At 39.4% G+C, this 57,671-nt stretch carries 52 protein-coding genes and 1 pseudogene (2 of these 53 only partly in view); 46 read left to right on the forward strand and 7 right to left on the reverse strand.

Features of this window, described 5'->3' with window-relative positions; translation table 11 throughout:
• On the forward strand, positions 1-747 hold the 3' portion of the coding sequence (locus tag IGL70_RS05360; RefSeq protein WP_002287822.1) for a CdaR family protein. It extends 423 nt beyond the left edge of the window; the window shows 747 of its 1,170 coding nt (coding positions 424-1,170); its start codon lies off the left edge, out of view; the stop codon is at positions 745-747.
• A 23-nt stretch (positions 748-770) separates the two neighbouring features.
• Entirely contained in the window at positions 771-2,126 is a 1,356-nt protein-coding gene (glmM, locus tag IGL70_RS05365) for a phosphoglucosamine mutase (RefSeq protein WP_002287824.1), read from the forward strand.
• A gap of 71 nt (positions 2,127-2,197) precedes the next feature.
• Here the strand turns inward: glmM and glmS are convergent, their stop codons facing one another.
• Positions 2,198-4,003 carry a glutamine--fructose-6-phosphate transaminase (isomerizing) gene (gene glmS, locus IGL70_RS05370; RefSeq protein WP_002323144.1) on the reverse strand — a complete coding sequence of 602 codons (1,806 nt, stop codon included), beginning with the start codon at positions 4,001-4,003 and terminating at the stop codon, positions 2,198-2,200.
• Positions 4,004-4,412: 409 nt separating this feature from the next.
• Between glmS and IGL70_RS05375 the strand changes: the two genes are divergently transcribed.
• From IGL70_RS05375 to yihA, 7 genes are all read left to right on the forward strand, one after another.
• A complete protein-coding gene (locus tag IGL70_RS05375; RefSeq protein WP_002287827.1) occupies positions 4,413-4,703 on the forward strand; it encodes a hypothetical protein in 291 nt (96 codons plus the stop codon).
• Positions 4,704-4,715: 12 nt separating this feature from the next.
• Positions 4,716-5,741: a signal peptide peptidase SppA gene (sppA, locus tag IGL70_RS05380; RefSeq protein WP_002323142.1), complete on the forward strand. Its 1,026-nt coding sequence runs from the start codon at positions 4,716-4,718 to the stop codon at positions 5,739-5,741.
• Positions 5,742-5,743: 2 nt separating this feature from the next.
• The gene (locus tag IGL70_RS05385; protein ID WP_002323141.1) at positions 5,744-6,403 is read left to right on the forward strand and encodes an RDD family protein; all 660 of its coding nucleotides are present in this window, start codon (positions 5,744-5,746) and stop codon (positions 6,401-6,403) included.
• Positions 6,404-6,581: 178 nt separating this feature from the next.
• Entirely contained in the window at positions 6,582-7,514 is a 933-nt protein-coding gene (locus IGL70_RS05390) for a hypothetical protein (protein ID WP_002296313.1), read from the forward strand.
• Between the two features lie 153 nt (positions 7,515-7,667).
• Positions 7,668-8,957 carry a trigger factor gene (gene tig, locus IGL70_RS05395; protein ID WP_104873821.1) on the forward strand — a complete coding sequence of 430 codons (1,290 nt, stop codon included), beginning with the start codon at positions 7,668-7,670 and terminating at the stop codon, positions 8,955-8,957.
• 246 nt (positions 8,958-9,203) lie between these two features.
• Positions 9,204-10,454: an ATP-dependent Clp protease ATP-binding subunit ClpX gene (gene clpX, locus IGL70_RS05400; RefSeq protein ID WP_104873820.1), complete on the forward strand. Its 1,251-nt coding sequence runs from the start codon at positions 9,204-9,206 to the stop codon at positions 10,452-10,454.
• Between the two features lie 82 nt (positions 10,455-10,536).
• Complete coding sequence (gene yihA / locus IGL70_RS05405; protein WP_002288491.1) at positions 10,537-11,124, forward strand: ribosome biogenesis GTP-binding protein YihA/YsxC; 588 nt, start codon at positions 10,537-10,539, stop codon at positions 11,122-11,124.
• A 73-nt stretch (positions 11,125-11,197) separates the two neighbouring features.
• Here yihA and IGL70_RS05410 read toward each other — a convergent pair whose 3' ends face one another.
• On the reverse strand, positions 11,198-11,353 hold the full coding sequence (locus IGL70_RS05410; protein WP_002288488.1) for an SPJ_0845 family protein: 156 nt from the start codon (positions 11,351-11,353) through the stop codon (positions 11,198-11,200).
• Positions 11,354-11,488: 135 nt separating this feature from the next.
• On the opposite strand from IGL70_RS05410, the gene IGL70_RS05415 reads away from it, so the two are divergent.
• From IGL70_RS05415 to IGL70_RS05435, 5 genes are all read left to right on the forward strand, one after another.
• Entirely contained in the window at positions 11,489-12,817 is a 1,329-nt protein-coding gene (locus IGL70_RS05415; protein ID WP_002288487.1) for a hypothetical protein, read from the forward strand.
• A gap of 10 nt (positions 12,818-12,827) precedes the next feature.
• On the forward strand, positions 12,828-13,037 hold the full coding sequence (locus IGL70_RS05420; RefSeq protein ID WP_002294422.1) for a hypothetical protein: 210 nt from the start codon (positions 12,828-12,830) through the stop codon (positions 13,035-13,037).
• A 157-nt stretch (positions 13,038-13,194) separates the two neighbouring features.
• Positions 13,195-13,947, forward strand: coding sequence for a DeoR/GlpR family DNA-binding transcription regulator (locus tag IGL70_RS05425; RefSeq protein ID WP_002288485.1), 753 nt, complete (start codon positions 13,195-13,197; stop codon positions 13,945-13,947).
• Complete coding sequence (gene pfkB, locus IGL70_RS05430; RefSeq protein ID WP_002288484.1) at positions 13,944-14,858, forward strand: 1-phosphofructokinase; 915 nt, start codon at positions 13,944-13,946, stop codon at positions 14,856-14,858. Before IGL70_RS05425 ends, pfkB begins: the two co-directional genes overlap by 4 nt.
• Positions 14,859-14,875: 17 nt before the next feature.
• Positions 14,876-16,807 (forward strand): PTS fructose transporter subunit IIABC, encoded by a 1,932-nt coding sequence (locus IGL70_RS05435; protein WP_002331438.1) that lies wholly within the window; start codon positions 14,876-14,878, stop codon positions 16,805-16,807.
• A gap of 110 nt (positions 16,808-16,917) precedes the next feature.
• Here the strand turns inward: IGL70_RS05435 and IGL70_RS05440 are convergent, their stop codons facing one another.
• On the reverse strand, positions 16,918-18,477 hold the full coding sequence (locus IGL70_RS05440) for a ClC family H(+)/Cl(-) exchange transporter (RefSeq protein WP_104873819.1): 1,560 nt from the start codon (positions 18,475-18,477) through the stop codon (positions 16,918-16,920).
• Positions 18,478-18,631: 154 nt separating this feature from the next.
• On the opposite strand from IGL70_RS05440, the gene pcrA reads away from it, so the two are divergent.
• The 10 genes from pcrA (at position 18,632) to IGL70_RS05490 (ending at position 30,629) form a co-directional block, all read left to right on the forward strand.
• Positions 18,632-20,866 carry a DNA helicase PcrA gene (pcrA, locus tag IGL70_RS05445; RefSeq protein WP_002323985.1) on the forward strand — a complete coding sequence of 745 codons (2,235 nt, stop codon included), beginning with the start codon at positions 18,632-18,634 and terminating at the stop codon, positions 20,864-20,866.
• 16 nt (positions 20,867-20,882) lie between these two features.
• Positions 20,883-22,919, forward strand: coding sequence for an NAD-dependent DNA ligase LigA (gene ligA / locus IGL70_RS05450; protein ID WP_002323115.1), 2,037 nt, complete (start codon positions 20,883-20,885; stop codon positions 22,917-22,919).
• 105 nt (positions 22,920-23,024) lie between these two features.
• Positions 23,025-23,330: an Asp-tRNA(Asn)/Glu-tRNA(Gln) amidotransferase subunit GatC gene (gene gatC / locus IGL70_RS05455; RefSeq protein WP_104873818.1), complete on the forward strand. Its 306-nt coding sequence runs from the start codon at positions 23,025-23,027 to the stop codon at positions 23,328-23,330.
• Positions 23,330-24,802 (forward strand): Asp-tRNA(Asn)/Glu-tRNA(Gln) amidotransferase subunit GatA, encoded by a 1,473-nt coding sequence (gene gatA, locus IGL70_RS05460; RefSeq protein WP_002288475.1) that lies wholly within the window; start codon positions 23,330-23,332, stop codon positions 24,800-24,802. Before gatC ends, gatA begins: the two co-directional genes overlap by 1 nt.
• A complete protein-coding gene (gene gatB / locus IGL70_RS05465; protein WP_002288473.1) occupies positions 24,799-26,229 on the forward strand; it encodes an Asp-tRNA(Asn)/Glu-tRNA(Gln) amidotransferase subunit GatB in 1,431 nt (476 codons plus the stop codon). The genes gatA and gatB overlap by 4 nt, the downstream gene beginning before the upstream one ends.
• Before the next feature lie 9 nt (positions 26,230-26,238).
• The gene (locus tag IGL70_RS05470; protein ID WP_002295235.1) at positions 26,239-27,294 is read left to right on the forward strand and encodes a diacylglycerol kinase; all 1,056 of its coding nucleotides are present in this window, start codon (positions 26,239-26,241) and stop codon (positions 27,292-27,294) included.
• Between the two features lie 110 nt (positions 27,295-27,404).
• Positions 27,405-28,778, forward strand: coding sequence for a 23S rRNA (uracil(1939)-C(5))-methyltransferase RlmD (gene rlmD, locus IGL70_RS05475; protein WP_104765484.1), 1,374 nt, complete (start codon positions 27,405-27,407; stop codon positions 28,776-28,778).
• Between the two features lie 2 nt (positions 28,779-28,780).
• Positions 28,781-28,909, forward strand: coding sequence for a 30S ribosomal protein S9 (locus tag IGL70_RS05480; RefSeq protein ID WP_002295229.1), 129 nt, complete (start codon positions 28,781-28,783; stop codon positions 28,907-28,909).
• Between the two features lie 458 nt (positions 28,910-29,367).
• Positions 29,368-29,538, forward strand: coding sequence for a methionine synthase (locus tag IGL70_RS05485; protein ID WP_240186559.1), 171 nt, complete (start codon positions 29,368-29,370; stop codon positions 29,536-29,538).
• A gap of 77 nt (positions 29,539-29,615) precedes the next feature.
• Positions 29,616-30,629 (forward strand): alpha/beta hydrolase, encoded by a 1,014-nt coding sequence (locus IGL70_RS05490; RefSeq protein WP_104765483.1) that lies wholly within the window; start codon positions 29,616-29,618, stop codon positions 30,627-30,629.
• A gap of 66 nt (positions 30,630-30,695) precedes the next feature.
• Here the strand turns inward: IGL70_RS05490 and IGL70_RS05495 are convergent, their stop codons facing one another.
• Positions 30,696-31,730, reverse strand: a complete 1,035-nt coding sequence (locus tag IGL70_RS05495) for a LacI family DNA-binding transcriptional regulator (RefSeq protein WP_010727612.1) — start codon at positions 31,728-31,730, stop codon at positions 30,696-30,698.
• Positions 31,731-31,843: 113 nt separating this feature from the next.
• Between IGL70_RS05495 and IGL70_RS05500 the strand changes: the two genes are divergently transcribed.
• From IGL70_RS05500 to pheA, 10 genes are all read left to right on the forward strand, one after another.
• Entirely contained in the window at positions 31,844-34,069 is a 2,226-nt protein-coding gene (locus IGL70_RS05500) for an alpha-galactosidase (protein ID WP_104765482.1), read from the forward strand.
• Positions 34,070-34,086: 17 nt separating this feature from the next.
• Positions 34,087-35,970: a glycoside hydrolase family 2 gene (locus IGL70_RS05505; RefSeq protein WP_002289518.1), complete on the forward strand. Its 1,884-nt coding sequence runs from the start codon at positions 34,087-34,089 to the stop codon at positions 35,968-35,970.
• On the forward strand, positions 35,951-36,925 hold the full coding sequence (locus IGL70_RS05510) for a beta-galactosidase small subunit (protein ID WP_002289516.1): 975 nt from the start codon (positions 35,951-35,953) through the stop codon (positions 36,923-36,925). Before IGL70_RS05505 ends, IGL70_RS05510 begins: the two co-directional genes overlap by 20 nt.
• A 657-nt stretch (positions 36,926-37,582) precedes the next feature.
• Positions 37,583-38,605 (forward strand): 3-deoxy-7-phosphoheptulonate synthase, encoded by a 1,023-nt coding sequence (aroF, locus tag IGL70_RS05515; RefSeq protein ID WP_002324971.1) that lies wholly within the window; start codon positions 37,583-37,585, stop codon positions 38,603-38,605.
• 32 nt (positions 38,606-38,637) lie between these two features.
• The gene (aroB, locus tag IGL70_RS05520; protein ID WP_086324724.1) at positions 38,638-39,702 is read left to right on the forward strand and encodes a 3-dehydroquinate synthase; all 1,065 of its coding nucleotides are present in this window, start codon (positions 38,638-38,640) and stop codon (positions 39,700-39,702) included.
• 1 nt (position 39,703) lies between these two features.
• Positions 39,704-40,870 (forward strand): chorismate synthase, encoded by a 1,167-nt coding sequence (aroC, locus tag IGL70_RS05525; RefSeq protein WP_002295218.1) that lies wholly within the window; start codon positions 39,704-39,706, stop codon positions 40,868-40,870.
• A gap of 16 nt (positions 40,871-40,886) precedes the next feature.
• Entirely contained in the window at positions 40,887-41,978 is a 1,092-nt protein-coding gene (locus tag IGL70_RS05530; RefSeq protein ID WP_002324968.1) for a prephenate dehydrogenase, read from the forward strand.
• 12 nt (positions 41,979-41,990) lie between these two features.
• The gene (aroA, locus tag IGL70_RS05535) at positions 41,991-43,286 is read left to right on the forward strand and encodes a 3-phosphoshikimate 1-carboxyvinyltransferase (RefSeq protein ID WP_104873817.1); all 1,296 of its coding nucleotides are present in this window, start codon (positions 41,991-41,993) and stop codon (positions 43,284-43,286) included.
• Positions 43,279-43,788 (forward strand): shikimate kinase, encoded by a 510-nt coding sequence (locus IGL70_RS05540; protein ID WP_002295213.1) that lies wholly within the window; start codon positions 43,279-43,281, stop codon positions 43,786-43,788. Before aroA ends, IGL70_RS05540 begins: the two co-directional genes overlap by 8 nt.
• A complete protein-coding gene (gene pheA / locus IGL70_RS05545; RefSeq protein WP_104873816.1) occupies positions 43,785-44,621 on the forward strand; it encodes a prephenate dehydratase in 837 nt (278 codons plus the stop codon). The genes IGL70_RS05540 and pheA overlap by 4 nt, the downstream gene beginning before the upstream one ends.
• A 62-nt stretch (positions 44,622-44,683) precedes the next feature.
• On the opposite strand, the gene IGL70_RS05550 is transcribed toward pheA, so the two are convergent.
• The 3 genes and pseudogenes from IGL70_RS05550 to IGL70_RS05560 all read right to left on the reverse strand — a co-directional run.
• Positions 44,684-46,420 carry a cache domain-containing sensor histidine kinase gene (locus IGL70_RS05550; RefSeq protein ID WP_104857688.1) on the reverse strand — a complete coding sequence of 579 codons (1,737 nt, stop codon included), beginning with the start codon at positions 46,418-46,420 and terminating at the stop codon, positions 44,684-44,686.
• On the reverse strand, positions 46,417-47,346 hold the full coding sequence (locus IGL70_RS05555; RefSeq protein ID WP_025479560.1) for a helix-turn-helix domain-containing protein: 930 nt from the start codon (positions 47,344-47,346) through the stop codon (positions 46,417-46,419). Before IGL70_RS05555 ends, IGL70_RS05550 begins: the two co-directional genes overlap by 4 nt.
• 318 nt (positions 47,347-47,664) lie before the next feature.
• Positions 47,665-47,925, reverse strand: a pseudogene (locus tag IGL70_RS05560) (response regulator); the annotation flags it as partial.
• Positions 47,926-48,197: 272 nt separating this feature from the next.
• Here IGL70_RS05560 and IGL70_RS05565 point away from each other — a divergent pair.
• From IGL70_RS05565 to IGL70_RS05620, 12 genes are all read left to right on the forward strand, one after another.
• Positions 48,198-49,484 carry an ABC transporter substrate-binding protein gene (locus tag IGL70_RS05565; protein ID WP_002324961.1) on the forward strand — a complete coding sequence of 429 codons (1,287 nt, stop codon included), beginning with the start codon at positions 48,198-48,200 and terminating at the stop codon, positions 49,482-49,484.
• 136 nt (positions 49,485-49,620) lie between these two features.
• Complete coding sequence (locus IGL70_RS05570; RefSeq protein ID WP_002289132.1) at positions 49,621-50,490, forward strand: carbohydrate ABC transporter permease; 870 nt, start codon at positions 49,621-49,623, stop codon at positions 50,488-50,490.
• Positions 50,487-51,374: a carbohydrate ABC transporter permease gene (locus IGL70_RS05575; RefSeq protein WP_081156647.1), complete on the forward strand. Its 888-nt coding sequence runs from the start codon at positions 50,487-50,489 to the stop codon at positions 51,372-51,374. The genes IGL70_RS05570 and IGL70_RS05575 overlap by 4 nt, the downstream gene beginning before the upstream one ends.
• A 166-nt stretch (positions 51,375-51,540) precedes the next feature.
• The gene (locus tag IGL70_RS05580) at positions 51,541-52,224 is read left to right on the forward strand and encodes a DUF1538 domain-containing protein (RefSeq protein ID WP_002296409.1); all 684 of its coding nucleotides are present in this window, start codon (positions 51,541-51,543) and stop codon (positions 52,222-52,224) included.
• The gene (locus tag IGL70_RS05585; protein ID WP_002324958.1) at positions 52,221-52,994 is read left to right on the forward strand and encodes a DUF1538 domain-containing protein; all 774 of its coding nucleotides are present in this window, start codon (positions 52,221-52,223) and stop codon (positions 52,992-52,994) included. The genes IGL70_RS05580 and IGL70_RS05585 overlap by 4 nt, the downstream gene beginning before the upstream one ends.
• Positions 52,991-53,389 carry a P-II family nitrogen regulator gene (locus tag IGL70_RS05590; protein WP_002331417.1) on the forward strand — a complete coding sequence of 133 codons (399 nt, stop codon included), beginning with the start codon at positions 52,991-52,993 and terminating at the stop codon, positions 53,387-53,389. The genes IGL70_RS05585 and IGL70_RS05590 overlap by 4 nt, the downstream gene beginning before the upstream one ends.
• A gap of 184 nt (positions 53,390-53,573) precedes the next feature.
• Complete coding sequence (locus IGL70_RS05595) at positions 53,574-54,245, forward strand: transcriptional regulator (protein ID WP_002295199.1); 672 nt, start codon at positions 53,574-53,576, stop codon at positions 54,243-54,245.
• 58 nt (positions 54,246-54,303) lie between these two features.
• Entirely contained in the window at positions 54,304-54,744 is a 441-nt protein-coding gene (locus IGL70_RS05600) for a hypothetical protein (RefSeq protein WP_002324957.1), read from the forward strand.
• Positions 54,745-54,755: 11 nt separating this feature from the next.
• Positions 54,756-55,424, forward strand: a complete 669-nt coding sequence (locus IGL70_RS05605; protein WP_002324009.1) for a 2,3-bisphosphoglycerate-dependent phosphoglycerate mutase — start codon at positions 54,756-54,758, stop codon at positions 55,422-55,424.
• Between the two features lie 62 nt (positions 55,425-55,486).
• Complete coding sequence (locus tag IGL70_RS05610) at positions 55,487-56,110, forward strand: HAD-IA family hydrolase (RefSeq protein ID WP_002295196.1); 624 nt, start codon at positions 55,487-55,489, stop codon at positions 56,108-56,110.
• Positions 56,111-56,165: 55 nt separating this feature from the next.
• Positions 56,166-56,552, forward strand: a complete 387-nt coding sequence (locus tag IGL70_RS05615) for a DUF1149 family protein (protein ID WP_002291995.1) — start codon at positions 56,166-56,168, stop codon at positions 56,550-56,552.
• A gap of 212 nt (positions 56,553-56,764) precedes the next feature.
• Positions 56,765-57,671 carry the 5' portion of an L-cystine transporter gene (locus IGL70_RS05620; protein ID WP_002295194.1) on the forward strand. 485 nt of this gene lie beyond the right edge of the window, so only the first 907 of its 1,392 coding nucleotides appear in the window; its start codon is at positions 56,765-56,767; the stop codon falls past the right edge of the window.

The following is a 57,671-nucleotide window of genomic DNA, read 5'->3' on the forward strand; positions in this document are numbered from 1 at the left end:
GTGGAAACGTTGATTCCTTCAACGTTCACACCATCTGGATATGAACTTGATGATACTTCCGTTAGTCCTAAAAAAGTCTCTATCACTACAGGTGACAAAACATTGGCAGAAATCAAACGAGTAGTAGCTGATGTGGACGCTTCGATGGTCACAGATGATGGGATTAATAGTGAGGTCCCAATACAGGCGCTGAATGCAGCAGGGGAAGTATTAAGTATCGTCTCTGATCCAGTGCAAGTAACAGTGAGAGCTGATTCGATCAAGCCAAGCAAGTCGGTACGACTTTATGGGATACAGCAAGGAACACCTGCTGCCGGGGTAGAAAGCTATGATTTCAGTTTTTCAAAACTGGAAGCAGAAGTAAGCGGCTCTAGCGATTTGCTTGCATCGATCGGTGACAGTATTGCTGTACCGATCAATGTCTCAGGTATCAATCATCGAACAACTCGTAAAATTGAAATACCAGTAGAAGAGGGGTTAAGTATCAAGCCCGAATCAGTTAGTGTGGAGATTACACCCGTGTTGCAAACGTCAAGCAGTAGCTCTGCTTCGACGAGCAGTCGGACACAAGAAAATACAAGTACGAGTAGAAGTATTTCATCTGCTGATTCAGGAACGGAACCATCGACAACAACCATTTCTTCCAGTTCGGAATCTGGGACAAGCAGCTCGACCACAAGTACAGAAGAAACATCAGAAACAAGCGAATCAACACAAATGAGCAGAACAAATTCCTCAGAAAATTAAGTTAAAGGAGTAATTTTACAACTATGGGTAAATATTTTGGAACAGACGGCGTACGCGGTGAAGCCAACAAGGAACTTACGCCAGAACTTGCATTTAAGCTGGGACGGTGCGGAGGTTATGTCCTAAGCCAGCATGAAGAAGAAGGAAAACGCCCACGCGTGTTAGTAGGGCGGGATACAAGAATCTCAGGTCAAATGTTAGAAGAAGCGCTGATTTCAGGACTTTTATCGGTGGGTATCGAAGTGTTCCAGCTAGGTGTGATCTCTACACCAGGTGTTGCTTATCTGACACGTTTGCAAAAAGCAAGCGCAGGGGTCATGATTTCTGCTTCTCATAATCCAGCACAAGATAATGGAATCAAATTTTTCGGTGCAGATGGTTTTAAACTAGTAGATGACCAAGAGCTAGAAATTGAAGCATTATTAGATGCTGAAGTGGATGAATTGCCTCGTCCATCAGCTGAAGGATTGGGAACTGTAGAAGAATTTCCAGAAGGCTTATTGAAATATTCTCAATTCCTTGTACAAACGATCAACGGTGACCTTTCCGGTTTGACCATTTGTGTCGATGCAGCAAACGGAGCAACTTCAACAAGTGTTAATCGTTTGTTTGCCGATCTTGAAACAGATTTTTATACCATGGGCACAAATCCAGACGGGTTAAATATCAATGATGGCGTAGGCTCTACCCATCCAGAACGTTTAGCTGAGATGGTCGTTGAAAAAGGAGCAGATGCTGGACTAGCTTTCGATGGCGATGGCGATCGTATTATTGCGGTGGATGAACTTGGAAACATTGTCGACGGTGATAAAATCATGTTTATCTGTGCTAAATACTTGGCAGAAAAAAATCGATTGAAAAAAGATACGATCGTTACGACTGTCATGAGTAACTTAGGATTCCACAAAGCGGTGGAAGGAATCGGTTTGAAAGATGTCGTTACACAAGTTGGTGATCGTTACGTTGTAGAAGAAATGCGCAAAAACGATTATAACTTTGGCGGCGAGCAGTCTGGGCACATGATTTTCTTAGATTTTAACACAACTGGAGATGGGATGCTTTCAGGAATTCAGTTACTGAATATCATGAAACAGACAGGTAAGAAATTATCAGAGCTTGCAGCAGAGGTAACAATCTATCCGCAAAAATTAGTGAATATCCGCGTAAGTGATAAAAACGGTGCGATGGATGTTCCGGCAATCAAAAAAGTGATTGAAGAGGCAGAAGCTGAAATGGGATCAGAAGGAAGAATCCTAGTTCGTCCTTCCGGTACAGAACCATTACTTCGAGTGATGGCAGAAGCGCCTACTGATGAGAAAGTTAATTACTATGTCGATAAAATCGCGGCAGTAGTCAAAGAAGAAATCGGACTGGATTAAGAGATATTTTCATAAAAAATAAAAGAACAAGGACCAGTGTCAGATGTCTGACACTGGTCCTTGTTCTTTTATTATTCTACTGTCACTGATTTCGCTAAATTACGTGGTTTGTCAACGTCGAATCCCCGTAATAGCGTTGCGTAATATGCAAGTAATTGAGTCGGTACGACTGTGGTTAGAGTAGTTAGATAAGGGTGGACAGTTGGTAGCACCAGCTGGTCACTTTCCTTTTCTAATCCCTCTGAGACAATAACTAGTGTTTTAGCGCCACGGCTTTCGACTTCTTTCAGGTTTCCTCGAGTATGCGCACCAGTCACTTCTTCACTGATGATTCCGATCACTGGTGTTCCTTCTTCGATCAAAGCAATCGTTCCATGTTTCAATTCGCCAGCGGCAAAACCTTCTGCCTGGATATAACTGATTTCTTTCAATTTCAAAGCAGCTTCAAGAGAAACGTTGTAGTCAGCGCCACGTCCAATGTAAAAGGCATTTCTTGTATCGCTGAGATATACTTCTGCCAACTCTTCTAAATAATCTTTTTGGGCGATGACCGATTCCATCGCATTAGCAACTAAACTCAATTCATGAGTGATATCGAATACAAGAGAAGTTTCAAATTCTTTTTTATCACCGATAGCTTTGGCTAATAAAGTTAGTACAGCTATTTGTGCAGTATAAGCTTTCGTTGATGCTACTGCGATTTCGGGTCCAGCATGCAATAGCAGTGTAAAGGATGCTTCCCGCGAAAGAGTAGAACCAGCAACATTTGTAATCGTAAGTGAAGGGTAGCCGAGACGGTTGATTTTTACCAGAACTTGGCGGCTATCTGCTGTTTCGCCACTTTGACTCAAGAAAATAAAGAATGGTTTTTTTGAAAGAAGAGGTGTGTTATAGCCAAATTCACTGGCTAAATGAACCTCAACAGGGATCTGTGTCAATTTTTCCAAAGTCTGTTTACCTGCTAACCCCGCATGGTAACTAGTTCCGCAAGCAACGATATAGATTCGATCGCTATCAGACAATGTATCGACCAGCTTTTGATCAAGAGAGACACGATTGTCTTCTGTTACGTATTTTTGAGCGATACGACGCATGATAATAGGCTGTTCGTCGATTTCTTTCAGCATATAAAAAGGATAGGTACCTTTCTCGATATCTGAAGAATCTACTTGTGCTTCGAATGAAGAACGTTCTACGATGTCACCTGCAAAATTTTGAATAATAACTTTTTCTGATGTGACGGTAACCATCTCTTCATCTTCAATCTCAACGAATTCCTTCGTATGAGCAAGCATAGCCATTGCATCGCTGGCAATCACATTGAATCCATCGCCGAGTCCGATTAATAGTGGACTTTTATTTTTAGCGACGTAAATAACATCAGGTGCTGTCCGATCAATCAAAGCGAAAGCGTAAGAACCTTTGATGACCCGCAAAGCTTTTAAAAACGCCTCTTGCGTTGTAGTATCCTTCGCGAAAGTTTCAATTAGATGAGCGATAATCTCAGTATCGGTCTCACCAATAAAGTGGTCATTTGCTAAATAAGCAATTTTAAGTTCTTCAAAGTTTTCGATTACGCCATTGTGAACGAGCACGAAGCGTCCACTTTGGGAAGTATGTGGATGGGCGTTTTCTTCAGAAGGTTGCCCGTGAGTTGCCCAGCGTGTATGACCAATACCTATATTTCCTGTAGTATCAATATTTATTTTGTTTTTCAAATTTTGAATTCTGCCTTGTGCTTTGACCAGATAATCAGTTGTGCCATCTGAGACAAAGATACCAGCTGAATCATAACCACGGTATTCTAATTTTTCTAGACCGTCAATCAATCCTGGTGTTACATTTTTTAATCCAATCATTCCAACAATTCCGCACATAAAAAACATCCTACTTTCTATAATGAATTCGTATGAATGCTTCCAGCTGCAGGAAAATCCTTTTGTTTTATCTTTGCAGATATTTTTTGTGGATTTTCTGTAGAGTGCAGTCCCTAGGGCCATCCGCCGAATCTTTCGATAAACCCTCTCCTCGTCATCTGTTTACACAGACCTGGCGCTATCCTAAAAGGTATAACTATCCTCCTCTTTTGTTTTTTATCTGGAAACATTTAAAATCATAACCTTTTGCGAATGTTCTTGTCAACAAAAAAAGAATAAAAAATAAATTGGTATATATCAAATGCTTTGTCAAATGCTCTTTTTATGTCAAAAAATAATGGGTTTTTATCTATCATCTTTTTCAGGAGTTCGGTACAATAGAAAGTAATCGGATAGAGGAGGAGTAAAAATGGATTCAAAAATTGAGATCATGACACTGGGAATGTTAAAAAAACAATTGTCCAAATTCGAAGCATCAGCTGGTGTATCAGATGATACGAAAATATTTTTAGATACTGGCTGGGATAGCATCCAAGAAATCGCACCTGATGCCTTGGAAGTTGCTCAAGCTCGTGAGTTTACGGTAGAAGATGAATTGACAAAAGAGTCGTTTTCCGGGTATGCGCGGGAAGAAAAAGCAGAGCGGTTCGACACTTCTGAGCAGTCAGAAACTGTGATCGTCATAAAAAACTTGTATTAGAAAGGAGAAAGAATGAATAAGAGACGTTGGGCAGCAGTTCTGATTGCTGCAGGATTATTTGTGGTTTCGTTAGTTTCAGCTAGTTTGACTAAGCCTCAGGAAAACGATCAAATTGAGGGATTGAACAGTTGGTTATATGGGGATGAAGAACTAGCTTCAAATGTGTTGGAAGAGGGAGACAGTACGCAAAAAATCGTAAAATTATCAGTAGATGGAACGATTGCTGCGGGAGGGTCTTCAGGTTTATTTGCTTCTGAAGGTTACAATCATAAAAATTTTATGGAACAACTGAAGGCGATTGAAGAAGATCCAACAGTCAAAGGTATCTTTTTAGAAGTAAATTCTCCTGGTGGCGGTGTCTACGAAAGTGCGGAAATCGCTAAGAAATTGGATACGATTCGTAAAGAACATGATATCCCAATGTATGTCAGCATGAAAAACATGGCAGCTAGCGGTGGCTACTATATTTCTGCTCAAGCAGATAAAATCTTTGCAACAGAAGAAACAGTGACCGGCTCAATTGGTGTGATCATGTCAGGATTGAATTATTCAGGACTTCTAGAAAAACTGGGTGTGGAAGATACAACAGTTAAAAGCGGAGCGTTGAAAGATATGGGTTCAGGAACGCGACCAGAGACAAAAGAAGAAGAAGCGGTGCTTCAAGCATATATCGACAGCGCATATAGTCGTTTTGTAGCAATCGTCAGCGAGGGACGGAATAAATCTGAAGAAGAAGTCAAAAAAATTGCTGATGGAAGGATTTATGATGGTGTCCAAGCAAAAGAAGTAGGTTTAGTCGATGAATTGGGATTTCCTGAAGATGCTTTAAAAGCTATGCGAAAGGAACAACAGCTTGAAGATGCGGAACTAGTAGAATATTCTTCCACGCCATCTGGGTTTGCTAGTACATGGTTAGGAAGTAAACTAGCAGAATTCCAGGGATTGAAGCCTTCTGAGACTAGTCAGATCTTATCCGTTCTTGAGAATCTAGGGACAGCGGAATCACCAAAAGCAATGTATTATTACGGAGGTGAGTAAGCATGTCAGAGCTTTCAAATGAAAATAAGGAACAAGAAAAAGATAAGCAACAGCAGCCTGCTGTAGGACCTGACTCCAACTTTTCCCAAAAGGTACTGAGCTCTTTTGAAAGAGAGCCTTTGACGCCCGAAGAAATCAAAAAGAAACAACGTAAATGGAAAAAGTATACGGACACAAGAAATGAACCGCCAAAAGCAAATGATTTTCCTAAGTATTTCTATGCAGGTTTTTTTATCCGAATGTTTGCTTTCTTGGTCGATCTTTTGTGTATCGGAGCTATTACGCGTTTAACACTTGGTATTGCCAAAAATCTAGGTTGGCTTAATTTTTCAGATTCTTATCTGAGTATCTACGGATTCACAGCCTTACTTATTTATCTAGCGTATTTTATTTTATTGACGAAATTCAATCATGGTCAAACGATTGGGAAAATGATCTTTGGTATTCGAGTCATCAGCTTTGATGAAGAAGAACTTAGCTGGTCAACCGTTTTAGTTAGAGAAGGTGCTTGCCGGTTCATTCTAAAATTTCCTTTGCTGATGTTAGGGTATCTTCCAGCAATCTTTAATCAGAAAAAGCAACATCTAGGCGATTTTTTCACTAATACAAGTGTTGTTACGATCAATCTGATCAAAGCATTCAACCAGGAAGTCAACAGCTGATGAGCAATAAAAAGCAGTAACAGTTGAAAGCACCTTCTAAAAGTCAGATCTAAAATCTAGCTTTTAGAGGGTGCTTCAGTTATTTTTAATTGTCATGCTTTTTTTGTTTTGCTACTATTGAACATGAGCTGAACATGAGCTGAACATGAGCTGAACATGAGCAAGAGGAGGACACTGCGTGAAGCCGATTGATTTTCCAGAAAAATATGAGAATTTAATGCGAGTAGCACAACAAGCACTAGCAAACCAGCAATATCAGCAGGCAAAAGAATTATTTCAACGAGCTTACGAGTTGAAAGAAAGCTTTGAGGCTAATAGCCTGCTTGTTTTTTGTCTTTACGAGTTGGACGAGAAAAAAGAAGCATTGAAGCAAGCACTCTTGCATGAAAAACAGTATCTTCAAAATGAGGAGTTTGCTGAATTTTATTTTGACTTGTTAATCAGTACACAAGATTTTTTATATGCTAGAAAATTGATAGCAAGTACAGATTTTTATGAAGCTTTCGAGCAGCGGGTCATTGAAAAAATCCAATTTGCAGAAGAATTATCCGGACAAATGGAGAGGCAGAAGATCAAGGCACTCCACAATAAATCGGAGGAACTTCCTTCGTTGGAACCTGCACGTCAGCTTGCGTCTATTGATGAGATCGAACAGCTTCCTTATCATGAGTTTATCCAAACAGCGAGTAAACTTATTGTATCGCCAGAGGTCCATATTTTAGCAAGGGCAAAATTACTGGAGACACTTAGGCAATTGAACGAATGCCATCCTGTTTTCTATTTGACGATTGAAGAAAAGTTAGTCAAAGTCATACCAAAAGATCTGCCAAAGCCGCAGCAGCAGGCAAGTTACCAGCAATTATGTGTATTTTCAGATCGTTACGGGAATGAAGATGCGCTGCTTAGTTCCGTGTTAAAAGAAGAATTCACGTTGCAATCTGCAATTGTTTATCCTGTCTATGATACATACATCGAAGACCCGAAGCGCTGGTTTCAACTGACTGTAGAGGCGTGTACAGGAAAAACGATGTATGAAGGTACAGAAGATGAAAAACAAGATTTTTTAAAAAAAAGAGAAAAAATTTTGCAGCAAATGATCTTCTTCCATTAGATTTTATCAGTGAAAAAGATAAAAATGTTATGAAAAACAAGGATTCTATCCATTCAATATGTTTACAATTTGAAAGGGTTAGTGTACTATTTAAAGGTATGCATGAAACGTTTTTGATGTATAAAATGAATTTCTAAACTCGGAGGGAATTAAATGACTGCAACATTTGAAAAAAAAGGCACGAATGATGGTGTTTTAAAATTTACGATTGCGCAAGACGAAATCCAAAAAGGATTAACAACTGCGTTTAATAAAGTGAAAAAAAGCTTGAACGTACCTGGATTCCGTAAAGGGAAAGTTTCTCGTCAAGTATTCAACCGTATGTACGGTGAAGAAGCTTTATATGAAGATGCATTGAATGCTGTATTACCAGAAGCTTATGAAGCTGCTGTCAAAGAAGCTGGCATCGATCCTGTTTCTCAACCAAAAATCGATGTTGAAAGCATGGAAAAAGGTCAAGACTGGGTAATCACTGCTGAAGTAACAGTGAAACCAGAAGTAAAATTAGGACAATATAAAGATCTAGTTGTTGAAAAACAAGACCGTGAAGTAACAGATGCTGACGTGGATGCACGTATCAAACGTGAACAAGAAGCACAAGCTGAATTAGTTATCAAAGAAGATGCTGCAGCTGAAAATGGCGATACAGTAGTAATCGACTTCGAAGGCTTTGTAGATAGCGAAGCGTTTGATGGCGGAAAAGGCGAAAATTACTCACTTGAATTAGGTTCAGGCTCATTCATTCCAGGTTTTGAAGATCAATTAGTTGGTCATAAATCAGGTGAAAGTCTAGATGTAAATGTAACTTTCCCAGAAGATTATCAAGCAGAAGATCTTGCTGGAAAAGAAGCAGTCTTCAAAGTGACAATCCATGAAGTAAAAGCAAAAGAAGTGCCTGAATTAGATGACGAATTCGCAAAAGATGTTGATGACGAAGTATCAACATTAGACGAATTGAAAGAAAAATATCGCAAAGAATTAGTAGAAACAAAAGAAAAAGCAGCGGACGATGCAAAAGATGAAGCAGCGATCCGTATGGCTGTTGAAAACGCAGAAATCGTTGAATTGCCACACGTGATGGTTCATGATGAAGTACATCGTTCAATGGACGAATTCTTGAACAACATGCAACGTCAAGGTATCTCTCCTGAAATGTACTATCAATTAACTGGTTCTACAGAAGAAGACTTGCATAAACAATTCGAAGGTGAAGCAGAAATGCGCACAAGAACAAATCTTGTGATCGAAGCAATTGCAGCTGCTGAAAATCTTCAAGCAACAGAAGAAGAAATCAATGCAGAAATCCAAGAATTATCAGAAACATACAACATGCCAATCGAACAAATCAAACGCGTGTTGACAGAAGATATGCTGGAACATGATGTGACAATGAAAAAAGCAATCGAATTGATCACAGGTACAGCGACAGAAGCGAAAGAATAGAAATCAAGTAATAAATCATTTCTGAAGAAGCTACTTCTAGAAAATTGTTTATTCGAAATAAGGGACTGTGACACGATTTTGTCACAGTTCCTTATTTTTTGTTAAGAGTAAAAAATGCAAAGGTATAGGTCAGTTGATCCTTTGTTAAACACTTTTTCTTTTTACTAAACTATGTTATGATAGTAAAAGACTGTAAAGTCTTTGATAGTTTCTTGCATACTTTTTGCAAGTTAAGGGGTGAAGACCATGTATGACAATCCAAGTAGCAATGAGACCGTACGCTGTTCTTTTTGCGGGAAAACCCAAGAAGAAGTGAAAAAGATCGTAGCTGGTCCAGGGGTCTACATCTGTAATGAATGTATCGACCTATGTAAAGAAATCATTGATGAAGAATTTTCTGAAGAAGCTGTACGCGAATTCACTGAAGTCCCTAAACCACTAGAAATTCTTGAAGTATTGAATAACTACGTGATTGGACAAGATCGCGCAAAACGCTCGTTAGCTGTTGCCGTATACAATCACTATAAACGTGTCAATCAGCAAGCACAAGAAAACACAGATGATGTTGAACTGCAAAAAAGCAATATCTGCTTGATCGGACCTACAGGGTCTGGTAAAACATTTTTAGCACAAACATTAGCAAAAACATTGAATGTACCTTTTGCAATCGCAGATGCGACAAGTTTGACAGAAGCTGGTTATGTGGGGGAAGATGTAGAAAACATTTTGCTTAAATTGCTTCAATCTGCTGATTACAATGTGGAACGTGCAGAAAAAGGGATCATCTATATTGATGAGATCGATAAAATTGCGCGTAAAAGCGAAAATGTATCCATTACTCGTGACGTTTCCGGCGAAGGTGTCCAACAAGCCTTGCTGAAAATTCTAGAAGGAACTGTTGCAAGTGTGCCACCTCAGGGCGGACGTAAACATCCACATCAAGAATTTATTCAGATTGATACGACGAACATATTGTTCATCGTAGGTGGTGCATTTGATGGCATCGAAACGATTGTGAAGAATCGTATGGGCGAAAAGACGATTGGATTTGGTACACAAAACCAAAAACTTTCTGAAGACGAAAGTGTCATGCAGCATATCATTCCTGAAGATTTACTAAAATTCGGATTGATCCCTGAGTTTATCGGACGATTACCTGTTATGGCAGCTTTAGAGAAATTGACAACAGATGATCTGGTACGGATCTTGACTGAGCCGAAAAATGCGCTAGTCAAACAATATCAAAAACTTCTTTCTCTAGATGATACCGAACTTGAATTCGAACCTGAAGCGTTGAGAGCCATTGCGAAAAAAGCAATCGAACGCAATACCGGTGCTCGAGGACTTCGTTCCATCATTGAAGAAATCATGATGGATGTGATGTTTGATATCCCTTCAAATGAAAACATCGAAAAAGTGATTATCACAAAAGAAGCAGCTGAATTGTCTGGTGAGCCAACAGTAATCTATAAAGATTCAGAGAAAAAAGCGGGTTGATGAAAAGAGGCTGCCGTAAAAGTCATTTTGGCTTTTGCGACAGCCGCTTGCTTTATTCATCACCTTGTTAAGGAGAGAGACCATGAAAGTCCATCAAGCTGAAATTATCATAAGTGCAGTGGCACCAAAACAATATCCAGATACACAATTGCCAGAAATAGCTCTGGCAGGACGATCAAATGTAGGGAAATCTTCTTTTATCAACACATTGATTGATCGAAAGAATTTAGCCCGTACTTCCGGTAAGCCAGGAAAGACCCAGACATTGAATTTTTATTTGATCGAGAACGCATTACATTTTGTCGATGTTCCGGGATATGGGTATGCAAAAGTATCCAAAACTGAGCGAGCAAAATGGGGAAAGATGATCGAGACATATTTAACGACTAGAGACCAGCTACGTGCGGTCGTTTCTTTAGTAGATTTGCGTCATAAGCCTTCTCAAGAAGATATCCAGATGTATCAATTTTTGAAGTATTATGATATCCCTGTAATTGTTGTTGCCACTAAGGCAGATAAGATCCCTCGTGGTAAATGGAACAAGCATGAGAGCGAAATCAAAAAAGCGTTGGATTTTGATCGCAATGACACGTTTATTCTCTTTTCTTCCGTTACAAAACAGGGAAAAGAAGAAGCGTGGGCAGCAATCGAACAAGCAATTGAATCATAAAAAGAATAAAAAAGACTTACCAGTCAAACTCTTTCATAAAAGTTTGGCTGGTAAGTCTTTTTTTGAGCTTAACTTACTTTTGTTTCTTGTCTTTTTTCTTTTCATTTTGTGGCTGTGGTTTTAGAAATCGATCGATCTCTTCTTTTGGTGCAACTGTTTTTTCCGGATCGACAGCAAATGATTCGAAAAGTTTATCTAAATTATCTGTACGTTCAAATTTCAACCCCATTGTAAACACCTCTTTGTTTCTTTTTACTTAGTCTATCATGTAATCGTCCAAATTGGTTTCTAAGACATAAAGTTTTAGTTTTTCTTTATCATTGGTTATAATTAAATTATAAAAAGATTTGAAAGAGGTGAGAAAATGATTGGCGAAGATAAATTATTGATGACTATCCAGCTCACAGACTTAAATGAAGAAGAAAAAAAACAGGAAATAAGCGATTGGGCTATTTTGACACGTCTGTTGATCCAGCCAACATTTATCCGCTCTTTCACACAACAAGCGGATCCGTATGATCTTCGAAAGCTTCAAGAAAAAATAATGCTAGCATCGGTAAGAGACGAAAGTTGGTTAGTTGTAGGAAATGACGAGAACGAATGTAGTTTTCGCTTGGAAGATAATCAATTATTGATAAAAAATGTATTGTCTATCTCTGTTTTCAAAGAAAAGCAATTTTTGATTCGAGACTTCATTCAGAAAAAAATGATTGCTCATGGGGTGTTCGCCTATATGCGAGCTTATAGCGAGTTTATCTATCACAATACAAAACAGATCTCTCAACGGCTATTGTTTGAGAAAAAGGATGAAATCGAACATTTACCTAAAATGAAACAACAAAACGGGGAAGTAGTAGTCGATTGCAACCAATTTCCAGGATACGATCTTTTTTACCAAGGTTTATGTTTCACTTCGTGTTGGGAAATGTATTATAGTCGCTATTATCATCAAATCATCCCTAAACCGATTTTTCTCGACATCCAACAAGTAGAAAAAGTGAAGGAATTAGAAAACGAAGTCATATGTATCCAGCTTTATCGAGACCCCTTTAACTGGCAAAAGCCAAACAATCAAATGTTTCAATCCTATTTTAGGGACCAGCTTGGGTTTGATCATCTTGCTTGGGACAATGGTGTCGGTTTATTGAAACCGCCATTCGTTGAATACATTTACACTGACCATACGATCCAATCTGTCCAGTATCAGAATGCACAAATGCAACCTGTTCCTAAAAAGAATGCTTCATTTTTTGTAACAAAAAGTTATGATATCCAACAAGGAGATTATAAAGAAAGGCGTGTTCGCGGAACACTAAATGCTCAGGCGTATTTTCCTTGGGTTGACGAGAATCGCTCACGCATGATGTGCTATAAAGTTATCGATCCGACTGTTGCTTTGGATAATGGAATCGAAGCTTATTGTTATTATATTAGGGAATATCTAGAAGTAGAGGTAACAGATGAAAAATATCAAGAGTATCTTTTATCCTTAAGAATCTATGTTCCTTCAGAATCCCTGTCAGAATTACCGTTAAAGGAAATCAAACATAGACTCTCTGATGTTACCTTCAAACGAATAAAGAAAAAGCGGCGAAGTATCCAATTCGATGTCAAGAAAGGTGAGCAGCATCTGCGTGTGCAATTTTTAGATTACCGAGAATTAGAACAATTGATTACTTTACAAAAAATATGAGGTGAAGAAAATGGATAAACAACTCTATTATCGAATAATGGTTCCGGCATCATTATTATCCGTCTGTCTCTTTTTTGTTCCTAATTTTCCTATTCGATCAGTCATCGGTTTTTTGGTCATGTTTGGCGGGATGGGACTTTATTATTATCTTCTTCATAAGGAAAGAAAACCTGCTTCTGTTTATATGAAAAAAACAAGAAGCGAAAATAAAAAACGATAAAACGGCTTGATGATAGACAAAAAAATAAAAAACCAGTCTTTTTGACTGGTTTTTTATTTTTTTTGACTGATTTATAATTTTTATGAACGTTTTTGACTGATTTATATTGCGAGTAGAAAAAAAATATGCTATTATTTGTATTGAGGTGATCGTGAAAATGCTTACAGAGGAACGCAGACAAAAAATCCTAGACTTGCTTGAACAGCAGAAAATCGTGAAATCACAAGATCTTGTAAACCTTTTGAATGCTTCTGAATCAACGATAAGACGTGATTTACAAGAGCTGGAGAATAGTGGGTTTCTAGAAAGAGTTCATGGCGGAGCTAAGAAAGAGCAATTATTGAATTTTGAGCAGAATATGAGTGAAAAATCACTCAAAAACGTTCACGAAAAACAGCAAATCGCCAAATCGGCAGCTGAAACCATTAATGACGAAGATGTCATTTATTTAGACGCTGGCTCTACTACGTTAGAAATGATTCCTTTTCTGCAAGGAAAACAGATCACAGTAGTGACAAATTCCGTTCAACATGCGGCAAATTTAGTTGATTTGGAGCTTGCTACCATTATTTTAGGTGGAACGATAAAGCTGGCCACTAATGCTGTTTTAGGATCTAATGCGATAGAACAACTAAAAAATTTTCATTTTAATAAAGCATTTATGGGAATGAACGGTGCCCATCTTGAACAAGGATTCACGACTCCGGATCCAGAAGAGGCAGCTGTTAAACGTTTAGCCATGAAAAATTCCGAAGAGACATTTGTATTGATTGATCATACCAAATTCAACCAGTTGTCCTTCACCTCTGTTGCACCTTTGGAAGCAGCCACGATCATAACCGAGCGTTGTCCATTAGAATTCGTTAATGAATTCCGTGAAAAGACAACAATTAAGGAGGCAATACAATGATTTACACAGTAACACTTAATCCATCAATTGATTATATCGTACGCGTAGATGGGTTAAAACTAGGCGATTTGAACCGAATGAAGGAAGACTTCAAGTTACCTGGAGGAAAAGGGATCAATGTTTCCCGTATTTTGAAACGGATCGATTCTCAATCTACAGCACTAGGGTTTTTAGGAGGGTTCACTGGCGAATTTATTTCGAAGTGGCTTGAAAAAGAACAAATCCAGTCTTTGTTCACAACCGTAAAAGAAGATACAAGAATCAATATCAAACTAAAATCAGACACTGAAACTGAGATCAATGGCTTAGGCCCATCTATTTCAGATGAAGAAATCGATGAGTTGAAGCAAGCATTAGGAACAGTAGGACAAGGAGATATCGTCGTATTGTCAGGAAGCGCGCCAGCTAGCCTGCGAAAAGGATTTTATCAAGAACTGATTGATATCATTCGAGAAAAAGGTGCAGATTTCGTGATTGATACAACAGGTGATGACCTAAAAAATGCACTTGTTAAGAAACCGTTGTTGATCAAACCAAACAATCACGAATTAGCTGAGCTTTACAACACAACCTTCCAATCTGTAGAAGAAATCATTCCGTATGGTAAAAAATTGCTAGCTGAAGGGGCACAGAATGTGCTGATCTCAATGGCTGGAGACGGTGCTTTGCTCTTCACGGAACAAGGAACTTATAAAACGAATGTATTAGTTCGCCCATTGAAAAATTCAGTAGGTGCAGGGGATTCAATGATTGCCGGCTTTATTGGGGCTTACAGCCGTACGAAAGATCCAATCGAAGCCTTTAAATGGGGAGTTGCTTGCGGAAGCGCAACAGCTTTTTCTGATGACTTGGCAGCTCGCGAATTGATTGATGAGTTGCTGCCAGAAGTTGAAATCACAAAAATTGATTAGTTTCAAGGAGGATAATCATGAATATCAAGGATTTAATGGTCAAAGAAGCGATGATCATGGATTTGCAAGCGACTGATAAAAAAGGCGCAATCGATGAAATGGTCCAAAAAATGTTTGATGCCGGCCGGATTTCCGATATCGACACATATAAAGAAGGAATTCTAGCCCGTGAAGCACAAACTTCTACAGGTCTTGGTGATGGAATCGCCATGCCTCACGCGAAAAATAGTGCAGTTAAAGAAGCAACAGTTTTATTCGCAAAAAGCCAAAAAGGAGTAGATTATGAAGCCTTAGACGGACAGCCAACTTATCTGTTTTTCATGATCGCAGCTCCAGAAGGCGCAAACGACACACATTTGCAAGCATTAGCAGCACTATCTCGATTGCTGATTGATGCAGATTTCGTAGGAAAATTAAAAGAAGCAAATACACCAGAAGAAGTCCAAGACTTGTTCCAAACAGCTGAAGAGCAAAAAGAAGCAGAAGAAAAAGCAGAACAAGAAACACAAGCTGCAGAAGCTTCTGCTCATCCAGAAAGAAAATTCGTTGTTGCCGTTACAGCTTGTCCAACAGGGATCGCTCACACTTACATGGCAGAAGATGCTCTGAAGAAAAAAGCGAAAGAAATGGGTGTGGAGATCAAAGTCGAAACGAACGGTTCAGAAGGAATCAAAAACCGATTGACTGCTGAAGACATCGCCCGTGCAGAAGGTGTAATCGTTGCAGCAGACAAAAAAGTAGAGATGAATCGCTTTGACGGAAAAGAACTGATCAATCGTCCTGTCAGTGATGGTATCCGTAAACCAGAAGAGCTGATCAATCTAGCCCTTAGTGGTACTGCACCAGTATTCCATGGTGATGGAAAAGAAAGCAGTTCAGAAGAAGGAAATGCGGATGGTACTATCGGACAAAGAATTTACAAAGATTTGATGAACGGCGTATCACACATGTTACCTTTCGTTATTGGTGGAGGAATCGCTATTGCGCTTTCTTTCATGATCGACCAATTTATTGGCGTGCCACATGATCAATTATCAAATCTAGGGAATTACAATCAAGCTGCTAGCTGGTTCAACCAAATCGGACAAGCTGCATTTGGTTTCATGCTGCCGGTATTAGCAGGATTTATTGCTTCAAGTATCGGTGACCGCCCTGGTTTGATCGTTGGATTTGCTGCTGGTGCATTAGCTAATACAGGCGGTGCAGGATTCTTAGGTGCACTGATTGGTGGATTCTTAGCTGGTTATGTCATCGTATTTTTACGTAAATTATTCAAGAACTTACCAAAATCATTGGATGGAATTAAAACGATCCTCTTTTATCCAGTGTTTGGCTTACTGATTACTGGTTTCTTGATGTTGCTGGTCAATGTCCCTATGAAAGCAATCAATGATGCATTGAACGGTTTCTTGACAAGTATGAGTGGTTCGAATGCTGCTTTACTTGGTGCATTATTAGCTGGAATGATGGCGGCAGATTTAGGCGGTCCAATCAACAAAGCCGCTTATGTGTTTGGTACAGCAACTTTAGCTACGACTGTTGCAACTGGCGGAAGTGTCGTGATGGCTTCTGTTATGGCTGGAGGAATGGTACCTCCATTGGCAATTTTCGTTGCTACACGTTTGTTTAAGAATAAATTCAGCAAAACAGATCAAGATGCTGGTTTGACGAATATCGTGATGGGACTATCGTTTGTCACGGAAGGATCGATTCCATTTGCAGCAGCTGACCCGATTCGTGCCATTCCAAGTTTTATTATTGGTTCTGCTTTAACTGGCGGATTAGTCGGAGCTTTCGGGATCAAATTACTGGCTCCTCACGGCGGGATTTTCGTTGTATTCTTACTGAGTCACCCGGTCATGTATTTGGTGTTTATTGCTATCGGAGCAGTCGTATCTGGTGTGATTTATGGGTTATTGAGAAAAGCTCCTGCAGCAGCAGAAGCATAGAAATAAAAAAGAAGAGGCTGGGTTTTCCCAGCCTCTTCTTTTTTTATAGAATCATATAGAATTAAGTAGTGTAGATGAATAGTTGTTGTAAAATAGTTTTTCCATGTTCGTTAAAATGATTGCTTCAAATTTGTGATAGAAGATTTAGCCTCGATTTCCTGCTTGATTCTTGGCAAGTTTGCTTCATCAGTCAAGATAACCAAAATATCTCCTACATTCATGATCGTATCACCGTGAGTCAAGATTTCCTGATTTCCTCTGCGTATAGAGATTAGCAGCATATTTCTAGGCCAATTGAAGTCTCGTACCATTAATCCGTCTAAAGAACTCTCTGCCGTTACTGGAAAATCAAAAGTTGTCCTTGCACCTTTTAGTGAGGCGGTCTGAGTATTTCCAAGTAGACGTTCCAATAATGATTCGTAAATTGGATTACCGCCGAGAAGGTCATTGACGATATAAGCAACAAGAGCAGCCAATCCTAAAGGCATCAGATGATTAAGAGAGCCAACCATTTCTGTCACTAAAATAATTGCTGTCAGCGGTGCTTTTCCAATCGCTGTGAAATAACCAGCCATGGCAATAACGACAAAATCCTTGATGTAGATTGGATCCATTCCGAAATCAACCATAATGTTTCCATAAAAGCTACCGATTAAAGCCCCCAATGTCAATATCGGAAGGAAAATCCCCCCTGGAAGACCACCACCGTAAGAAATCATGGAAAAAACGAATCGAAGAACAAACAAACCGATAATCATAATGATTGGCAAGGAAGCATGTCCAAAAGCTAAAACGATTTGATTGCCTCCGCCTAGCGTACTAGGCCATAAATAACCAATTGGCAAAATCAGCAAGAAAGGAACGAACCCGTGAAAATAAGTTGGTAAAGGCAATCGGTTGTAAAATTTTGGCAAAGCCAGCAAGACCTTCTGATAAATAAAACCTAAGACGCCTAGAAGTACTCCTAAGATCACTAAGGAACCATAATATTTCAACGGCAAAGAAGGAAGGTCACCTAGATATAAAACAGGTCTCAAGCCGAAAAAGTAAAGAGAGACGAAGTTAGCAGTGATTGCTGAAGCAAATGATGTCAGCCAAACAAGTGGAGAAAAGGAGTGATGGATTTCTTCTAAAACAAAGAGTAATCCTGCGATAGGAGCATTGAATGCTGCTGCAAGTCCGCTACTTGCACCGCTAGAAATTAAAATCTTTTCTTCTGAAGATGGACTCCGAAACAATTGTCCAGCTCCTTGTCCAATGGATGCACCAAGCTGTATAGAAGGTCCTTCTCTACCTAGAAAAAGGCCCGCACCAACTGAAAGTACACCGCCAATGAACTTTTTCCATAAAACAGAGAACCAGTTCATTGATAATTCCCCGCGAAGCTGTCCCTCTACTTGTGGAATCCCGCTTCCCTTGATATCCGGTTCATTTTTGACCAGATAACCCACGAAAAATGCTGCAAGGATGCAGCAAATAGCTAGGCCAATTAAGTAAATCGGCTGTTCCCGACTCATTTCATAGATACTTCGAACTAAATCGCTTAGCTTTTCGATAGATAATCGAAACAGGCTAACGACGATTCCTGTCAGCAGTCCAACAAATATTCCTTTTAGAATAAAATATATCTGAGTCTTATCTAATTTCTTGATTTTCCCTTTTTTTTCCATTCAAACGCCTCGCTTTCTTTTAATTTAGCGCGAAATCAACGAATTGACAAGGGAAAATCCATAAAAAGAAACAAATGATTTTGAACTAGCTAGTTTAATGAAAGCCAAGAAAATGCTATAATTAACAAGATTGATAAAAGAAAGGATGTTGTTAATGTCATCCAAAGCTGAATTATTAAACGGGATGAACCCCCGTCAGAAAGAAGCTGTTCTTCACACTGACGGACCATTACTGCTAATGGCAGGTGCAGGAAGTGGAAAGACGAGAGTGCTGACACACCGCATTGCCTATTTGATTGAGGAAAAAGAAGTCAATCCTTGGAACATCCTAGCGATTACTTTTACCAATAAGGCTGCAAAAGAAATGAAAGAACGTGTCAATGCGATTCTCGCATCTGGAGGCGAAGATGTCTGGGTATCGACTTTTCACTCGATGTGTGTGCGTATTTTAAGAAGAGATGTTGATTTTATCGGGTATAACCGGAACTTTACAATCATCGATTCTTCTGAACAGCTGACCTTGATGAAACGGATACTAAAAGAACTGAACATTGATCCGAAAAAATATGATCCTCGAAGTATATTAGGAACAATCTCTCAAGCAAAAAACAGTCTGCAGACCCCTCAGGATTTTACAAAAATGCAAGGTAGTTATTACGAAGAGATTGCGGCAAAATGTTATGCTGCTTACCAAAAAGAGCTTCAATATAATCAATGTATGGACTTTGACGACCTGATCATGAATACGATTCGATTATTTGAAGAACATCCTGATTCACTCACATATTATCAAAACAAATTCCATTATATTCATGTAGATGAGTACCAAGATACAAATCACGCACAGTATACGCTAGTCAATTTATTGGCAGGTAGATTTAGGAACCTGTGCGTCGTGGGAGATGCAGATCAAAGTATTTACGGCTGGCGCGGTGCAGATATGCAGAACATCTTGGATTTTGAAAAAGATTATCCAGATGCTGCAGTAATTTTGCTAGAACAAAACTATCGCTCCACGAAAAACATCCTTAGCGCAGCAAACCAAGTCATTGAAAACAATAGCAATCGAAAACCAAAAAACTTGTGGACAGAAAACAAAGAAGGAAACAAGATCACTTACTACCGTGCAGATAATGAACGAGACGAAACCCGTTTTATCGTAGACCGGATGCAAGAAGAGATTCGAAGCAATCATCGGAATTACGGCGACTTTGCCATCTTGTACCGGACGAACGCACAATCTCGTGTAATGGAAGAAACTCTGTTGAAAGCAAATATTCCTTATAAAATGGTTGGAGGGCACAAGTTCTACGATCGTAAAGAAATCAAAGATATTTTAGCGTATTTGAATGTGCTGGCAAATCCTCAAGATTCAATCAGTTTTGAGCGTATCGTTAATTCGCCCAAACGAGGCATCGGACCAGGATCTATCGAAAAACTACGCAGTTTTGCTTCTCTTCATGAATGGCCACTGCTTGAAGCAGCGCAAAATGTGGATCTGGCAAATATCGGTGGAAAAGCAGGACAGCAATTAGGTGCATTTGGAGAGATGATCCAAGAAGTCACTCAGATGATCCCATACTTGACAGTGACAGAATTGACGAAAGAGGTTTTGGATCGTAGCGGATATCTAGAAGACTTAAAAATCCAAAATACATTAGAAGCACAAGCACGCATCGAAAACTTGGAGGAATTTTTAACGGTCACACAAGAATTCGACAAACAATTCGAACAGCAAAATGAAGAAGACGCTGATGCACCAGAAGAAAAACTAACGGTCTTCTTAAATGATCTGGCACTTGTTTCCGACATTGACAATTTAGAAGAAGATGCTTCCCAAGTGACATTGATGACTTTGCATGCAGCCAAAGGATTAGAATTCCCAGTTGTATTCCTGATTGGTCTAGAAGAGGGGGTTTTTCCTTTATCTCGAGCATTGATGGAAGAAAGCGAACTGGAAGAAGAACGCCGTCTCGCATATGTGGGGATCACGCGAGCAGAAGAAGCGTTGTATTTAACAAATGCTTTCTCCAGAACATTATATGGACGGACGCAATATAACCGACCTTCTCGTTTTGTAGAAGAAATCGATCAGGAGTTACTGGAAATCGAAGGCATGCGTCCTACGCCTAAAAAAACACCTGTATTCGCTAAAAAAACAGCATATAGCTATAAACAGCCAGAGACAGCGGTTGTTCCCTCTAAAAGTGCTACTGGAGGGGAAAATAACAGCTGGAAACCTGGAGATAAAGTCAAACACAAAAAATGGGGTCTAGGAACAGTCGTCCGAGTAAGCGGGACGTCGAAGGATCTAGAACTAGATGTGGCTTTCCCAAGTCAAGGAGTAAAACGTCTTTTGGCTGCCTTTGCGCCAATTGAAAAAGCTTAGTAGTGGAGGGTAAATGATGGAACATGAAATGACGATTGACGAAGCTGCTAAACGAGCAGAAGAACTTCGTACAAGACTGAACCAATGGTCTCGCGAATACTACGTAGAAGATAAACCAACAGTGGAAGACTATGTTTATGATAAAGAATACGCAGAATTAGTAGCAATCGAGGAACAATATCCTGATTTGATCACGTCTGATTCTCCCACTCAACGAGTAGGCGGAAAAGTATTAGAAGGTTTTGAAAAAGTCACTCATGATATTCCGCTTTACAGTTTGAACGACGTTTTCAGCAAAGAAGAGCTGATAGCTTTTGATCAACGTGTACAAAAAGCAGTGGGACGTGTAGTTGACTATTGCTGTGAACTAAAAATAGATGGACTTTCCGTTTCTTTGCGTTATGAAGATGGAAATTTCGTGAGAGGTGCGACTCGCGGGGATGGAACTGTAGGAGAAAACATCACTGAAAACCTAAAAACTGTCCGATCGGTCCCAATCAAATTAAAAGAACCAATGAACATCGAAGTAAGAGGCGAATGTTTCATGCCAAAACGGTCATTTGTCCAATTGAACCAAGACAGAGAAGCAGAGGGAAAAGATATCTTTGCGAATCCTCGGAACGCCGCAGCTGGTTCTTTGCGTCAGTTAGATTCTAAAATCACAGCGAAAAGAAATCTGGACACTTTTTTATACACAGTAGCTGATTTCGGTCCTATGCAAGCAAAAACCCAGTATGATGCGCTAGAAGAGCTAGAAAAAATTGGATTCCACACGAATCGGGAAAAACGTCTATGTCATTCGATTGATGAAGTGTGGTCATACATTGAAGAATATCATGACAAACGTGTGGATTTGCCCTATGAAATCGATGGAATCGTCATCAAAGTGAATGAATTCTCGCTACAAGATCAACTTGGTTTTACTGTCAAAGCACCGAGATGGGCAGCAGCTTACAAGTTTCCGCCAGAAGAAGTTGAAACGCTAATCGAAAACATCGAATGGACAGTCGGTCGAACAGGGGTAGTAACGCCAACAGCTATCATGACACCAGTCCGAGTAGCAGGAACGACAGTAAGCCGTGCCAGCCTGCATAACGGTGATTATATTAAGTTGAAGGATATCCGCTTGAAAGATACAGTTCTGATTTATAAAGCGGGAGACATCATCCCAGAAGTTTCGCAAGTCGTGTTAGATAAACGACCTAAAGACAGCGAAGAATACCAATTGCCTACACATTGTCCAGTTTGTGGAAGTGAACTTGTCCATTTGGATGAAGAAGTAGCCTTACGGTGCATCAATCCTAAATGCCCTGCTCAAATGAAAGAAGGTTTGAACCACTTTGTTTCAAGAAATGCGATGAATATCGATGGGTTGGGGCCGCGCGTACTAGAACAGATGTATGATAAAAAACTAGTAGCAGATGTTGCTGATCTTTACAAATTGACAGAAGAAGAGTTATTGACGTTGGACAAAATAAAAGAAAAATCAGCAAATAATATTTTAACAGCAATCGACAACAGCAAAGATAATTCGGTCGAGCGGTTGATTTTCGGTTTAGGAATCCGACATGTCGGAGCGAAAGCAGCAAAAATTTTAGCAGAACATTTCGGTGATCTAGAAACATTGAGTAAAAGTGACTATGAGTCGATTATTGCGCTTGATACGATCGGTGATATCATTGCCGACAGTGTAGTCACTTATTTCAGTAACGAAGAAGTCCATGAATTGATGAATGAATTAAAACAAGCAGGCGTCAATTTCGAATACAAAGGGCTTCGAAATGCCCAATTGCAAGAAGTCGAGTCTCCTTTTAAAGAAAAAACAGTAGTCCTTACTGGTAAACTAACACGATTTACTCGTGAAGAAGCAAAAGAGACGATCGAAAATCTTGGCGGGAAAGTGACTGGTAGCGTATCGAAAAAAACGGATATCGTGGTAGCAGGAGAAGATGCTGGCAGCAAGCTGACCAAAGCACAAGAATTAGGAATCGAAGTTTGGACAGAAGATCAAATGGCAGATGCATTGGCTAAAAGTCGCTCAGTAGAAGAATGAAAAATGAGTTTTTTCAGACAAATTTCAATAAACAATTTCAGACACGGCACTCTTGTGTTAAAATAGAGAGCAAAGTTTTTAACTCGTTTAGAAAGAAGGGGTAGTATGGCGATTAGTGAAGAACAAGTGAAACACGTTGCCAAATTAGCAAAACTTGCGTTCGCAGATGAAGAACTTGCAAGTTTTACCGACCAATTAGGTAAAATCATCGATATGGTTAAAATGCTGGAAGAAGTAGATACGGAAGGTGTTCCATTTACGTCGAATGTGGTTGAAACAGTAAACGTGATGCGACAAGATCGGGCGCAAGCTGGATGGAACCGCGATGAATTATTGAAAAATGTGCCGGAAACAGAAGACGGCTTTATCAAAGTACCCGCAATCATCGATAATGGGGAGGCTGGCGCATAATGACAGAATTACACAATCGTTCTCTAGAAGAACTGCATCATATGCTTGTATCGAAAGAAATCACTGTACAAGATTTGACAAAAACAACATTTGAACGAATCAAAGAAACAGAGCCTGAGGTCGAGGCATTCATTACATTGAACGAAGAAAAAGCATTGGAACAGGCAAAAGCTTTAGATGAAAAAGGGATTGATGAAAGCAACGTCCTTGCTGGTATTCCAATTGGTATCAAGGATAATATCGTAACAAAAGATATCTTGACAACCGCTGCATCTAAGATCCTTTACAATTTTGAACCAATTTATGATGCAACGGTCATGGATAAAATCTATCAAGCAGATATGATCCCTGTTGGTAAGCTAAACATGGATGAATTTGCTATGGGTGGAAGTACAGAAACTTCTTATTTCAAGAAAACAAAAAATGCTTGGGACCCAACAAAAGTACCTGGTGGCTCTTCTGGTGGTTCTGCAGCAGCAGTTGCAGCTGGACAAATTCCAGTTTCTTTAGGTAGTGATACTGGGGGAAGTATCCGCCAACCAGCAGCTTTTAACGGCATCGTAGGGATGAAACCTACTTATGGCCGTGTCTCACGTTTTGGTTTGATTGCCTTTGCTTCATCTCTTGACCAAATCGGACCAATGACCCGTACGGTGAAAGATAATGCATTAGCATTGACAGCTATCAGCGGTTATGACGAAAAAGACGGTACTTCTTCAGGCGTTTCAGTTCCTGATTTTGCAGAGGGACTGACAGGCGACATCAAAGGAATGAAGATTGCTTTACCTAAAGAATACTTAGGCGAAGGTGTGGCCCCTGGCGTAAAAGAAGCTGTATTGAAAGCAGCAGAAACATTCCGTTCATTAGGTGCTGTTGTGGAAGAAGTCAGCTTGCCTCATTCAAAATACGGTGTGGCTGTTTATTATATCATTGCCTCATCAGAAGCAAGTTCCAATTTGCAACGATTCGATGGTATCCGCTACGGTTATCGCTCTGAAAATGTGAAATCATTAGATGATGTATATGTCAACTCACGTTCAGAAGGATTCGGTGAAGAAGTAAAACGCCGTATCATGTTAGGTACATTCTCCTTAAGCGCGGGTTATTATGACGCTTACTTCAAAAAAGCAGGACAAGTCCGTACATTGATCAAACGAGATTTTGAAAAAGTCTTTGCAGATTATGACTTGATCATCGGGCCATCTTCACCAACAGTTGCATTCGGAATCGGTGAGAACATTAACGATCCAATCACAATGTACATGAGTGACATCTTAACGATCCCTGTCAACTTGGCTGGACTTCCAGGTATGTCTGTACCGGCAGGTTTATCAGAAGGATTACCAGTTGGATTGCAGATCATCGGTAATTATTTTGATGAAAAAACGATGTATCAAGCGGCATATGCGTTTGAACAAGCAACAGAATTCCATAAACAACAACCAGCTATTTTAGGAGGGAAAGACGAATGAATTTTGAAACAGTCATTGGACTAGAAGTCCACGTCGAGTTAAAAACCAACTCAAAAATTTTCTCTCCAGCGCCAGCTCATTTTGGTGCAGAACCAAACAGCAATACAAACGTGATCGACTGGGGTTATCCAGGCGTGCTGCCAGTAATGAATAAAGCTGCGCTGGAATTCGGGATGAAAGCAGCTTTGGCATTAAACTGTGAAATCTCTAAAGATACTCATTTTGACCGGAAAAATTACTTTTACCCAGATAATCCAAAAGCATATCAAATTTCCCAATTTGATCAACCAATCGGTCATGACGGATGGATCGAAATCGAAGTAGAAGGTAAAAAGAAAAAAATCCGGATCGAACGTGTCCATTTAGAAGAAGATGCTGGAAAAAACATGCATGGTATTGGCGGTTATTCTTACGTTGATTTGAACCGACAAGGCACGCCTTTGATCGAAATCGTTTCTGAAGCTGATATGCGTTCACCAGAAGAAGCATACGCTTATCTAGAAGCATTGCGATCAATTATCCAATTTACAGAAGTCAGCGATGTGAAAATGGAAGAAGGCTCTATGCGCTGTGATGCCAATATTTCTCTTCGCCCTTATGGACAAGAAGAGTTCGGTACGAAAGCAGAATTGAAAAACTTGAACTCTTTATCTTTCGTGAAAAAAGGTTTAGCTTTTGAAGAAAAACGTCAAGCAAAAGTTCTTCTTTCAGGAGGAGAAATCCAACAAGAAACACGCCGTTTTGACGAAACAACGAATAAAACAGTTTTGATGCGTGTCAAAGAAGGGTCTAGTGATTATCGTTACTTCCCAGAGCCTGATATCCCGAAATTCGTGATCGATGACGAATGGATTCAAAAAGTAAAAGCTAGTTTGCCTGAGATGCCAGCTTCTCGTCGCGAACGCTATATCCGTGAGTTTGGACTTCCAGAGTATGACGCAATGGTATTGACACTTACAAAAGAAATGTCTGATTTTTTTGAAGCTGTTTTGGAAAATGGTGCAGATGCCAAGCAAGCATCTAACTGGTTGATGGGTGAAGTTTCTGCTTACTTGAACAGTGAGAAACTGGAATTAGCTGAGACAAAATTGACACCTGAGAACTTAGCAGGAATGATTCGTTTGATCGCCGATGGAACGATCAGCTCAAAAATCGCCAAAAAAGTCTTCCGTGAATTGATCACAAATGGCGGAGAAGCCCAAGAAGTAGTTGAAAAAAATGGTTGGGTGCAATTATCTGATCCGAACAAACTACTGCCAATCATTAATGAAATTTTGGATAACAACCAACAATCTGTCGATGATTTCAAAAATGGAAAAGATCGTGCGGTTGGCTTCCTAGTCGGTCAAATCATGAAAGCAACTAAAGGACAAGCAAATCCTGGTGTCGTGAATAAGCTACTTAAAGATGAATTAGCGAAACGATAGAGGCTGAAAATGAAAAAAGCACGCGTAATTTATAACCCCACCTCGGGAAAAGAATTATTGAAAAAAAATTTGGCGGATATCCTACAGGCATTAGAAGAAGCAGGATTTGAAGCCAGCGCCTATGCAACTACACCAGAACCAGATTCAGCCAAGAATGAAGCACGTAGAGTCGCAGAACTAGGTTTTGATCTAGTAGTGGCAGCTGGTGGCGATGGCACAATCAACGAAGTGGTTAATGGAATCGCTCCGCTTGAACACCGTCCTAAAATGGCCATCATCCCAGCTGGTACAACGAACGACTATGCTCGAGCATTAAAAATTCCTAGAGATAATATTAAAGCAGCAGCAGAAGTGATAAAAAAACACCAAACCGTAAAAATGGACATCGGCCTTTCTGATAACAGTTACTTCATCAATATCGCTGCAGGTGGCTATTTGACAGAATTGACTTATGAAGTTCCATCAGAACTAAAGAGTATTTTTGGTTATCTTGCTTATCTTGCGAAAGGAGCAGAGATGCTGCCTCGAGTAAAGCCAATCAAAATGCGCTTGAAGTATGATGAAGGGGAATATATCGGAAATGCTTCGATGTTTTTCCTAGGGCTGACGAACTCTGTTGGAGGATTCGAACAGATCGCGCCAGATGCCAAATTGGATGATGGGAAGTTTTCTTTAATCATTGTGAAGACAGCAAATATCTTTGAGATCTTGCATATTGCAGCACTCATGCTGAATGGCGGTCGACATGTCGATGATCCAAGAGTAATCTATACCAAAACAAGCAGTTTGTTCGTTGAAACAGAAGATGATATCAATCGACCAGTAATGATCAACTTAGATGGTGAATACGGCGGGGAAGCACCGATGCATTTCCAAAATCTTCATCAACACATTGAGTTCTTTGCCAATACCGATCAGATTCCTGATGAAGCAATCACAGGTACAGATGAAGAAGAATTAGAGGTTGTCAGCAAAGAATTCGTAAAAGAAGTCGAACGTTTAACGGATGAAGATATCGACGGTGACGGAAAAATAGCAGACGAAACACCTAATCAAAAGAATTAATCAAAAGCCGGTGCTGAACGTAGTAAGGTCAGTGCCGGTTTTAGTTGTGTAATTAGCTGATTTATAGTAGAGTTCAGTAGGATTGAAAAATAGGCTTAAAGGAGCAAAATATGACAGAACAGCAAATAGTAAAGAAAAACGAACGATATACAGTCGAAATCGTCGACTTGAGTTATGAAGGAATGGGGGTAGCAAAAATCGATGGTTATCCATTATTTATCGAAAATGCACTCCTTGGAGAAGAAGTAGAAATACTAGTAGTAAAAGCAGGCAATAAGTTTGGATATGGAAAAGTCGAAACATTTATTACACAATCACCTGATCGTCAGCCTGTAGAAAACAATGCATTACTTCGCACAGGTATCGCACCTTTAGCCCATTTGAAGTATGAACAACAGCTTGTCTTCAAACAAAAACAAGTAGAGCATGTAATGGCGAAGATTGCTAAGATGCCAGAAGTTCCTGTACTTCCAACGGTCGGAATGGCAGAACCATTTGGCTACCGTAATAAAGCACAGATCCCTGTTCGCCGTATCGATGGACAGTTAGCCACCGGTTTTTACAAAAAGAATAGCCATGATCTAGTCCCTATCGAAGATTTTTATATCCAAGATCCTGTCATCGATCAAGCAATCAAAGTAGTCAGAGATATCTTGCAACGGTTCCAAGTACGAGGATATAATGAAGAAAAAAATGAAGGACAGCTTCGTCACATCATTATCCGTCGTGGTCATTATTCCCATGAAATGATGGTCGTTTTAGTTACTCGTAAAGAAAAATTCTTTAAATCCAAGGAAATTGCTGAAGCCATTCATGAAGAATTGCCAGAAGTGGTTTCGGTCATCCAAAATATCAATGAAGAAAAAACAAATGTGATTTTAGGAGACAAAGAAAAAGTTTTATATGGCAGAGACTATATCGAAGATCAGCTATTAGGAAAAACCTATCGAATCTCAGCGAAGTCATTTTATCAAGTAAATACTCAACAAGCAGAGTATTTGTACCAAACAGCCATCGAATTTGCCGAGTTGGATAAAAAAGACATTGTGATCGATGCTTATTCAGGAATAGGTACAATCGGATTGTCTCTAGCTGACAGAGTAGATAAGGTATATGGGATGGAAGTTATTCCAGAAGCAATTGAAGATGCACAGTTCAATGCCTTAAATAATAAAATCGAAAATGTTCATTATGAAGTCGGAAAAGCAGAAAAAGTCATGAAAAAATGGCAAGAAAAAGGGGTCAAACCATCTGTGATCGTAGTAGACCCTCCACGTAAAGGATTAGATCATCATTTTATTGAATCAGCAATCGAAATGTCACCAGAACGAATCGTCTATATCTCTTGTAATCCAGCAACTTTTGCAAGAGATGCTAAGTTATTTGCAGAAGCAGGTTACGCCGTGAAGAAAGTTCAGCCTGTAGATCTTTTCCCGCAAACCCATCATATCGAATTAGTCGCTTCATTCGTTAAAGGAGAATAAAAATGGACCAAAAAGAAAAAATGAAAGAATTGATCAAAAAGAAACAAGGTGGAGGCCGATCCAAACAAATGGAAACACCTAAAAATGATCGTAAAAACATGAGAAAAGGCCCTAAAATCTTTAATAAATAGACGTGCTAAAGAAAGACTAAGAAGCGTTAACTTTTGTTATTGTTTCTTAGTCTTTTTAGTTAGTCTACATTATTTTGGCGATTTGCCAATAAGGACTGTTGAGTTGTGCAAAATCAAATCTGGGTCAGAATGAACGTCATTCTGTCTCAGATTTTTCGTTATTTCAATTTGATTAACTGATTGATCAAAAAGATTTTTATTTTCATATTCTCAAATGATTCAACACTAAATATACATATTTGACGCGGAAATTATTATTCGATTTGGGTGGCATCAGGGGGTTATGACGACGTAGCAGACCCATTATTTTACTCAAGAAAATGTCCGTGCCTATTATTTAGAATACGATAGTGAACGTGCTGGGAGTTTTGTTCATTTAGAGAAAGTCTCTGAAGATAAATTAGTTGTCTTAGATTTTGACTGTAACGAAAAATGGCGAAATGGAAGAGCACTAGCAAGTGATTGACCGGATCTACGAAGCGACACGATATCTGCCTTTGGATCGTTTGTGCTTAAGTCCTCAATGTGGATTTGCTTCAACAGAAGAAGAAAATGTTTTGTTTGAAGAACAATGGAAAAAATTTCTTTTGTCAAAAGCATTGCAGAAGAAGTTTGGGGAAAATCATTAAATCATCTAGGAGAGCTTGATAGGAAATAACACTATGGTATAATCAGAATGCTTAATACTAACTACTGAGGGAGCCTTATGAAAAAGAAAATTCTTAAATTTATCGGATGGTTCTTCGGAATCATTCTTGGGATCGCGTTTGCAATCTTTCTTGCCTTCCAGCTTTCCCCCAGACCTGGAGCATTCTTGATCAACCATATGTTTTCAAATACTGTTCAAATCACTGATAAAAAAACGTTCGATCAAGCAGAAAAAAACGTGACGAAAAAAACAGATTTGACGTATGAGTCCAAGTATAAAGAGAATACTTATGACATCTACTATCCAAAAAACAGCAAGGGGCCTGTTCCTGTTCTATTTTGGGTACATGGTGGAGGATTCGTCGGCGGAGATAAATCGGGTGTCAAAGAATTTGCGACAAAATTAGTTTCAGACGCCAACATCGCAGTGGTTGCGATGAATTATGAATTAGCGCCTGATTCAGAATACCCTAATCAAGTTCTTCAAGTGAATGAACTGATTAAAGATTTATTAGCTGAAGAAAAAGACGACAAATTGCTAGACATGGAACAATTATTTTTTGGTGGAGATAGTGCAGGTTCACAAATCGCATTGCAATATGCAGCTATACAAACGAATGACGCGTATGCTAAACAAATGAAAATCAAACAGCTACTTCCAAAAGATAGTCTGAAAGGAACCATTTCTTATTGCGGACCTGTTGATTTGAAGCTAACAGCACAGCAGCATTCGGATGATCGATTTATGAAGTTCTTCGTCAAAACTGTTGCATGGTCGTTGATTGGAACAAAAGATTGGAAAACGAGTGAGCAATTGAAAGAAGCTAGTGTGGCTGACCATGTTTCTAAGGAATTTCCGCCAACGTATATAACTGACGGAAATGCATACTCATTCCAGGAGCAAGGTCAAGCATTAGAAAATCGGTTGACAGAATTAAAGGTACCCGTGCAATCCTTGTTTTATACAGATACAAAAAAAGAGATTACCCATGAATACCAATTTGATTACACGCTAAAAGAATCGCAAAATTGTTACCAGCAGACATTGGATTTTGTGAATAAGTATAAGTAAGAGGTTGTGAAAAAGCCGTTTCGTTTTGAGTATGAAGAAACGAAGCGGCTTTTCACAACCTCTCTTTCAATACCTTTTTGTTCTTGGGATAAAACTTTCCCTAACAATCAATCGTGCAGGATAAGTCAAAATGATCGGTTCATCACGTATACCGTCAATTCGCTCCAATGCCATTCGAACAGCTGCTTGCCCAATTGATTTTGCATTGATTTGAACACTGGTCAAGCCAGGGGAGAGATTTGCAATTGTCTCGATATTATCGAAGCTTGCTACAACAATCTCTTCTCCAATTTGGATGTTTTTTTGCTTCAATGCCCGATAGACACCGATTGCCATTGGATCGCTCCCGACAAGAATGGCAGTAGGAAGAGGGGATTCATTTTCTAATAGATCAGTCGCAAGTACCTCACCTTGTTTTTCTGTCCAGCCACCTAGATGATAAGACATATATTTTTCTAAGTGATGATCGATCATAAAATGCTGATAGGCACGCATCCTCTTTTCATTTATAGAAATCTGCTTCCCACCGAATTCATCCATATCGACTTTATATCCCCCGATATAGGCTATTCTTTTATGACCATTTTCTAAGAACAATTCCAGTACGGTTTTAGTCATCCGTTCAAGATCTGCATACACCATATCGACCTCTTGCTGGATGTCAGGGTTATCCACGACGACTATTTGCATGTTTTGTTTTAACAAGGCGGTAATCGATTCTTTCGTAACAGTCCCAACAACGATCACCGCGCCTAACTGATCTAGATCTTCCCATTGTTTAGGATTATCAGATAGATTATAGATTCGATTCATCCCTAAATGCAGACGTCGAGCTTCTTCTTCCATCCCTACTCGCAAATGTTTGTAATAGATATCCTGTTCTTCGCTCGCTTTGCCGATCGTAGAGATCACACCAATCGAAGGCATTCTCTTTTTGATATATTTACGAGTACTGATGTCATAATCCAACGCAGCAGCTGCCTCTACTATCCGTTGCCGAGTAGTCTGAGCCACATGGATCGTCTGATCGTTATTCAACACGCGGGAAACTGTAGCAGGAGAGACATTTGCCTTTCGTGCGACATCTCTAATTCCAACCATTTTTACACACTCCTCAAAAAAATAAAAAATTTTTATTGACAAAATTGTTTAGTAAACAGTATACAGGAATTATAAAAAAAGTAAACGGTTTCCGTTTTGATGGGAGTGAAATGATGGATATTACGCATAGAAAAACAGATAAAAATTTCATCTTATTTGATGAAAAGAGCCGAGTCTTCCATTTACGAAATACATTTCTTTCTTATCTGATAAAGATAGAAGAAAGCAATGTATTGGCGCATATTTATTTTGGCAAACCAGTCAAGCAGTACAAAGACAATAAAAATTATCCCCGAAGAGATCGTGGATTTTCAGGAAATGTTCCCTTAAATCCTGACCGGTCTCTGTCGAAAGATACACTACCGCAAGAATACTCTTCTCATGGCAGCATGGACTTTCGAACGCCCGCATCGATCATTCAGCGCAAGAATGGGTCAGACTTACTGGATCTGAGATATGACAGCCATTATATTACAGATGGGAAGCCAGAGATCGAAGGCTTGCCTCAAACTTATGTGATGGACAAGTCAGAGGCACAAACGTTGGTGATTTCACTTAAGGATAGAGAAACAGCGATTTATTTCGATTTGTTTTATACCATATTTACTGATAGAGCAGTGATCACACGATCTGTAAAGATAAGAAATGAAACCGGAGAAACAATCAAACTAGAAAAAGCAGCTAGTTTCCAGCTAGACTTTGCCCATACTAGGCGATTTGATGAAGTCATTGCTTTGCCAGGAGCACATGTCAATGAAAGACAGATTTCACGGCAATCTGTTTTATCTGGAACAAAAGTATTTGAAAGCCGTCGAGGAACGAGCAGTCACCATATGAATAACTTTATTGCTTTAGTTCATCATCATACGACAGAAAATACTGGAGAAGCGATCGGACTTCAATTTGTTTATTCCGGCAACCATTCTTTCGAACTTGAAAAAGATCAAATCAATCAATTGAGAGTCGTCGGTGGGATCAACAGCCATCGTTTTTCGTGGGAATTGAATGCAGGCCAGTCTTTTCAAACACCTGAAATGATCCTTTCTTACTCAAGTCAGGGATTGAACAAAATGAGTCAGATCCACCATGAGTTGCTACGTGAAAGAATCGCAAGAGGTCGTCATCAATTTGCTGAACGGCCGATTCTGGTCAATAACTGGGAAGCCACTTACTTTGACTTCAATAGTGAAAAAATCAAGGCGATCATTGATGAAGCAAAGGAGCTAGGCATCGAAATGTTCGTATTAGATGATGGCTGGTTTGGAAAAAGAGATGCGGACAATTCTTCATTAGGAGACTGGTTCGAGTATGAAGGCAAGTTGACAAATGGATTACGTGAAATAGCAGATTATGCTCATAGCAAAGGGTTGAAATTTGGTTTATGGTTTGAACCTGAAATGATCTCGATTGATTCTGAACTGTATCGAACACATTCTGATTTTCTTATGCAGGAGCCAGGTAGAATGCCTTCTGCTTCCAGATCACAACATGTACTGGATTTTACAAGGTTAGATGTTCGGCAGACGATTGAGAAACAAATGAGAAAGATTTTAGATACGATTCCTCTTGACTACATCAAATGGGATATGAACCGTTCGCTTTCAGATGTCTATTCGATTACCCTTGACCCACAGAGACAAGGAGAAGTAGCGCATCGTTATATGCTCGGGCTTTATGAACTACTTGAACATTTGACAACTGATTATCCGGAAATCTTATGGGAAGGCTGTTCTGGTGGAGGTGGACGGTTTGATGCCGGGTTTATTTATTATATGCCGCAGTCATGGACAAGTGATAACACGGATGCAGTGGAGCGTATGAAAATCCAATATGGAACAAGCCTTGCTTATCCGATTTCGTCCATCACAGCTCATGTATCAGCTGTACCAAATCATCAGACCGACAGATCTACTTCGTTGAAAACAAGAGGAGAAACAGCTATGAGCGCTGTTTTTGGTTATGAACTGGATTTGACAAAGCTGTCTCCTGAAGAAAAAAAGCAAGTCAAAGACCAAATTATATCCTATCAAACGATTCGTCCGGTGATCCAGTATGGCCATTATTATCGTTTGGCGAGTCCTTTTGAAGAAAATATTGCCGCATGGATGTTTGTGTCTCCTAAACAAGATGAAGCTATTGTGTTTTTAGGGAGGATACTAGCTTCAGCTCAACCAGCGTTCCATGAAGTATATCTGATGGGGTTAGATGATGAGGCACTTTATCAGGAACAGACCTCGAAGCGGATATTTTCGGGGGCCGAATTGATGACAGTTGGACTTTACTTCCCCGATTTTCAAGGTGATTTCCAAACAGAACTGCTTCATTTCAAAAAGTTATGAGAGAGAAGGAAAAAAGTATGAAAGCAAATATAAAATGGTTAGATGATCCACAAGTTTTTAGAGTGAACCAATCAAATGCACATAGCGATCATGTTTGCTATGCAACAAGGGAAGAAGTAGAAACCACATCCTCCCTTAAACAGTCTTTAAATGGATCATGGCGTTTTTGTTATTCGCCAAATCCTTCGGTACGACCAAAAACATTTTATAAAAAAGATTTTGATGCCTGTTCTTTTGATGAAATCACTGTTCCTAGTCATATTGAATTAGCAAATTATGACAAGATCCATTACATCAATACGATGTATCCGTGGGAGGGACATGTATTTCGCCGTCCCCCTTTCACGACAAGCCCTGAGAAAGAGGCGGAAGGGATCTTTTCAGCTGCTAAAGACAATCCGGTTGGTTCGTATTTGACGACTTTTCGATTAGAAGAAGGTCTAAAGGGAAAACAAATCTCGATTCATTTTGCTGGTGTAGAACAAGCAATGTTTATTTGGTTGAATGGTCATTTTATCGGGTATGCCGAAGATTCGTTCACTCCGTCTGAATTTGATTTAACACCTTATTTGGAAGAAGAAAATATTCTAGCTGTGGAGGTTTACAAAAGAAGTACAGCTGCATTCTTGGAAGATCAGGACTTTTTCCGATTTTTTGGGATCTTCAGAGATGTCTTCTTAGTTGCTCGAGGACAAAACCATTTAGAAGATCTTTGGATCAAACCTCGCTTAGATGACAAATGTCAAAATGGCAAACTTGAAGTAGATTTGTCTTTTGAGCAAGTAGCCAAAAACAGTCAGCTGAATGTAGCGATACTAGATCCTGATGGGAAGGAAATCTATCAACAGCAATATCCGTTAAAAGAGCAAATGACGATTCGCATCGATGGATTTGAAAATGTGGCACTGTGGGGGCATTTTCAGCCCAATTTATATAAGCTTGAATTGGAGACGATAGACGAAGAAAAAAGAGTAACAGAATATATTGACTATTCCTTCGGTTTTCGTAAAATCGAAATCAAAGATAAAATCATATACTTCAATGGAAAACGGATGATTATCAACGGGGTAAATCGACATGAGTGGCATCCGAAAAAAGGACGCGCCATCACTATAGAAGATATGGAAAAAGATTTGGCTATCATAAAAAATGCAAAGATCAACGGCGTACGGACATCTCATTACCCCAACCAGATCACTTGGTATTATTTATGCGACCAAGCAGGAATCCATGTGATGGCGGAAACGAACCTCGAATCCCATGGCTCATGGCAAAAAATGGGCGCATTTGAGCCTTCTTACAACGTACCAGGTGCAGTACCTCAGTGGCAGGCGGCTGTTCTTGATCGAGCAAAAACGAATTTCGAAACATTAAAAAACCATCCAAGTATTCTTTTTTGGTCTCTTGGAAATGAATCTTATGCGGAAGAAAACATTCGACAAATGAACGATTACTTCAAAAAAGTAGACCCCGATCGACTTGTCCATTATGAAGGGAATTTTCCAAATCCAGCATTCGAAGATTCGATTTCAGATGTAAAAAGCTGCATGTATGCGCCACCAGAAGAGATCATTGACTACCTTGAAAATAAAGCGGAAAAACCGTTCATCTTATGTGAATATATGCATGACATGGGGAATTCGTTAGGTGGAATGGATTCTTACATGACGTTGCTTGATCGTTATGAAATGTACCAAGGAGGCTATATATGGGATTTTAAAGATCAGGCGATCCAAGTGACTGATCCAATCACAGGCAGAGAAGTGATGCGCTATGGCGGTGACTTTGACGATAAACCAAGTGACTATGAATTCTCAGGGAATGGAATCGTTTTTGCAGATGGACAAGAAAAACCCGCCATGCAGGAGGTAAGATATTATTATGAAAAATACAGTAAATAAAAGTCATATGGATACGGAAAAAGTTGCAATCGTCTTCGGCGACTGTACATTAGGTGTCAAATCGGGGAATACGCATTATATTTTTTCTTATACAAGAGGCGGACTGGAATCGCTCAATAAAAACGGAAAAGAATGGCTATACCGGGAAACACTTCCAGTTTTTTGGCGAGCAACGACCGATAATGACAGAGGTAGCGGATTTGGATTTAAATCCGGTATGTGGTTAGGAGCCGGATTGTATCCAAAAGTCAAAGAAATAGAAGTACTGGTGGACAATAAAAAGATCGATTTGCCGATTGCTCCAGTAAATAATCAATATTCAAGTAATGAATACGCTGAAACGGTTGAAATCATTTTTACACTGGAAATCAACACAGTACCAAAAACCCAAGTGACAATTTCCTACCAAATCGCTGGAGAGGGTAAAATGCTTGTCAATATGCATTATTATGGACAAAAAGGATTACCGGAATTACCCGCATTGGGTTTAAGGTTCATTATGCCAACGAAAGCAAAATTTTTTGAGTATGAAGGCCTATCAGGGGAAACATATCCGGATCGGATGGCTGGTGGTGTCGAAGGTATTTATAAAGTGGCAGGACTCCCCGTTTCCCCATACCTTGTTCCCCAAGAATGCGGCATGCATATGGAAACGAAATGGGTAGAACTAACAAGAAATCAAACGTTGGATAATACGGATAAAGATCAAGAAGATTTTTCGTTGCGATTTGAACAGCAGGATACGCCATTTGCTTTTTCCGCTTTACCATTCAAAGCAGAAGAACTGGAACAGGCAACACATATAGAAGAACTACCGCCAGAAAGACGAACGGTTCTTACGATTTTTGCAAAAGTAAGAGGAGTCGGGGGTATCAATAGCTGGGGAGCGGATGTTGAGTCACCTTACCGAATCAGCAGCGAAGAGGACCATGAAATCGGCTTTATTATTCAGTAGCAATCTTTAGATTATTATTTGAAAAACGGAGTGTACAAGACAAAGCTGCTTTATTCTATATGTCATGAATAAGGGAGTAAAAGAGTCTCAGAGTCTTTTGTTCATGACTATTTTCTTCAATAAAACCAATTGTTATTTTTCTGAAAAACAAAGTTAACTATCAGAAAATTAAAAAAAGTTTCATAAAAATGATTGACAGTCGATTTTTTTATGTCTATACTAGGTACAATTCTTACATCAGTTTGGAGCGATTTTTTATGAAATCTAGAAAACTTACAAAACTGAATACGTATTACTTTAGCTATTTTAGATAGGTTTGTATTCATGACTTCGTGGGTACAAACAAACCAGGTTTGTATCTATGATGGCTAAAGATTTTTAAACACGACTTACAGCCACGTAGAGAAATTCATCTATAGTGGCTATTTTATATTTTTGCAGCGCTTTTTAAGGCTCGTTGAAGATGTTCACTGTAGAGGCAATTTCCTACAGGGACATCTTTTTTTGTTGATTATCTGGGTCATAAGTAGGAAAGAAGGAGCGAAAATGAGAACAACAGGACACGGTCATTTAGTAGGAATCAATGTAAAACCACCTTGAAAAAGTAGAGAAAATCAGCCAAGATAGATAAGTAAACAAAAGAAAGCGGGAAAAACAATGATAGTAATTATGAAAAAAGAAGCAACGGAAGAACAAATAAAAAAAGTCGTCGATCATATCGAAAAAGAAGGATTCAAAGTCTCAATCGATCAAGGAACAGAACGAGTAGTGATTGGACTAAAAGGTGATACGCGAAGTTTACAAGAAGGAGCATTTACACGCTATGAAGGAGTAGAAAATGCTGTGCGTATTTTAAACACATACAAATTGACTTCTCGAGAATTCCATCCTGGCAATACAGTCGTGGATGTAGACGGAGTAAAAATTGGTGACGGCAGTTTCGTGACGATGGCTGGTCCTTGTTCTATCGAAGGATTAGACCAAATCAGAGAATGTGCGCGAATGGCCAAAGCCGGGGGCGCAAAAATTCTGCGAGGTGGTGCCTTCAAACCACGTACTTCTCCATATGCTTTCCAAGGTTTAGAAGAAGAAGGATTGAAATACATCCGTCAAGCGGCTGATGAATTTGGAATGAAAGTGATTACTGAAGTGATGGATGAAGGGCATATCGATATGGTGGCTGAGTACAGCGATATCCTACAGATTGGCGCACGTAATATGCAAAATTTTAAACTGCTATCTGCTGTCGGTAAAACAGGTAAACCTGTTGGATTGAAACGTGGAATTTCCGGTACGATCAATGAATGGCTTAATGCTGCAGAATACATTGCAGTCGAAGACAAATCTCCTGTCATTTTTATCGAACGTGGAATTCGGACTTACGAGACAGCGACACGTAATACGTTTGATTTAAGTGCTGTCCCATTGATGAAAAAATTAACTCATTTCCCTGTGATTGTTGATCCAAGTCATGGTACAGGAATTTGGGATCTTGTACCACCAATGGCTCGTGCGGGTGTGGCAAGCGGAGCAGATGGCATGATCGTAGAGATCCATCCTGATCCTGCAAATGCTTGGTCAGACGGTCCCCAATCGTTGAATGAAAAGACTTACTCACGCATGATGAAAGAAGTTGCGATCATGAAAGAAGCAATGGAAAAGATTCAGACACTCGATTAATTCCAGCTTTTTAAAAGAAAGAAGTGAAACGAATGCTTACTGTACATGTTGATAACCAAAAATACGATATTCATATTGAAAAAGGCGCACTAGAACAGGCTGGATCATGGCTTCAAACGATTTGGAGACCTCAAAAAGTAGCTGTGATCACTGATACAAACGTTGCTCCACTATATGCAGAAAAAATCATGTTCCAATTGAGACAAGCTAATTTTGAACCAGTCCTTTCAATCGTACCGGCGGGTGAGACCAGTAAATCTTTAGAACAAGCAGCTGAGTTATACGATTTTTTAGCAGATAATGATTTTACCCGCAGCGATGGGATACTTGCACTTGGTGGAGGAATGGTGGGTGATCTAGCCGCATTCGTGGCCTCGACGTTCATGCGTGGGATCCATTTCGTTCAAATTCCGACTACGCTACTTGCACAAGTAGATTCTAGTATTGGCGGGAAGACAGCAGTCAATACAAACAAAGCGAAAAACCTTGTCGGAACATTTAGCCAGCCAGCTGGTGTATTGATTGATCCGGAGGTTCTAAAAACTTTGCCGGTACGTCGTTTACGAGAAGGAATCGCTGAAATCATCAAATCAGCAGCTATAGCAGATGCAACGCTTTGGAAACAGCTGAACGAGCTGAAAGACGAAAAAGATCTTCTGGAACATGCTGTTCCAATCATTACTGCTACGTTGGAAATCAAACGAAAAGTAGTGGAAGAAGATGTCTTTGACCAAGGAAATCGACTTATTTTAAATTTTGGTCATACAATTGGCCATGCAATTGAAAATACAGCAGGATATGGGGTAGTCAGTCATGGAGAAGGAGTAGCTATTGGAATGGTAGCCATCACTTCTCATGCAGAAAAAATCGGCTTGTCTCCAACTGGAACGACAGCTGCTTTAGAAAGGATACTTCAAAAATTCCATCTGCCGATTACGTACGATCTAAGTCATCCAGATGAATTATTCCACGCGATAACCCATGATAAGAAAGCAAGAGGAAGCCAATTGAATATCATCTTGCTAGAAAAGATTGGGCAAGCAAAAATCGTTCCTGTTCCCACCGAGACATTCAAAGATTACTTAGGAGGACTGTAAGATGCGTTATATGACTGCGGGAGAATCCCATGGACCAGAATTAACAGCGATTATTGAAGGACTACCAGCAGGATTACCTCTGTCAGAAGAAGAAATCAATCATGAACTCGCTCGCAGACAAGCTGGTTACGGCAGAGGAGGAAGGATGAAGATCGAAAAAGATCGTGTTCGGATCACGTCTGGCATCCGTCACGGCAAAACAATTGGTTCACCTGTCACTTTAGTGGTAGAAAATAAAGATTGGAAAAATTGGACAACTGTCATGTCTGTAGCAGAAGTGCCTGAAAAAGACCAATCACTGCGGCGAGTTGCACGTCCGCGTCCAGGACACGCGGATTTGGTAGGCGGTATGAAATACCATCATCGAGATCTTCGGAATGTGCTTGAACGGTCCTCTGCAAGAGAGACGACCATGCGTGTAGCAATCGGCGCAATTGCCAAGAAAATTCTGGAAGAACTTGACATCATCGTAGCAGGACACGTGATTTGTCTTGGTGGAATCCAAGCAGAAATACCTGGAAATATCTCCATTCAAGAAATCAAAGAAATTTCTGAAGCGTCAGAAGTACGAGTTGTTGATCCAGCAGTTGAGCAAAGAATAAAAGATTTGATCGATCAGACAAAGAAAAATGGAGATACGATCGGAGGAATTGTAGAAGTGCTCGTTGGAGGCGTTCCAGCTGGATTAGGAAGCTACGTACAATGGGACACGAAGCTAGATGCCAAAATCGCACAAGCTGTGGTTAGTATCAATGCCTTTAAAGGCGTAGAATTTGGGGTCGGATTCACTTCTGGTTCATTACCAGGCTCAGAAGTGATGGACGAGATCCTATGGGAAGAAGAAAGAGGCTATTTCCGACGTACCAATAATCTAGGCGGCTTCGAAGGCGGAATGACCAATGGCGAACCACTTGTCATTCGCGGGGTCATGAAACCCATCCCTACATTGTACAAGCCACTTCAAAGTGTTGATATCGATACAAAAGAACCTTACAAAGCAAGTGTAGAACGTTCGGATAGTACAGCAGTTCCTGCAGCTAGCGTCGTTGCGGAAAATGTTGTAGCCACTGTTGTAGCGACAGAGCTATTGTCAAAATTCCCAAGTGATTCGCTTGTTGAGTTGAAAGTTGCAGTGAAGGAGTACCGTGACTACTTGAAACATTATTAAAAAGGGGGCAAATAAGATGGCACAACATGTTTTTATCGTGGGGCTTGGACTGATTGGTGCTTCTATGGCACTTTGTATTCGTCAGACCAATCCAGAACTGATAGTAGTTGGTTGGGATAGTCAGTCAAAAACCCGTGAGCAAGCAGTAGAACAGCAGATCGTTGATTACGTTGCAAATGATTTTGAAACAGGTGCAGAACAAGCAGACGTTATCTTATTAGCCGTTCCCGTCCGTACAACCTTAGCTTATCTTGATGTCCTTGAAAGAATCAACTTGTCTGATCACGTCATCATTACGGATGTCAGCAGTACGAAGCAGCAAGTCGTGACATCTGCTGAGCAGAAAAATCTTCGGTTTGTCGGTGGACATCCAATGGCTGGTTCTCATAAATCAGGTATACAGGCAGCAGATGCTAAACTATTTGAAAATGCCTATTACATCTTTACACCTTTGGAAAAGACGAAAAAAGATGTTGAAAAACTGCAAGAACTATTTTGCGGAACCAAAGCAAAATATGTAACTCTTACAGCAGGAGAACATGACCGTATAACAGGAATGCTAAGTCATTTTCCACATATTCTGGCAGCTGGTTTAGTCAATCAGGCAGAACAATTCAATCAAGAATATCCGCGAGCCAAACAACTGGCAGCAGGAGGCTTTCGAGATATCACTAGGATCGCTTCCTCAGATCCTGTCATGTGGACAGATATTTTGTTGAGCAATAAGCAGATATTATTGGAACGATTGGCAGATTGGCAACAAGAAATGACACAAATAGCAGAATGGATCATGACTGAGAACCAATCGGAAATCTTTTCTTTTTTCAATCGGGCAAAAGAAAGTCGAGACCAGTTGCCTGTCCATAAGCAAGGCGCGATTCCTGCCTTTTTTGATTTATTTATCGATGTGCCAGATGAACCTGGCGTGATTGCAGAAGTAACTGGACTGATCGGAAAAGCGGGAGTTTCTTTGATTAATTTGAAGATCCAAGAGACCAGGGAAGATATTTTAGGAATACTGCAAATCAGTTTTAAAAACCAACAGGATTTGTTACAAGCAAAAAGAATCATTATGTCTAATACCAGTTATCATTGCTGGATCAAATAGGAGGCTGGATAAATGCAATTATTACAACAAATACATGGATTAAGAGGGACTGTTAGGATACCAGCAGATAAATCAATTTCCCATCGCAGCATCATGTTTGGAGCAATTGCTGAAGGAACGACGACTATACAAAATTTTTTGCGCGCAGAAGATTGTCTGAGTACTTTACATGCCTTCCAACAATTAAGTGTCGAGATCGAAGAAGAGGAAGAGGTGATCAAGATTCATGGTCGCGGTAGCCACTCATTTGTCCAACCAACCGAATCAATCGACATGGGAAACTCCGGTACGACCATACGTTTATTGATGGGTATTTTGGCTGGACAGCCTTTTACGACTACTCTGTTCGGGGATGCTTCGTTGTCTAAACGTCCAATGGGGCGAGTGATGGAACCTTTACGCGAGATGGGCGCTGACTTGCAAGGAAAAGAGAATGAGCAGTATCTACCAATCACTGTGACAGGAACCAACTCTTTATCACCTATCCGATACAATATGCCTGTAGCCAGTGCGCAAGTCAAATCTGCTTTGCTGTTTGCGGCATTACAAGCAGAAGGCACATCCGTAATCGTTGAAAAAGAACGTTCCCGTAACCATACGGAAGAAATGATTCGTCAATTTGGCGGAAGGATCTCAGTAGAAGGTAAAACAATCACGGTAACAGGACCACAAAAATTAACTGGTCAACAGATAACTGTTCCAGGCGATATTTCATCGGCTGCTTTCTTTCTAGCAGCAGGGCTTCTTGTTCCGGAAAGCCAACTGTTGTTAAAAAATGTCGGGGTCAATCCAACAAGAACCGGTATCTTAGATGTGCTGGAGGAGATGGGCGCAGCGATTACCCAGACGAATCACAATGAACAGAACCAATCGGCTGATCTAAGTGTCAAGACGAGTCATTTGAAGAAAGCAACGATTGGTGGAGAAATCATTCCGCGTCTGATTGATGAATTGCCCATTCTAGCTTTAGTGGCTACTCAAGCAGAAGGAATCACGATCATCAAAGACGCAGAAGAATTAAAAGTAAAAGAATCCAACAGAATTGATGCGGTGGCAGAAGAATTACAGAAAATGGGAGCAAAGATAAAAGCGACAGCAGACGGTCTGATCATCCATGGGCCGACACCTCTGCAGGGCGCAAAAGTGTCCAGCAGAGGCGATCATCGAATCGGTATGATGCTGCAAGTAGCTGCTTTGATAGCTGATGGACCTTGCGAACTAGAAGGAGCTGAAGCTGTTTCAATCTCTTATCCGGCATTTTTTGACGATTTAGCAGAACTTGTGTCAGGAGGAGAAGCTCATGGCTAGCATTTTGCTGATTGGTTTCATGGGCGCTGGAAAAACAACAATCGGTAAAGGGTTAGCTCAACGTTTACAAAAAGAGTATGTAGATTTAGATACAAAGATTGAGGAACATATCCAATTGTCGATTGCCGAATATTTTCACTATTACGGTGAAAAAAGCTTTCGAAAAGTGGAGTCAGATATTTTAAGAAAGCTGTCAAATGAAGACAAAATTATCGCGACTGGTGGAGGGATTGTCCAAAGTGCAGAAAATCGGCGTTTTTTAAAAACACAGCCGATTGTTCTTTACTTAGAGGCAGAAGCGGACTGTCTAGTTGATCGTATCCAACAAGATGAAACGTCTATTCGACCTTTAGCTCTTGGAAAAACAAGAGAAGAAATAAAAGCATTATTGGCACAACGACTTTCTTGGTATGAAGAAAGTGCGACACATCGAATCAACACGACCAATCAAACACCAGAAAAGATCATCGATACCATTATAGAAAGGATCAAAAGCATATGAACGTCAGCTATCTAGGGCCAGAAAGTTCATTCACTTATCAGGTGGCTTGTCAGCTATTTCCTACAGAACAATTGACTGCGTATGCTTCCATCCCTGCTTGTTTGCGCGCTTTGTTTCGCAAACAAGTCGATCTGGCTGTCGTTCCTGTAGAGAATTCATTGGAAGGATCTGTTCATCACACAATCGATCTTCTTTCCAAACATCCAGAAGTCGAAGTTAAAAGTGAAATCGTTCTTCCTATCAAGCAGCAGCTTTTAGGCAATCCAGCAACAAAGATTACAAAAATCCTTTCACATCCACAAGCACTAGCACAATCACAACAGTTTTTAGAAACGCATTATCCTAATGTTCCTTTAGTAGCAACAGAATCAACAACTGCTGCAGCAATGTATGTAGCAGAACATCCGAAAGAAGACGCAGCAGCGATTGCTTCATTAGAAACAGCACAGCATGTTGGATTGGAGATCTTAGCTGAGAATATCCAAGATAATGAGTTGAACCAGACACGTTTTTGGATCGTCGGTGACCGAAAGATGACCAGCCAGCAGTCAGCTCCAGTAAAAATGAGTGTCATCTTGACACTACCTGCTAATCGGCCAGGGATGCTTCATAAAATGCTGGCAACTTTTAGCTGGCGGGAAATCAACTTAAGTAAGATTGAATCCCGACCATTGAAAACTAGCTTGGGAGAATATTTTTTCGTGATCGATTTGTTGTTGGACCGCCCAATGACATTAGTAGAGAATGCGCTCCAAGAAATCAAGATGCTCGGAGGAGAAAGTCAAATATTGGGCTGTTATCCAGTGCTGACAGTAGAAGAGACGCGTAGATGAAAGTCAAGAATACTGATTGATTTATTTAACTTAAAATAAAAAAATCAGCGCTTGGCTATTCTTTATTTTTGATATTCTGATTGATTTTTAGGAAGAAGCGGTAGACAAATCGTTACAGTCGTTCTTGTCCCAATCACTGATTGGATTGTTAAGCCATATGCATCGCCATACATTAGGCGTATCCGCTCATCTACATGGCTGATGCCGATTCCTGAAAAATGATCATTTTTTTGTTTGGTATTTTCAGTATCGAAGCCATCGCCGTTATCAATCACTTCGAATAAAAGAAGCTGATTTTTTGTTTTGCCGTACACCGTGATGAATCCTTGCGTTTTATTGTGAAAAGCATGAAGATAGGCGTTTTCGATAATTGGTTGAAGGATCATATTCGGCATAGATAATGACTGCAGTTCATCAGGAATCATTATTTTAGCCGAGATTCTTTCGCCATATCGCATACTCAAAAGATCGATGTAACTTTGTACGCTTTTGATTTCTTCCTTGACTGGAATCACTTCTTCTTTTTTCCCAATCGTACTTCTTAGTAAAGTAATGAAACTGTCGATTCCTTGAACTGCTTCATCTGTTTTTTTCTGCCAAATCAAAAATTTCAAGCTAGTCAGCGTATTATAAATAAAATGGGGCTGTATCTGTGCTTGCATAGTTTGGATTTCAAGCGAACGTTTCTTCTTTTCGTCTTGGATCGTCTGTTCATAATGATGCTGCGCATTACTTAGCAATTGATTGATCGTATTCCCTAGCAATTGGACTTCATGGCTTCCTTGTACAGGAACAGTAGCTTTTAAGCCATCTTCCTCTAGCCATTTTAGCGAATCAATCAAGCGGTAGATCGATTTTGTGTGTCGATCCAAATACATAAATACCAATGAGCCAGCAAAAGCAAGTGTCACGATATTATACAAAATAATCGGAAAAATCACGCCCATTTGGTTAGACAAAGAATGAAGATCGACTTGACTGAGTAATGTACAATCCTGGCGGTACAAAGGAAGACGGGTCAACTGCTGTCCATTTGAAATCGTTGTTTCACCTACTGTTAGTTTTTTGAAAATCATTGATCGGCTCCCAATTGTATTTTCTTCATTTGATGCGATGATCGTCTGTTCTTCGTTCATGAAGGAGATCTTCGATATCTCAGGATTTACTACAGATTGAAAAAGATTCGCTAGTTGCTTGGATGAGATCGATAAAACAGCATATCCGTAAACGTGATTCAATGTATTTTTCAGTTTTTTGACAAAGAAGACGCTGGGTGCTTTCTTATCGCGAAGAGTCAATCCGTGGTGTGCAAAAAGCATTTGTGTATCAGCAGCACGTTCATTCACTCTCTGAGCAATCGCAGATTGAAAAAAAGAATCGGCAGATACGGCAGTGAGCATGTCGTTTCCGACAAAAGTTCTTCCATTTTCTCCAAAGATCAATATATCGTAATCGATCATTGGATGGATTTTTGAAAGAGAGTCATTCATTTTTTGGATTGTTCTTAGTTGCTGAAGCTGTTCCATATGTTGGGCTGGATCATTGGAAAAATAGCTTTCGACAGCTGGATTAGAATCAAAAGCGGCTAATGTATTCTCGATTGTATCATTCAAACTTTCAAATTCAGATTGAATCTTTTTTAGTACCACATCATTCGATTGATTGAACAGCTGGATATAGGCATCCCTTGATCGATGATAAATAAACAAAGAGATGACGATGGCTTGCAGAAAAAGACCGATGAACAAAATGAACAGAAGTTTGGTAAAGAGTTCATGCTCTTTGATTTTTTTTCTCATTTTACAAAAGTTCCTTTACGGTATTGAGAAGGTGTCATTCCTGTCTCTTCTTTAAAAACTCTGGAGAAATAACCCAGTTCGGTATAGCCGACTTTCTCACAGATTTCCGTCAAAGTAAGCCGTGTTTCCGTTAAAAAGAGCTTGGCTTTACTGATACGGACTTTTTTTAGATATTTTGAAAAGTTGATGCCAAATTTTTCAGTAAAGATGGCTGAAAGATAGCTATATGAAAAATGATATTTTTCGGATAGAAGTTGTAAATTGATTTCTTTCTCATAATTTTCCTGGACGAACTCGTAGATCAAAGTCAAGATATCGAAATTGTCTTTTTTTGCATTTGCAGAAAAGTGGGTGAGTTTCTCAAGTGTTTCTTTGACAAGAATAGAAAAATCTTCGAAATACTCAGCATCGGCTAATAAAGAAGGAAGGGCGATCTTGAGCAAAGAAAGTTCTTCATTCCCAACATGCTCGTCAGCCAAAGCGTTGAGTAATGCATAGAAACGATTGATTGCCTCATGTTTCAAATAAGCTGGATCAATAGGCTGTTCCAATATCGTCGTGAAGAAATTCTCAAGTTCTTTGATAGCTAAAGCGTAGTCTTTATGAACGATTTTTGTTAAATAACTACTTGCTTGCTGCTCGTGGTTGGTTAATAACGGAAGAAGTTCATGCTGATAAGCAAGGTTCTTTCCCTTATGATAGAAACGTTGTCCTTTGGTGCAATTTCTGATCTCTTGGAATATTTCATTGATATCTTGGATTGCAAAAGAATCAGAAACAACAAAAAAATCACCTGGAAAAACTTCTTGACGAAACTTTTGAACAAACTTCCTAAGTGTATCTTTGGAATCAGTATTGATCACATAGCCGGATTCTTCCGAAAAGGTAGAAACAGGATAAATAGTAAACGAATCGTCGCTATCCATCAATGAATGGGTGATCGACTGTTTTTGTTTAGAGCCTTGTTTTGAACTGAATGGCCGTTTTTCGGTATATAACAGAAAAAACAGGGTGTGTTCAAAAAGAAGAGGGTCAAGCAATGGACGAGTTTGTCCAGCAATCTGCTGTGAAAGATTCTCGCAAATCTGCTCATAACGATTGGTGATTGGGCTTTTGTTGGGCTTTTTTTTGATTTTTTGTGAAACGGCAGTTAAGGAATTTAGAAAAAAATCAGGACTCAATCGAGGCTTTAAAAGATAATCAGCGACGCCTTCTTTAAAAGAATCTTTAACCATATCAAATTCATCATAGCTAGAGAGGATAAGGATCTGTGTTTCAGGTTGTTGCTGTTTTAATAGCCGCGATAATTCGATTCCATTTAATTCAGGCATCATTACATCTGTGACCACGATATCGATTGCATGTACCAAAGAAAAATCAAGCGCTTTCAATGGGCTGGAAAAAGTCCCTATTAATTGAAACCCGTGCTCAGACCAATTGATCAACTGTTTCATTCCATCTAAAATCGTCTGTTCATCATCGATAAGAATTACGCGTATTGGCATTTTTTTACCCGCCTTAAGAATAGTCTTGTAATTTAAAAATACTTATTTCTAGGAGAAAATGCAAGGATATTTTTATTTTAAAGAAACCTCACCATTTCGATCTTTGGTCTAGATGCTAAGATTATTCCTTTTGTCATAGTTGATTTGTATTTTTTTATTATTTTAGGAGAAATTTTTGAAGTATCTGAATAATAAAGAAACCGTTTTCAAATTTTGGTATGATGAATGTAGCAAACGTAAACAACTAATGGATGGAAAAGGAGCGGATAAAAATGAACATCAGAAAGTTAATTGCTGGAGTCGTTTGTTTAGCGGCAGCATCAGGTTTCTTAACAGGATGCGGAAGTGCTAGTAGTACAGCAGACAACGAAGAAAAAGTCACTGTCTGGGCGTGGGATGAGACATTCAATATCAAAGCAGTGAATGAAGCAAAAAAAGTTTATGAGAACGAAGAAACAGAGATAGAAGTTGTTACGATGTCTCAGGATGATATCGTTCAGAAACTGAACACCGCTTTAGCGAGCGGGAATACAGAAGGATTGCCCAATATCGTCTTGATTGAAGATTATAGGATACAAGGCTATTTGACTTCTTATCCAGATGCATTCGCTGATTTGTCTGCTATTGTAAAGGAAGATCATTTTGCACCGTATAAATTTGCGGTAAACAAAGTAGGAGATAAAATATACGGTGTTCCTTTCGATTCGGGCGTAACAGCAAACTTCTATCGTACGGATCTGATGGCAGAAGCAGGTTATACAGAAGAGGATATGGATAATCTAAAATGGGACGAGTATATTCAAGTAGCGCGAGATGTCAAAGAAAAGACGGGAAAGAAAATCGCTGAAGTCAATCCTTCTGACCTTGGTCGAGTAAGGATGATTATGCAACAGGCAGGAGAATGGTATACATCTGAAGATGGGGAGACAGTCACGATTCAAGACAATGCATCTTTAAAGTATGGTCTTGAATTGTTTGCCACTCTTTTGAAAGAAGATCTAGTCGAACAAACCTCTGACTGGAATGCTGGAGTAACTGCGATACAATCAGGAGCAGTAGCTTCTAGCCCAACTGGCGCTTGGTATTCTTCAACGATCCAAGGAGCAGAAAACCAATCTGGAAAATGGAAGATTGCACCAATACCTGCACTTCCAGAAAATCTGCAAAAAGCGCAAGCTTCTAACCTTGGCGGCGCTGGCTGGTATGTGATCAAAGGAGTAGCTGGAGAAGATTCAGCGAAAGATTTCCTAGAAGCAACGTTTGCTTCGAATGAAGAACTGATGGGCACTCTTGCGAAAGAAATCGGACTAGTATCTACGATGCTTAGCGCGAATGAACAAGAAGCTTATCAAGAAGCTTCTGAATTTTACAGTGGTCAAAAGATCTTTGACGATTTTTCAACATGGACATCTGAAATACCAGAAGTGAATTACGGACATGAGACCTATGCAATTGAAGCAGTCGTAGCTGAAGCTCTTCATCGAATCATCAATGGAGAAGAGACAGACAAGGTACTAGCAGATACACAAAAACAAGTAGAAGCACAATTGGCTAATTGATCGGTGGTAAAAAAGTGAATTTCTTCGCTTTTTCATCAGACAAACGAAAAGACAAAAAAGATCACGTCTGCCTTACAGATGTTGTCTTTCTTGTCTTTTCATGTAGATAATCAATGATAGAATTGGAGGGAAAAGAATGAAGCAGAAAGATTTATTCAAAAACGGGCATGCTTTTTTAATCTTGCCAGTCATTTTGATATCAATCATGGTTTTTATTCCGATGGTTTTGGCTTTGATCACGTCTTTTCAAAGTGGTCCCCCTGTCAATATGACATTTAACGGGTTAGGTAATTATCAGCGGATGTTGACAGATGCAACTTTTAAAAAAGCTTTTTTTAATACATTCCTGTATTTACTTGTACAAGTACCGATCATGTTGTTTCTAGCACTTTTTATTTCCAACCTTTTAAATGATAAAAAGTTGAAATATAAAGGGTTGTTTCGAACCGCTATCTTTCTTCCATGTATCACTTCGATGGTCAGTTATTCTCTGATCATGAAAAGTCTATTTTCTCAATCTGGCCTTGTAAACAACTTGTTGTTGGGCATTGGTATGATTGACACACCGATTGGCTGGTTGACTCATCCAATTTGGGCGAGAGTTCTGATCATTCTTTCGATCACTTGGCGTTGGACTGGATACAATATGATTTTTTTCCTTTCAGGCATGCAAAATATTGATTCGGAGATTTATGAAGCAGCATCTATTGACGGTGCTTCTAAATGGCAGCAGTTTATCAAAGTGACGATCCCAAATTTAAAACCAATCATTTTGTTTACTTCCATTACTTCGACGATCGGGACATTGCAGCTTTTTGATGAAGTACAAAATATTACTGGCGGGGGACCAGCAAATGCAACGACCACCCTATCTCAATACATCTATAATTTGAGTTATAAATTCACGCCTAATTTTGGATATGCGGCAGCAGTTTCCTTTGTTATTGTTTCCTTTATTGTGATATTGTCGATAATCCAAACGAAAGTAGGAGGAGAAAGTCGATGAAAAATATGGTAGAAAAAGAAACAATCGAACGCCCCAACGTCAAAAAACAAGCATTAGAACTTCGTTCGACAATTGGGTCAGTATTAAAGTATACAGCATTAAGCATCCTATCATTTATTTCCATTTTCCCTTTTGTCTGGATGGTTTTGGGAATGACGAATACACCCGTGGATATCACATCGGGAAAAATAAAGATTGGCAGTAACTTGATCATCAATTTTCAAAATTTGTTTTCCAATGAGCTGAATTTTACTCGTTCCCTTTGGAATTCAGCGATGATCGCTTTGGTGACCACTGTGTTTGCATTGCTGATTTCGTCAATGGCAGGATATGGATTTGTGATTTATCAAAGTAAACGAAAAGACCTAATTTTCAATATTCTACTGCTATCGATGATGGTTCCTTTTGCGGCATTGATGATCCCTTTGTATCGAATGTTTTCACAATTGAACGGAACGGTTTTGGGAATCAACAGTTTCTTGGTTGTCATCCTGCCATCTGTTAGCACTGCTTTTTTGATCTTCTTCTTTCGACAAAATGTTAAATCTTTTCCAAAAGATCTAGTAGAAGCCGCTCGATTAGACGGTCTAAAAGAACTAAGTATTTTTTTTAGAGTGTATATGCCGACGGCTAAAAATACCTATGCCGCGGCTGCAATCATCACATTCATGAGTAGCTGGAACAATTATTTATGGCCCTTAGTAGCTTTGCAATCTCCTGATAAACGGACGGTTCCGCTTGTTTTATCTGCTATGGGTGCTTCCTATACACCAGACTATGGAATGATCATGGCTGGATTAGTCATCGCTACTTTACCAACTGCCATCGTATTTTTTGTTTTGCAAAAGCAATTCGTTCAAGGAATGATCGGCTCTGTAAAATAAAAAAACACAATAAGCGCGTTCCTTCAAAGTCATTTTTCCAAGTAAAAAGATACTTTTGGAACGCGTGTTATTTTATGTTGAGAAAAATTAAATGATAACGTTTTAAGTTTGTGCTCGAAAACTCTTTCATTTTAAGGTAAACTTAAAGAGTAAAGGAGGAGGATACATGCTAAAAAATTTTAAAGAAGTGATTGCTGCTATATTGCCGATGACTGTCCTGATTGTCATTTTAACGTTTGTTTTTGCACCGTTAGAAGGAGAAGACCTCGCTTCATTTCTGGTTGGTGCGGCAATCATGATGATCGGAATGACGCTCTTTTTGTTTGGAGCAGATTATTCTATGATGGAAGTCGGAGATCTAGTAGGGAAATATATGATCAAAAAGAAAAGTTTGACTGTTTTGGTCAGTTTGGGATTTGCTATCGGGATCGTGATCACGATTGCTGAACCTTCCGTGCAAGTTTTGGGACAACAAGTATATGATATATCTGACGGAGAGATTGGCAGAGTGTTGCTGATTGGGATCGTCAGCGTCGGCACTGGAGTATTTTTAGCCTTTGCGCTACTTCGGGTCGTATTCAAGCTATCCTATTATCAATTGATGGCTATAGGCTACATAGGCGTTTTGATCGCCTCATTTTTCACCAGTTCCGAATTTATGCCGATTGCTTTTGATTCGGGCGGAGTAACTACTGGTCCAGTAACTGTTCCGTTTATTTTGGCCCTTGCCGGAGGGATGACTAGCATGATCAAACAAAAGAAAAATGAAAATGACAGTTTTGGAATGGTCGGTATTGCTTCGTTAGGGCCGATTCTTGCCGTGATGATTTTGGGGGTGATCTTCCAATGAGTTTCTGGCAGCAAGTGATAGATGGAATCGAAATCGTTACCATGGAAGTCATTTTGGCAGTGGCACCTATCGTAATCCTATTTGTTTTAATGAATATCATTAGTTTTCGTATGCGCAAAAAGCGTTTCTTTGACATTATGAAAGGTTTCTTGATAACGACTATTGGGTTGATCCTTTTCCTGCACGGAGTCAATATGGCTTATGTACCGGTAGGACAGCATTTAGGCAGTGCTATTGCGGGATTGCCTTACAATTATATACTGGTTCCCCTTGGCTTTTTAATGGGGTTCTTAGTAGGGTTTGCTGAGCCGGCGATTCATGTAATGGTCAAACAGGTTGAAGAATTGAGTGAAGGAAGGATCCGGTCGAAAGTCATGCTGATGGTGATTTCGATTGGGATTGGCGCAGCAGTAGGGTTGTCTATGTGGCGTTTGCTCGTCGGATTCTCTCTTTATTATTTCTTGATCCCAGGATATGGGCTAGCATTTATTTTAGGACGAAAAGTGGACAAGATCTTTTTAGCAATGGCTTTTGACAACGGTGGAGTAGCAACGGGTCCGATGTGTTCGACATTTATTTTATCAATGAGCGTGGCGATCGCTGCACAAATTGAGGGAAGAGATCCGATCATTGACGGGTTTGGTGTGGTTGCAATGATTGCATTGACACCAATATTATCCACTTTAGTACTAGGATATATTTATAAACGAAAAGATGAAAAAGACAGAATCGAAAAAGAAAGATTGCAAAAATTGGGGGAAAGCAAATGAAAGATCTTGTAGCATTGAATCTTCACATGATTGTGACGATCGTTGACGGAGGAACGGGCGAAGATGTTATCGACTTTTCAAAAGAAGCAGGTGCAGCAGGCGGAACGATCTTACATGGAAGAGGTTCTGGTGTACATGATTCAGGGAAATTTTTAGGTTTGGACATTTCGCCAGAAAAAGATATTGTGTTGACATTAGTACCCGATAGTTTGACGAATAAAGTAATGGATGCGATTGGTCAAGGCATCAACATCGATATTCCAGGTAATGGTATTTGTTTTAGTATTGATGTAGACAAAGTCATTGGTATCACTAAGATTCATCAATATCGAGAAATTATCGGAATGCAAGAACTTTTAGATGAAAATAAAGATAGAGAAAAGTCTGAATCATAGACAAGCGTTTGAAGAGGAAATAAACATAAACAAGAAGGCGGATGAGCGTTATTTCCGCTTTTTTGTTTGTATTTTTCTCGTGAATACTTATGAAATAGTAAATTTTTATGAAATTCTACTCTAAGCATCAGACTTTCTTTTCAAAATATGCTATTTTAAAAATGATGAAAAAAGGGGGAGAAAAATGAATTTTTTAGTTGTTTTAAAAGATACTCTGATTGAGCGATCTACATTTCTATATGTTCAATTGCAGGAAAATAAAACATTGCTGCATTTTTCACCAGAGTTCCATCTAGAGGGGCTAACATTAGGAGAAATCTATCAAGCAGAAGGGCTGTCGGCTGTTTTGCACTTTTTTAAGGTAGAATTGGAATTACCAGTAAAAGATTATATCGAGCTTTCTCTTGAATCTTGGGATCGAGCAGTGGTTGAACTGTTTCCAGAAGGTTTAATGATCGATACAAACGATGGGAAGATCCATCTGACTGCAGCAGAACTGCAAAAACAAATGCGTTATCAAATAGATGACGAAAATTCTTTTTCTATTTTTAGACGTCAGCAAAAGATTCTAAAAAGCTTTTTAAAAGTGATCAGTAAAAAACGGAATCTGATCAAAACGACACAGCTGTTGAAAAAATATCCAGGTCTGCTTCACACGTCTATTCAATTTCCTCAATTGATTACGATGATCCATCGTTTTATACGTATGCAACAGCTACCATCTAAGAAGCTATTTCTTCCATTGACGGACACATTTCGAGTAGTCAACAGAGAAGATAAAAAGAAAGTGATTGTGATTGACTTTACCAGAAATCGGAATGTCCTTCACCAAGTTGCAATGGAAAAGGCCAATTAAGGCTTTTTCTTTTTGGATTTTTTTGTCATAATAAATATTAGATGATGGAGGAGATAATATGATGCAAACATGGTTAGAAAGGCTAATACGATTTCAGCAGAACTATCACAAACTTATGCAGGGAAGATATGCGAAATTTGATCAGTTGAATCGCGGTCTATTGATTGCTGCGCTTGTCTTTAGTTTGCTAAGTCGTTGGTTGCCCTATAGAATCGGACAATTGTTGTTCATCGTCTTTTTCGGATGGATGATATTTCGTTTCCTATCAAAAAAAATCTACCCCAGACTAAATGAGAATCAACGTTATTTGAAATATCTTGATAGAGTCAAAGAAAAATATCATCAGATAACAAACAAAAAGCAAGCTAAAATGGATCGAAAAAGTTATACTTTTTTTGAGTGCCCGAATTGTCATCAAAAGCAGCGTGCACCTAAAGGAAAAGGACGAATACGCGTGACATGCAAAACATGTGGTATAAAATTCGAAACGAATGTTTAAGGGAGAAAAGAATGAAATTAGTATTATTACGTCATGGCGAAAGCGAAGCAAATTTTGAAAATTACTGGACAGGATGGCTAGATGTCGCCTTAACAGAAAAAGGAAAAGAACAAGCAGCAGTAGCCGGTCAAAAAATGCTTGAAGCTGGCCTTCAATTCGATGCCGTTTATACCTCTGTTTTGAAACGTGCGATTCTTACCGGACAAGTCGCACTAGAAGAAATGGGTCAGTTATGGCTTCCTATAATAAAAACATGGCGTCTAAATGAACGGCATTATGGGGATCTTGTGGGTAAAAACAAAGATAAGATGAAAGAAATATACGGAAAAGATCAAGTAAAAAAATGGCGCAGAGGATATACGGAAGTTCCGCCGTTAACCGCAGAAAATAGATTTGACCGCAGATATGATCACTTGGACCCGCATTTGATCCCATACGGAGAAAGTCTGGAAATGACAGTGAATCGGATCATTCCCTTATGGCAAGATCATCTAGCACCAAAACTAAAAGATCGGCAAGATTTACTAGTTGTGGGTCATGGTAATAGCATCCGAGCACTGACAAAATATTTAGAAGATGTTCCTGAAGATCAAATGGATACGATCGATATCCCAAATGCACAACCAATCCAGTATACATTAGCAGATGATTTGACAATTCTGGACAAAAAAATACTTTAAAGAACACCTTTATCTAAAGTGAGAGATAGAAAAAAGAAGCAAAGGAATGGAACAAAAGGAACATGAAAAATTATATATGGGACTTTGATGGTACATTGTTTGATACGTATCCCGCAATGGTAGATGGTGCATGGCAAGCACTAAAAGATTTTGGTATCAGTATGGACAAAAAAGAAATCTACTTCAAAATGAAAAAGTATTCTACTAGTTATTTGATCAATGAATCAAACTTGAATGCCAGAGAGTTTAATGAATTATTTCACCGATATGAAAAAGAAAGTACGGAAGTTTCCCGTCCATTTCCAGAAACGAAACAAGTACTGGAAATGCTAAAAGACAACGGCGGTCGTCATTTCATCCTGACCCACCGTTTGACAGAATCAACATGGGGCCTGTTAAAAGAACATCGATTGGCACATCTGATTGAGGAAGTAGTAGGGATCGATCAGGACTTTCCTCGTAAACCTGATCCAGCATCTTTAAATTATTTGATCGATACTTTTCATTTAGAAAGAACAGACACGATGATGATCGGCGATCGTCGTTTAGATATCGAAGCAGGGAAAAATGCAGGAGTCGCTACTTGTCTTTACGACATCGATCATTTTCTGGGTGAGATCCCGGCAGATTATGTGGTAGGAAATCTGAATGAAATCCTTACCTTGCAGAGCATCATTAAAAAGTAGTATCCCCTTTCAAAGGAGATATGTTATAATTTTCATAAAGGAGTGATAAAATTATATGGAAATCAGAAGACAAAAAGAAGTTGTAGAAGCATTTCATTATGATATGAGATTGCCGAACCAAGAAGTAGAAACAGATTTGAAAGTAGGCTTCTCGCCTTTAAAAGAAACGATCGAAAACTATCCGAAAGAACATAGCATCGTAGGAGCACGCTTAGAGTTCCGTTTAGTGTTTGATACATATGTTTTATCTGGAAGTGTGAGTCAGATCAATCATATCCTCAATCGGAAAATTGAAGGTCAAAATGATGTCACACAAGAAGAAGTGGACGAGCTAGTAGCACCGTTATTCGATATCGTACGCCGAATGTCTTATGAGGTGACAGAGATCGCCTTAGATCAGCCTGGGGTAAAATTGAATTTTCAATCAGAAAAACAAGAATAGACAGTAAAAACATACCTGCGATAGATTAAAGCTATCACAGGTATGTTTTTTTATTACTAATTGTAAGCAAAAAGAATGTCATTTCGATAAAAATCGTCTAAAATATAAAAGTCACTGAAAAAAATTTTTTCAGGAGGATGGTTGAAGAATCATTCTCGGGAACCTTTACTTCCTTCGATGGACTTGTCATTAATAATATGAGGAGGAGAAAAATGACAACACTCATCACAGTTTTAGTGGTTCTAGTTTTTGCGGCATTATTATATGTGTTCTATCGTATGCAAAAGCGCCATACAAAATTTTCAACACGCGTCTTTACAGCATTAGGAGTTGGTATCGTCTTTGGCGGTCTGCTTCAATTGATCTTTGGTGTAGACGACAAAGTCGTTACTCAATCAATGGAATGGATCGGGATTGTAGGTCAAGGATATGTATCATTCTTGCAAATGCTAGTTATGCCTTTAGTGTTTATTTCGATCATTGGTGCATTCACAAAAATGAAAGTTTCTGAAAAGCTAGGGAAAATTAGTGCGACTGTATTGACTTCTTTACTTGGAACAACAGCTATTGCAGCATTGATCGGAATTGGTTCAACAATGCTGTTCGGACTCCAAGGAGCTAAATTCACACAAGGAGCTGCAGAAACAGCACGAATCTCTGAACTGGCAACACGTCAGGAAACAGTTGAAAACTTATCGATTCCACAGCAGATTTTATCCTTTATCCCTAAAAACGTATTTGCTGATTTAGCAGGTAGTCGTGCAACAAGTACGATTGGAGTCGTTATTTTCGCGGCATTTGTCGGAATCGCTTATCTAGGCGTGAAAAGAAAAGCGCCAAAAGAAGCAGCATTCTTTTCAGATTTAGTCGACAGTCTGTATAAAATCATTATGCGGATCGTGACGCTTGTTTTGCGTTTGACACCTTATGGAGTATTTGCTTTGATGACAAACGTTTTGGCAACAAGTGATTTTGCAGCTATCGTCAATTTAGGTAAATTTGTCGTTGCTTCTTACGTAGCATTGCTTGCTGTTTTGATTGTCCACTCACTGATTTTGATTGGTGCAAAAGTCAATCCAATCAACTATTTCAAAAAAGCCTTTCCGGTATTGAGCTTTG

The organism is Enterococcus sp. DIV0901a (genome assembly GCF_051711525.1).
In the GTDB taxonomy this organism is placed as follows: Bacteria; Bacillota; Bacilli; order Lactobacillales; family Enterococcaceae; genus Enterococcus_B; species Enterococcus_B faecium.

Coding starts and splice junctions, on each gene's coding strand:
- glmM (WP_002287824.1), top strand. CDS start 771: ATGGGTAAATATTTTGGAACAGACGGCGTACGCGGTGAAGCCAACAAG.
- aroF (WP_002324971.1), top strand. CDS start 37,583: ATGATAGTAATTATGAAAAAAGAAGCAACGGAAGAACAAATAAAAAAA.
- IGL70_RS05425 (WP_002288485.1), top strand. CDS start 13,195: ATGCTTACAGAGGAACGCAGACAAAAAATCCTAGACTTGCTTGAACAG.
- aroA (WP_104873817.1), top strand. CDS start 41,991: ATGCAATTATTACAACAAATACATGGATTAAGAGGGACTGTTAGGATA.
- pfkB (WP_002288484.1), top strand. CDS start 13,944: ATGATTTACACAGTAACACTTAATCCATCAATTGATTATATCGTACGC.
- IGL70_RS05505 (WP_002289518.1), top strand. CDS start 34,087: ATGAAAGCAAATATAAAATGGTTAGATGATCCACAAGTTTTTAGAGTG.
- IGL70_RS05580 (WP_002296409.1), top strand. CDS start 51,541: ATGCTAAAAAATTTTAAAGAAGTGATTGCTGCTATATTGCCGATGACT.
- gatA (WP_002288475.1), top strand. CDS start 23,330: ATGACAGAATTACACAATCGTTCTCTAGAAGAACTGCATCATATGCTT.
- IGL70_RS05440 (WP_104873819.1), bottom strand. CDS start 18,477: ATGGAAAAAAAAGGGAAAATCAAGAAATTAGATAAGACTCAGATATAT.
- IGL70_RS05495 (WP_010727612.1), bottom strand. CDS start 31,730: ATGGTTGGAATTAGAGATGTCGCACGAAAGGCAAATGTCTCTCCTGCT.
- aroC (WP_002295218.1), top strand. CDS start 39,704: ATGCGTTATATGACTGCGGGAGAATCCCATGGACCAGAATTAACAGCG.
- IGL70_RS05555 (WP_025479560.1), bottom strand. CDS start 47,346: ATGGATAGCGACGATTCGTTTACTATTTATCCTGTTTCTACCTTTTCG.
- ligA (WP_002323115.1), top strand. CDS start 20,883: ATGGAACATGAAATGACGATTGACGAAGCTGCTAAACGAGCAGAAGAA.
- gatC (WP_104873818.1), top strand. CDS start 23,025: ATGGCGATTAGTGAAGAACAAGTGAAACACGTTGCCAAATTAGCAAAA.
- IGL70_RS05375 (WP_002287827.1), top strand. CDS start 4,413: ATGGATTCAAAAATTGAGATCATGACACTGGGAATGTTAAAAAAACAA.
- IGL70_RS05435 (WP_002331438.1), top strand. CDS start 14,876: ATGAATATCAAGGATTTAATGGTCAAAGAAGCGATGATCATGGATTTG.
- gatB (WP_002288473.1), top strand. CDS start 24,799: ATGAATTTTGAAACAGTCATTGGACTAGAAGTCCACGTCGAGTTAAAA.
- IGL70_RS05415 (WP_002288487.1), top strand. CDS start 11,489: ATGATTGGCGAAGATAAATTATTGATGACTATCCAGCTCACAGACTTA.
- IGL70_RS05420 (WP_002294422.1), top strand. CDS start 12,828: ATGGATAAACAACTCTATTATCGAATAATGGTTCCGGCATCATTATTA.
- IGL70_RS05550 (WP_104857688.1), bottom strand. CDS start 46,420: ATGAGAAAAAAAATCAAAGAGCATGAACTCTTTACCAAACTTCTGTTC.
- pcrA (WP_002323985.1), top strand. CDS start 18,632: ATGTCATCCAAAGCTGAATTATTAAACGGGATGAACCCCCGTCAGAAA.
- IGL70_RS05575 (WP_081156647.1), top strand. CDS start 50,487: ATGAAAAATATGGTAGAAAAAGAAACAATCGAACGCCCCAACGTCAAA.
- glmS (WP_002323144.1), bottom strand. CDS start 4,003: ATGTGCGGAATTGTTGGAATGATTGGATTAAAAAATGTAACACCAGGA.
- IGL70_RS05570 (WP_002289132.1), top strand. CDS start 49,621: ATGAAGCAGAAAGATTTATTCAAAAACGGGCATGCTTTTTTAATCTTG.
- clpX (WP_104873820.1), top strand. CDS start 9,204: ATGTATGACAATCCAAGTAGCAATGAGACCGTACGCTGTTCTTTTTGC.
- IGL70_RS05615 (WP_002291995.1), top strand. CDS start 56,166: ATGGAAATCAGAAGACAAAAAGAAGTTGTAGAAGCATTTCATTATGAT.
- sppA (WP_002323142.1), top strand. CDS start 4,716: ATGAATAAGAGACGTTGGGCAGCAGTTCTGATTGCTGCAGGATTATTT.
- aroB (WP_086324724.1), top strand. CDS start 38,638: ATGCTTACTGTACATGTTGATAACCAAAAATACGATATTCATATTGAA.
- IGL70_RS05510 (WP_002289516.1), top strand. CDS start 35,951: ATGAAAAATACAGTAAATAAAAGTCATATGGATACGGAAAAAGTTGCA.
- rlmD (WP_104765484.1), top strand. CDS start 27,405: ATGACAGAACAGCAAATAGTAAAGAAAAACGAACGATATACAGTCGAA.
- IGL70_RS05595 (WP_002295199.1), top strand. CDS start 53,574: ATGAATTTTTTAGTTGTTTTAAAAGATACTCTGATTGAGCGATCTACA.
- IGL70_RS05385 (WP_002323141.1), top strand. CDS start 5,744: ATGTCAGAGCTTTCAAATGAAAATAAGGAACAAGAAAAAGATAAGCAA.
- IGL70_RS05530 (WP_002324968.1), top strand. CDS start 40,887: ATGGCACAACATGTTTTTATCGTGGGGCTTGGACTGATTGGTGCTTCT.
- IGL70_RS05410 (WP_002288488.1), bottom strand. CDS start 11,353: ATGGGGTTGAAATTTGAACGTACAGATAATTTAGATAAACTTTTCGAA.
- tig (WP_104873821.1), top strand. CDS start 7,668: ATGACTGCAACATTTGAAAAAAAAGGCACGAATGATGGTGTTTTAAAA.
- IGL70_RS05500 (WP_104765482.1), top strand. CDS start 31,844: ATGGATATTACGCATAGAAAAACAGATAAAAATTTCATCTTATTTGAT.
- IGL70_RS05540 (WP_002295213.1), top strand. CDS start 43,279: ATGGCTAGCATTTTGCTGATTGGTTTCATGGGCGCTGGAAAAACAACA.
- IGL70_RS05585 (WP_002324958.1), top strand. CDS start 52,221: ATGAGTTTCTGGCAGCAAGTGATAGATGGAATCGAAATCGTTACCATG.
- IGL70_RS05470 (WP_002295235.1), top strand. CDS start 26,239: ATGAAAAAAGCACGCGTAATTTATAACCCCACCTCGGGAAAAGAATTA.
- IGL70_RS05605 (WP_002324009.1), top strand. CDS start 54,756: ATGAAATTAGTATTATTACGTCATGGCGAAAGCGAAGCAAATTTTGAA.
- IGL70_RS05490 (WP_104765483.1), top strand. CDS start 29,616: ATGAAAAAGAAAATTCTTAAATTTATCGGATGGTTCTTCGGAATCATT.
- IGL70_RS05610 (WP_002295196.1), top strand. CDS start 55,487: ATGAAAAATTATATATGGGACTTTGATGGTACATTGTTTGATACGTAT.
- IGL70_RS05480 (WP_002295229.1), top strand. CDS start 28,781: ATGGACCAAAAAGAAAAAATGAAAGAATTGATCAAAAAGAAACAAGGT.
- yihA (WP_002288491.1), top strand. CDS start 10,537: ATGAAAGTCCATCAAGCTGAAATTATCATAAGTGCAGTGGCACCAAAA.
- IGL70_RS05590 (WP_002331417.1), top strand. CDS start 52,991: ATGAAAGATCTTGTAGCATTGAATCTTCACATGATTGTGACGATCGTT.
- IGL70_RS05565 (WP_002324961.1), top strand. CDS start 48,198: ATGAACATCAGAAAGTTAATTGCTGGAGTCGTTTGTTTAGCGGCAGCA.
- IGL70_RS05600 (WP_002324957.1), top strand. CDS start 54,304: ATGATGCAAACATGGTTAGAAAGGCTAATACGATTTCAGCAGAACTAT.
- pheA (WP_104873816.1), top strand. CDS start 43,785: ATGAACGTCAGCTATCTAGGGCCAGAAAGTTCATTCACTTATCAGGTG.